Consider the following 57671-nt stretch of genomic DNA (forward strand, 5'->3'; position numbering starts at 1 on the left):
GCTTTTGTTAACTACTCTTATTTTCTACAATTGGTTTCATTTACCTGATGTATTTAACATAATATTAAGTTACGATATAAACGCATAAAATATATTTGGCTGTTATACCATTACCCTAGGAAACTAGGGTTTTTATTTCTATAAAATGAAATTTTTATTGTAATTACTCACCTATAGTTTTATATTTTTCAAACATTCCATTCTTCCGGAGAGTATTTACTAGCTGCCTTATCGTTAATTCCGTTCTTCCTAATGCTAAAGCAATTTCCTTCACCTTTCCGAATCCATAATACTTATATATGTAGGCTAATCCTTTCGTTGTATACGGCTTCTTATGATTCGGATGGTAATCGGGATGATACTTCATTCGGCCCTGCGCATCATATTGAACTTCCACCTTGATCACTTTCCTTTCAAATGAAGTTTTTATTAAGCTACTTGATAAGCTTTACAAACCCATGATTCATCTTCGTCTGCATCAATCCGCAAAGAATATTTCTACCTTCAATTTCAAATCATTCTTCATTACGGCCGTCGCCTCAAATACTCCGCTTATATGATCAAATTTCTTGATATCCTCGTCCTCTAACATTCCGAATTCTTCTGGGAGACTATCGTAGAATTTTTCTACTGCATTTTCTAAATCATACTGACTTTTATATGTTTGTTCGTGAATTAACTGGACCTCCATTTTCATCCTCCTTTTCTAATAAAATAGCGTTTTTGTTTAGTTTCACTCTAAAAGTAAAATTTTCATTTTTTCATTCAACCAAGTTCATAACATATTCTTTTCCCCCGATAAAATAATGATTAGGTGTCCCATGCGCATTTTATTCATTGGAAATAATACCTTTCACGTACTTACGTATTAGAAACTTCATTTCTGCTTCTTCTCCACTAGCAATTTTGTTCACTTTTTTGATACATTTATGAAACATTCACATGTTATCTTCAATATGTTCTATTCTTTTTGAAAAACCATGTGAGAATACCAAAATAAGAAGCCCTAGAGCCCTAACTCTAGGGCTTCTTGTTTTCAAATAAGGATTTTGCTAAAAAACTACACATTTATTAAGAACATGCATAAAATATAATGTGGTATTCTTTTTCAATATTAATGTTTATCCGAGAGCGCCTTGAATGGCGCTCTTTAATTTCCAAATAAAATTTTTAGATAATTACGAGAGCGGATTTTATTATGTTGTACAAGCACTACTTCACTTTATTAAATAGACTATATAGATATTTAAAAGAAGGGAGCTTTAAATTCATATGGCTGATTACTTTTATAAAGATGGTAAAAAATATTATAAAAACCAATCACATTCCAACAATCAAAAAAATAACTGTTTTATTGAAACTCATACGATAGCTGGTTCTGCAGAAAATGAAAATGGAAATATACCTGTGTCAGTTTTCCTTGAAACCACCGCTCCACAAACTGTATTTGAGGATTTTACAAACAATCATAACAAAACATTAATTCAGTTATTCGTTGTCGGTATGAGTGCACCCGTTCAAGTAACTATTCTAACAAGAAGATCTAGCGTACCAATTACTACTACATTACAACCTGTTCAAACAAAAATATTTCAAGTTGAAGATTTTCAAAGTCTTACTCTTACAAAGCAGGAAGGTTCTACTAGTGTAGTTAGTTTATTTGTTCAAAAAACATTTTGTATATGCTGTAACGATAATAACGATTCATGTGATGAATATTACCAAGAATGTAATTGATAGATTAAATCACCAGAAAAACCCTTTATATAAAGGGTTCTTTTCCTTATACTCCCCTCATTTTCCCGTTTTTTATTAAAATAACGATTTTATTATGTTTCCTAACTTACAGTAATGTCCTTAAAAAACATTCATATATATTTATCAGATGCACTTTTAAATCCCAGAGTATCAAATACTTTTAAGAGTTGACTGACCAATAATATTCGACTTATCTTTAAAAACTTATTAAAAATAACTTAGATACAAAAAAGCTACGTTTTATATAGGATAAAAAATTATCTTAAGTAAAGGAGCTTGATTATTTGTGAATTATCAAAACGATAACAACTCTAACATTCACAAACCTTGTTCTTGTCCATCTCCCACGGCTAACAGTTTAAATGTTGTTCAAACTACCCCATCAATAGTTTCTGTAAACTCTGCGATTCCACTAGATACTGTGGTAAATTCTAATGGCACGGCAATCTCATTCACACCACCAACAACTGTTTTACTTGAAGGTGGAAGAACCTATTTGGCAATCTATGAAGTGCAAGTTATCATTCAACCAGGAGGTAATTCGGCAGGTATCACTATGTATCTGAATAATAATCCAATCATTGGATCAGGTACTTCTCTAGGATATACAGCCGGATTCACTTCTGTATCAGCCCCCGCAATTTTCACTACACCTCCAGGTATAACAAGTACTCTTACTGTTAATGTAGGACCATATTCTAATACATTAAATACGTTGGGCTTAACTCTTGCTGTTGTAGCATTGACATAATAAAATGTAAAACTCTCTACAATGATTTTCTTTGTCCTTTAACTGTTTTTTGGGCTAGCCTCTAGGAACTCAACATAACTACATATAGAAAAAGAACATTATTTGGTTCGATAGTACTAGGTGACTCGGCTAGCACAATTGCTGAGTCACCTATTTATCTATAACAAAATAAAGCATTTGTTTAATTTATTACTTGTTCTTTTTAATGCATTATTCTATTACAATTCATTTTCATGTTATAATTACCAACAGTACATATTTTAATAGGCACAACAAATCTCATAAATATAGGAGGACCTTAATGATCCTAACTCAAGAAAAGAACATAAAATTAATTATGCATTTTCTTACATTATTATCTTTTTTTATTCTTATTTTCTTTAGTGTCACAATTTTTTATATACCTTTGGTTTTCTATTTTGTATGTAAATCACAAAACATTCGGAAAAATATTCTTGAAGCTGTTTTTTTTCAACTATTCATTTGGATAATTACAGTGATTTGGAATCTTTTCATAATAAGAATCTTAATGCTATTTTGGTCTAATTTAGACTTGGCTTCAAATAACGCTTTGATTATTTTCGGGGTAGCTTCTTTATATCTAATACTGTTTCTCTTGTTAATTTTTGGACCTATAAAAGGAATTTTATATGTGCTACAAGAAAAAGACTTTCATTATCCTATTATTTCTAAATGGATTAACAAATAAAAATACGTGTAGAAGAATTCAGAGTTTCACTGAATTCTTTTTTTATGGATCTTTTAAAATCTTTTACATCTTCCTTCATTCCTTCTTTTTAATAAACTTCAACTTTTATTACAATAACGCTTTTTTTAAATACAATCGTTTTTCTATAAACTTTGTAACCTTCATTTCCTTTCCTATGATGGCGACAAATACTGTGATTGATACAATTTCTGTTGGTTTATCCCCTGATCAAGTAACTATCATACCTGATGGCACTCGAGCATATGTTACAAATCAAGCTAGTAATACTGTTTCCGTTATTGATATTGCTACGAATACTGTTATCACTAATATCCCAGTAGGTGTCGCTCCAACCGGAATAGCTACTGGAACTATTTGTGAATAAAATAAATAAATAAATAAATAAATGAAAGCCACAGATAGTTTTTATTAACATTGATAGTATGTGATATTCTTTCTTTAACTACGTTCAAACAACCAGGATAAACCTCTATATTCTGTTAATATTCTTTTCTGTTTTGTCTTACAGAACCTGCCGAGCTGCTAGCTGTTGTTAGCTGCTCTCTTTCTATAAAATCCAAATCAAATACCAATCAATTTACTGAAATTGATTTTTTTGGAATTACATGATAATATTTACCTATAAAATTATTACCCTTATACAAAGAGCTATGAGCCTTTCCACTCATGGCTCTTTTTTATTACGATTTTCACTTCACATCTACACGATCAACTTTACCGTTTATCCAAACCGCGACTTGCTCACCAAATCCACTCATTGGTGGATTGACTACTGTTACATTTCCGCCCTTCACTATTAAAAGTTTGTTGCTACCAACATCAATTTCTACTTTTTTCAAATGTCCATCTCCCTTTTACTATCGCATGTACTCGACAACATCAGTTTTAAAGCCACTTCCCAAATAAACCCTTACTGGAATTACTACACGACCTAGCTCGTCCACTTTTCTTGCAACACCTGTTTTTTCATAGCTTACTCTCCTTTAGTATTTTTATATTTATTTAGAATCTCATCCAAACGTTTCTAATTACGAATGGTTTCTGCTTATCAAGATTTAGATTTAATTAATTGTAATAAATCGGTTGGGGGGTTATACAGAAATGCTTTCAGGGAAATTTTTATAAAGAAATAAAAAATGCAGCAGTGAAAAAAATTAAAACTCATAATTTAAGACATACACACGCAACTATACTATTGAAACAAGGAGTTAACCCTAAAATTATCAGTGAGAGATTAGGTCATACTGACATTTCATTAACTCTTAGTATTTATTCTCATGTTTTACCGAACATACAGGAAGAAGGAGTAAAAAATTTTGGTAAAAGTATCATTGGATAGTTAACGTTTGCAAACTGTTTGTATTTTATAACAAAAAGCCAAACAAATCTTGTATTAACAAGGTTTATTCACTTTAACATATGTTATCATGTATAATACATATGTTAAGTAAATTTTGAATAACGAGGCAAATATTATGGACTTTGTTTATATTAATCAAAACGTATTAAATAATCTTCTATACATTTTATGTAGTATATTTGTTTTTTATTTCATATATGATAGCAGGCATTATTTGAAAAAATACAAAATATTACTGATTACCCTTTGTTCTAGTATCCCGCTTATTTTATGTATGCGATACCCTATCTATATGGATGAAAGTTGTATTCATGATTTAAGACAAATTCCGGTCATAATAGGTACGCTTTATGGTGGATTTCCTGTCGGTATCATATTGTTTACAATTTTATTAATTACAAGATTTATATTTTATGGCTTTAATATGCTGACAGTCGTTGTTTACGGAATAATGTTCATCGTTACAGCACTCGCATCTTCAAAATTTAATACATATAATAGAAAACTTAAAGTAGCTTTTTCCATGTTTTTAACCTTTTTCCTAGCAATATTTACAACTTTAATTGTATTAACTTTATCAGATTTTGAAGTGAATAATTTGTATATTATTTATTTCATGGTATTACCGACTACTTTAATGTTATTTATTGTTTATATAAATGAAGTTATAAAGGATGCTGTATTAATGCGCTCTAAATTAATTAAAATGGAAAAAATGGAGATTGTTAGCCAACTCGCTGCAAGTATATCGCACGAAGTAAGGAATCCCTTAACGGTTGTAAAAGGGTTTACACAGCTTTTAAAAACACAAAATTTAACTCCTGAATCAAGAGACGAATATATTAAACATATACTTGAAGAGTTAAATCGTGCCCAAGAAATTATCGATGATTACTTAACGTTTGCCAAACCTGCTCCAGAAAAATTAGATCAAATTTCAGTAAAACAAGAGTTAAATCGAGTTATTAATATGATATTGCCATTGTGTAATATGAATACGATACATATTACACAGGATTTTTCTGAGGCAACCATTGTTGGTAATAAACAGCACTTTCAACAATGTTTTTTAAACTTAATAAAAAACAGTATTGAAGCAATGCCTAATGGTGGTACCTTAAATATTTCCTCATCTATCAATAATAGTAAAGTTGAAATACGAATTGAAGATAGCGGAGTTGGAATGTCACAGGAGCAAATACATCGATTCGGTGAACCGTATTTTAGTACAAAAACAAAAGGAACTGGTTTAGGTACAATGGTTGCTGTTAAGATTATTGAGACGATGCATGGAAGTTTAAAAATCCGAAGTATCGTTAGTAAAGGAACGACTTTAACGATTACGTTCCCGAAATATAGTGAGAATACGCATTTAAACAAATAAAAAAGGAGCATAGTTGCTCCTTTTTTATTTGTTTCGATACATAAGTATCTTCAATGTTTTTTTAGTTTACATTTGTGAAGACTAATTAAAAATTAGTATCCTCCGCCCCAGCAGCTGCATCCTACAATTATTAATAGAATGAATAACACAACTAGTAAAGCGAAACCTCCACCAAAACCACAAGAACCACCGTAACTCATATTTTCTCCTCCTTTTGGTTTGAAAACTAATAGGTAGTTGATCATTTTAACTGGTTCGTATTATACATTATGTATATATCCCTTTTTTGAGCATGTCTACATAAAAATAAGTAAAAGCACTCGTTTAAAGAGTGCTTTAAAATGGATACCAAAAGTTTTGAAATACGTTTAATTTTAAATATACCGCAGCAATGAATATGAAAACACCGGCAAATAAAACGATGAAATCTTCACGTTTTGCCTTACTTGTATAAAACCATGTACGTTTATCCTTCTTTCCAAATCCTCTTAAATCCATTGCATTTGAAACCGTATCTATTCTTTCTAGAGAATGAATGATTAGTGGCCAGAAAATTAAAACACGGTTCTTCATACGAACCCATAAACTTGCTTCTCCTTTTTCAAAAGCCACTCCTCTCGCTTCTTGCGCGTGTTTAATAATTTTATACTCAGACTGGATGTCAGGAATATAACGAAGTGCAATATTTATTGCATATGTAATCTTATAATGAATACCAAGTTTACTCAAACTACTTACAAATTCGCTTGGATCTGTCGTGTATATAAAAAGAAGTGTAAATGGTAATAACGTAAAATACTTTAATGAAAGTGTAACTGCATAAAATAATGTTTCATATGTAATCGTTGCATATCCAACATGTAAAAACGCGGTATATGATTCAGTTAATTCAGATCCATGAGTTGGTGTAATAAATAAAATCATGACAGAGTTTAATAAACTAAATGTAAATATGACACTAAAAACAATTAAAATTTTATGAAATGGAATTTTAGCAATGCTGAGTCCGATACACCCAATGATAAATAATATTAGCAACACCCGAAAATCAAAAAACAAAAAAGTAAGCGTCATACAAAAAATAAATAAAAACAATTTCACTACCCCATCCATACGATGAAAAAATGTACTATGCACCTTCCTCCCTCCTATTACTATCTAAATAAAGTTCCATAAATTTTTCCGGACATGCAATCCCACTAAATTTAACAAGCTTGGTTAAAGAACTCTCTCTTAAGTTAGCTATTTGTAACGTTTCTTGATCACCAAATACATTAGACACTGTATTATCCGCAATAATTTTCCCTTCATGTAGAACTACTGCACGGTCTGCATATTCTAGTGCGAGATTCATATCGTGAGTGATAAAAATAAATGAAATACCCTTCTTAGCTAGTTTTTTAATAAACGACATAAATTGTTTATAATGATAATAATCTTGTCCCGCTGTCGGTTCATCTAATATGATAAGCTTAGGATTTGTTGTTAATACAGATGCGATTGTTAATCTCTTTTTTTGCCCATAGCTTAGTGCTTGAATTGGCCAATTACGAAATGGATATAAACCACAAATTTTTAAAGTTCCTTCTACTCTATTCTTAATTTCTTCCTTAGAAAAATTATGTAATGTTAATGTAAATGAAACTTCTTCAAAAACAGTAGGCTGTGTAATCATATGATTTGGATTTTGCATCACGTAAGATATGATTTCCCCACGTTTACGAATAGACCAAGAACTAATATTTTCACCTTCTAACAAGATTTTCCCATTTTTCATTTTGTTTATGCCTATAAGACTATGAGCTAATGTTGATTTCCCTGCTCCATTATGTCCCAACAGTGCCACAATTTCTCCTTCATATATTGAAAGGTTTACATTTTCTAATACTTTTTGTTTATTAGGGTATGAAAATGATAAATTCTCCACTTTAAGTAATTCCTTGTTTTTAGTATTACCTTTTAATATGACTTGTTTCTCCATCCACTCTTTTAGAACGTTGCTTACCTTTTCTTTTTGAAGGTTTTCCATTGGATATATTACGTCATTATTACGATCAAAATGTAATCTCTTTAATGCTTCGATGTAAATAGGCTCTCTTAAGCCAATACGTGGTAATATATTTGACGCTAAGATTTCTTTTGGTGTTCCTATTGCAATAACTTTACCTTCATCAATTAATATAACTTTGTCTAAATCCAGCTTTAAAATTTCTTCTATCCTATGTTCGATAATAACAATCGTTTTATTATATTGCTCCTGTATATCTTTCATAAGTTCTATCGTATGTAAGGCGCTTAGTGGATCTAAGTTCGCTAATGGTTCATCGAACAATAATATATCCGCATTTGTTGTTAATAAACCAGCTAGAGAAACTGTTTGCTTTTGACCTCCTGATAATTCATGTGGACTTTGTTTATGAAACGTATGCATCTTCACCTTTCTTAATGAGTCCGAAACAATCTTTTTCATATCGTCTTGCTTTACACATTCATTTTCTAAATAAAAAGCTACATCTTCTTCTACTGTCAGACCAATAAATTGAGCATCTTGATCTTGCAAAATTGTTCCTACCTGCTTACTTTGTTCAAAAATACTTCCTTCCCTCGGGTCTTTACCGGCAATTAAAACGTTACCTGTACTAGTCCCTTCGTAAGAAAATGGGATTAGCCCATTTATACAATGAGCTAATGTCGACTTTCCTGAACCACTTCGTCCAGCAATTAGTACTTTTTCCCCAGGGTATATATGAAAGGTAATATCACTTAAAGTAGGCTGCGCAGCATGCCCATATTGAAAGGTGAATTGTTCAAACGAAATAATTGGTTTCATGGTAACATCCCTACTTTTCAATTTTTAAATGTGTATGTTTCTTATTAGATTTTGCCAAGCCAATTGTAAGTGGCAATCCAACTACTAAGAAAACGATAACATCGGAAATTGTTGCTCCTAATACTTGTATAACAATTTTGTCAAATGGTTCTCCCATCACAATAATATCGAATGCCCCAGCAAATATAATAGCAATGACAATACCAACTAACCCAGTAATTGCTAAATAAGAAATATCCCCCTTGTTAAACGACCCGTTTTTCACACTAAAACCAACTCTTTTTTGAATAAGACCCATCGAAAAACCAATAATCCCTGAACTAATAACCCAGCCCCACCAAATCCCCCATCCAGCAATCGTATCTGTTACGGTATGACCAATAAGTCCGATTAAGAGTCCTGCCACTGGACCAAATAATGCTCCAAAAACAGTTAATATAGCTAATGCTGGTTTAATAAATGTATTCGGTGCAATAGAAAATCCCCAAAGTCCTAATATCCCGTATAATGCTGCTCCAATACCGATTGCTACTACTAACTTTGTTGATAATTTGTTCATTACAATTCCCCTCTCATGTTAGTCAACTTTTATTACTCTATATTTAATTTAAAAATGAATTATGCATCTACACTCCCTTTCTATACAACAAAAAATGACCTCTTATATAAGAGGTCATTTTCTTTCACGTTCAAGAATCCTCTTATCTTTCAAAAAACACAACGTGTCCTCTGCGGAATTAGCACCTTCCTATAAAATTGCATAGGGGTTGCTGAGGTTTCTTAGGGCCGTTCCCTCCACCTCTCTGGATAAGTATTAATTTGTAATTCGTATTATGGCACTAAAAAGTGTAAATTTCAACACTTTTCTTACTATTTTTTTGTTAAATGGCGTATTTAAATCATTGTATTCTTATCGGAATTGTGAAATAATGAATTCAAAATCGTTTCGGGAGGAATGCATTATGAAAGTTATTGGTTTGATTGGAGGATTAAGTTGGGAATCTACATCATTATACTATAAACATATTAATACGCTTACACTATCTCAATACGATCAAAATGCAAAGTTAGTTTTATATAGTATGGATTTTGGTGAAGTAACTACTTTATTACAAAACCATCAATATGAAGAAGTGAAAAATGAACTAGTTACAGTTGCAAAGAAAGTTGAAAAATCTGGGGCTGAATGTTTATTAATGTGTTCAAATACCGTACATCTATTTGCCGAGGAAGTAGAACAAGCAATATCTATCCCGCTTCTTCACATTGGTGATGTAAGTGCTAAAGAAATGGTAGAACAGAATATAAAACGTATCGGACTATTAGGAACAAAACAAACGATGGAGCAAGATTTCTATAAATCACGATTAGCGAAATATAACATTGAGACAATTATCCCAAATGACGAGGAAAGAACTTTTATCCACCATGTCATATTAGATGAATTAAGTAGAGGGATCATTTCAGAAACATCTAAAAAAAGGTTATTACAAATTACAAAATCATTAATTCAAAACGGCGCTGAAGGTATATTATTAGGCTGCACTGAAATACCTTTACTCATCTCCCAAAATGATCTTACTGTTCCCGTTTTTGATACTGCTTTTTTACATGCAAATACTGCTGTACAATTTGCTGGATAAGAATACACAAGCATAAAGGTGAGAACCTCTATGCTTGTATACAGTTACGACTAATTATCCCGCTATTTGCAGGCAGTAAAGCCCCACCAATTAAAGTTTTACTTTATTTAAAAGAGATTCAATAACTGCAATGGCTTCTTTTGAACCACCACATTCTAAAAAGCTATCATTAAGTTTTCTTATACCATGTTTATACTTTTCATTTGAAAGTACATCTGTTACAGCCTCTTTTAAAGTGTGTACATTAACATGTTCTTTCAATAGTCTATGTGCCGCTTCAAGCTCAGTTAATCTTTGCGCTATCATTGGCTGATCTTTATCATGCGGTATTATTACAAATGGGACATTATAATGAATGGCATCGTGTACACTATTCATACCGCCATGTGTAATAAAAACATCTGCTTCATTTAATATTTCTGATTGAGGTACGTATGGAGCAATTATAAAATTATCTGGTGCTTCCTTAATTTTAGAAATATCATTTCTATCACCAATTGCCATTACAACTATCCCATCAAAATCTGAAAAAGTATCAATACAAGTATTAAAGAATGGTTCGAGTCCTTCAAGCAGTGTTCCCATTGAAATATAAATAACTTTCTTTTCTTTAAGTGATTCCAGTGGAAACTTTATATTTGTTTTACGCTTTGAAATACTCGGTCCAATAAAAATGTTATTTTCCCCGAACGATTCGCTATTAGGTTGGAAATAACGACTTGTGTATACGAAACAAACATCACCCTTATTATTCATAAATTGAAGATTATTCTTTGGTTTTACTCCAAATTTATGTTCCATCTGATTTAGTAATTTTTCAGAGATTTCCTCTGGTTGAAATGGCATATCTGCATTTGGATGAAAAGGTAATGTCTTCAAAAATTCTGGCGGAATTAAAAATATAGGTGAGGACACTACACCTGGAACTTGTAAATATTCCTTTACTAACTCTCCTGCGCCAAATATATCATAAATTACGAAATCAAAATTTATACTTTCATATAATTGTTTCGTAATTTCTAATATATATAAAGAAGTTTGAACATGCACATGAAAGAAAGCATTTAACCCAGATGAGGTTTCAGCATCAATAGAAATCTCTTTTAATAGATCCGGATGAGTATGTACAGTAGCTCCTAAATCTTCAATTCTATCCTTAAAGTTTGCCGTTGTAATATAATGTACGTTATCCCCTCGTTCAGTAAAGGCTTTTACTAAATTTAATGTAGGGTTTACATGCCCCTCTGCTGGAAAATTAACTACTAAAATATTTAGCACTTATTCCTCACTCCTTACATTTCACTGTTTTAATTAAGCATACTGTTATTTGTACAAGTAATCTTCCCCTAATAGTCCTAATATGCTTGCTACATTATATTGATAAATAATTTTCAGTCATCAACATAAAAAAAGCATCTACCTATGTAGATGCCTAACCGTGATAAGGAGTGTTCTGTGAGGTTAGAACAAGCGTTTCTGCTTGTCCTATGCTATCAATATATGATTTATTTTATAAAATGTGAATCGTTAATAGAATTATTTTATCCATTTTATATGATCAAATGGATAAAATACCATTTCTACTTTACCTATTATATTTGATTCATCAATAAGTCCAAGTGTATTCCTACTATCTTTACTATGATTACGATTATCACCTAACACAAATAATTTATGCGTAGGAACTTTTATTTCTCTAAAATTTGAAAAACGATTGGATACTTGTGACATATCTAAATGTATATACGACTCATCACGCTTTTTACCGTTAATAAATACCTCATCCTCTTTTAGTTGTATGTTATCCCCCGATAATCCAATAATTCGTTTCACATAGTAAGTAGGCGCGTCTTCTTTTTTTATAATGACAACATCTCCATGATGAAAAGACGATAAACAGACGTTTACCTTATTAACAAGTATATAATCTTTTTCATTCAAAGTAGGTTGCATCGAAATTCCTTCTACCATACAAAATAAAAAGGACTTATTAATAAAAATAACCCCTATTATAATGAATATGTAGCTACATATGTTCCTCCAATATTTTAGAATAAACAGCTTCATATATACCCCATTTCTAATCTATTCCCAGATAAAAACGCCTCTAGTTTACAGGAATGCTAGAGACGTTTCGTACATTTTAATTCTCTTTAGAGGCATCTGTTTTTGGCGCTTCACCAGTTAATCTCTTATTTTTCAAATCAAAATAAGCATCTAAAACTTCTTTTCCAATATCGGAGTTAATGCCCGATTTATCATTTTCAACCCATGGTACTACAACAGAAAATGCTACTTCTGGATCATCATATGGCGCATATCCAGCCAATGTTAAGTTATAACATTCTCTACGATCACCTTTCGCATTTCGCCCAATTTCATTTTCTCCACCATATACAGTTTGTGCGGTCCCTGTTTTACCAGCTGGTTTATATGGTGCTTTTTGGAATGCTCTTACTCCCGTTCCATCTCCCTCTTGAAATACTTTTCTAAATCCTTCTTTTACTTGATTAATATATTCTTGTTTCATATCGATTCTATTTAAAACAACGGGTTCTATTGATTGTACTACTTTACCAACCTCATCTTTTTGAACGGTTTGTTCTCTAATCTCTTGAACAATTTGTGGTTTCATTCGATACCCTCCATTTGCGATAGTCGAAATATATTGTGCAAGCTGAAGTGGTGTATACGTATCATATTGTCCAATAGAATAATCTAATAAGAAACCAGGCTGATTATCTTTTCTTCCAATTTGCCCTGCAGTTTCATTTGGTAAATCAATACCAGTTTGTACACCTAGTCCAAATTGCCTGAAATAATACCTCATTTTATCAAAATATTCTTGTTTAATATCTAGTGAACTATTTTTCACATAACCCACGCCAGCAATTTTTAATGCTATATTAAACATATAAACGTTTGAAGAAACTTGTAACGCTCTTAGATCGTCTATATCACCAAAATTTTTCCAAGACTTCTTTTCCTTAGTTCCTTTAAATTTCATAGGTGCATCATAAAAATGTGTTCCAGGAGTTATTGCATTTGTTTCAAACCCTGTTAACACTGTCGCACCTTTAACCGTTGATCCAAGCTCATATGAACTTGTCAGCGTGCCTAAAGCATAATCTTCAACTTCCATTTTCCCGTCTTTTTCTACAAGCCTTTTCCCAGCCATCGATAATACTTGGCCATTTTTCGGATTCATCATTACTACGAAAGCACGGTCTAACATTGATTCTGATCCTTTATATTGTTTTAATATTTTTTCTATGCTCTCCTCTACTTTTTTTTGCAATTCCATATCTATTGTTAAAGTTAAATTTTTACCGCTTTTCCCTTCCGAAACCGTTTCCGTTCTAATAGTATTTCCTTGTTTATCAGCAATGCTTCTTACTTCTTTTTTTGTACCATGAAGTACATCTTCGTATTGCTGTTCGATATAACTTTTGCCGACCCTATCATTTCGGCTATAATCACGCACTAAATAATAATCTAATCGTTCACGTGGCAATCCTTCATCAGCATTTGAAACGTTACCAAGGACAGAACGGAATAGACCATCATTTACATAGATTCTCTCCCAATCAACTGATGCATCTACTCCTGGAAGGTTCGCTAAATTTTCACTAATCACCGCATATTCCTGTTCACTAACGTCCTTTTTAATAATTTGAGGTGCCATTTGAAAACCTGAGGTCATTTTACTTTTAATAGCTAACACTTCTATATCTTTAGCCGTTAGTTCTTGAAGATTTTTATCTGTAACGCGCTTCCTTTTTAAATCTTCTATTTTTTTGTCTAGCTCTTTTCCGGTAATATCCTTATCTCGGAACTTATCTATTTCTTTTTTTGATACTAAGTCTTGAGTAAGTTCTGGATTTAATTGCATCCAAAAGTCTTTCTTATCAGTCTCAGTTAACTTATCTATATCTTCTTGTGGCATTTCAATAATATCTGCAAGTTGTCTTGCTGATTTTAATATTTCTTCTTGTTTTACACCTTTCACCTTTGTATATGTAATCGTACGTAAAGACTTATTATCAACTACTGGATTTCCTTCACGATCAAATATTTTCCCACGTGGTACAGAAAGGCCCACGGTTGCATTTTCTCTCTTCTCTACTTCATTTTTATATGTTTCTCCATCAAAAATTTGCACTTTCCCTAACTGAATAATAATGCCAGAAAATAATAAAAATACACAAAGGAATAAAATATTTAACCGGAGAGGTACTACTCTACCACTTTTCTTCTCTTGCTTTTTCACCTTGTCATAATCTCCTCCTTACAATATTTCAAATAATAATCACATTTCTATATTAAAAGTAATGTACGATTTCTATACATTGCTTTGTACAAATATTAATATAATGTTTAAAACTTAATAGAAGTTAAAACAAAGGTAAAGAAAAGGTAAAGTTTACTAAATTAAATATAAAAAATACCCAATAACAAAAAGCTTAGTTTTCACTAATCGCTTTGTTATTGGGTATTAATTGATTTAAGAATTACTACTAGTGCGTATTGCTATACATTTGTCGTCACAATTAGAAAGAGATTGTTTACTTAGTACTTTCGGTAAGTAAATAGTTACTGTTGTCCCGACACCAACCTCGCTCATGATACTAATTGTCCCTTGATGACTTTCAATAATTTTATAACTTAACATTAATCCAATACCAGTCCCTTTTTCTTTCGTACTATAAAAAGGTTCACCTAATCTCTTAATTCTTTCTTCAGGTATTCCTATTCCTTCATCTATTACATGAATGATGACACCATCATCATTTATTTCTTTTATGTGAATTGAAATTTCCCCACCATTTGGCATAGCTTCGATTGAATTTTGCAAAATATTAATAAATACTTGTTTCAATTGATTTTCTGAGCATTCAATAATTATATCTTTGTCATTCGTAAATAGTTCAACTTGAATATTTGTCATAATTGCTTTTGTATTCATTAACGATACGACATTTTTAAAAATTTGATAAATATTTTTCTTTTCTGTATTTATCTCATCTGTTTTAGCAATTGCCAGAAATTCTTGCAGGATCGCTTCTATCCTTTCAATTTCAGAGAGCATAAGATCAAAATATTTTTCTTGATCTTCTTTATTAATTTGAAATAACTGTATAAAACCTTTAATTACAGTTAAAGGATTTCTTACTTCATGAGCCACGCCAGCTGCTAATTGACCAATTGCTGCAAGCGTATCTGATTTATTTAGCAATTCTTCTGTCTTTTTTCGCTCTGTAATGTCGCGTACAATAATCATAATTTTATCATGTAATAATGGTAAGCACCTAGCCTCAAAGAAATCAATACTTCCATTAAGTGTGAGTGGATATTCTACAATTACATTCGTTCCTTTTTCCTTCACTTGATTAATGGCTTCCTGAAACTGCTGTGCTACTGAAGATGGTAATACTTCGTAAAATTTTTTTCCCATAAAAGCTTCTGCGGGTACGTAAAACTTTGTAGGAGATCCTGCCTTGTAATCTATAATTGTGCCATCATCTTCTGTTAAGAAACATAAATCTGGTAAAGCTTTAAAAATTAATTCCAGTTCAGATGTTTGTTGTTTTAACTGCTCTTCTATCGCTTTTAAATGTGTAATATCTACACCAACAGCCCAATAACTATATCCTGTTACAGGAAACTGTTCTGATATATTCGACCACATTATTGTTTTGATTTCACCATTTTTACATGTTAAGTGCATTTCCCAATCTCTGAAATTTTTTCCACAAGTTAAAAATTTCTTTTGTATTTGATGGCGATAATTATGATCAGGATACAATAATTGCAGTGCATTGGGATTTCCAATTATTTCTTCAGCGGTATAACCTGTTACAATTTCGCATTCTCGATTCCACAAAACAAAATCTCCATTATAATCAAGCGCATCGACCATAACAGGCATGTTTTGTAAAATCGTATGTAGTTCCTCCTCTTTCTGAGAAAGCAACGTTGTATTTTTACTTTGAAATACTTTTATTGCGCTATCTAAAATTAAACTTGAGAGCATTTCAAAGTATTTTTGACAACTGAAAATTTCACTTTTTTTGGACCATACAACAAAAGATCCTAAATGTTGATTGTATAAGAAAATGGGGATTTCAATCTTTGGAAGTTTACTCTTTTTTATCTCATTCATTCCGAATGAAAAAACACACTCTTTTTCAGCATCAAGAAGTTGATGTGATATGTTAGTTAATTTATAAAATTGTTCTGCCATGGTTTCTATTGTACTCACATCAATAAGTTCCATTAGCCGCGAATTCATTCCTTTTTCACCTCAATATGTAAAATTAATACAAATCTAAAATTCATACTTCTCCATTATACGAAGAAAGCTAGTATAGGTATATAGCTGTAGAATAATTATTCGAACAAATTTTATTTTTCAATTAAAACAAGAAAAGAATATATATACTGAATATACCTTTAATTAGTATATATTTCGTTGATTCCTCACTTATTATCTAGATAACTTGAATTCCTTCTTACATTCACTGAATTTTTACTCGAGAGTCATACACGTTACTAATAGTGGTATAAACATGCAATAAGTATAAAGTTCATAAAATATTCACAATTTACATGAAAAATATAAACATTTATTCCAATATATTCTATATAATAAAATGTAATAAGGCTTCTATGAATCTCATAGAATACCTTACCCCTAATAAAAAAGAAAAAAGAATCCAAATGGATTCTTTTTTCTTTTTTTAATTACATTACATATTTATATAAAGCATGTGCCACACCATGTTCTTCATTTGATAACGTTTCGTATTTACACATTGCTTTTATTTCTTCAACTGCATTCCCCATTGCAATTGATATGTTCGCTTTTTCCATCATAGAAACATCGTTTAGCCCATCACCTATCGCTACAGTGTTTTCAACCGGAATATTAAGATATTCCGCTAAAGTATATAATCCATTCCCTTTTTGAGCATCTCGATGATTAATCTCTAAATTGTGCCAATATGAAGATGTAATTGCTAAATCTGTATTATGAAGAAATGTTTCTTTTAGTTTTTTTAATTTCTCAATATCATAAGAAAATGGTAATAGTTTATGCACATGTATATCTGTTTCTACAATTGGTTTACAACTTTCCGCACTATGAAACGCTGTATGCTCAAGATATAATGCTGCGATTGTTTCTAACTCTTTCAAGTCGAAATTTTCTTTTGAATTCTTCACATACTCAATTTCATTACGTACACTCTCTACTCCATAATCCGGTACATACACACCTTTATCAGTATAAAGCTGATAATATAAACCATTCTCTTCAAGATATTCTACGATTTCAAGTGCCTGCATATTTTGAATTGGATATCTCTTCATCATTTTTTTATCTTTATATATAAGAGCCCCATTTTCCGCAATGATTGGACACTCTAAATTAACTTCTAACAATAATCGCTCAATGTCAACAATAGAACGTCCTGTACAAATTGCTACAACATGGCCAGCTTCTTGACATGTTCGAATTGCTTCTGCATTTTCTTTACTTATCATTTTATTCCCCGAAAGAAGAGTTCCATCTAAATCAATTGCGATTAATTTCATTATTTCTTCACCACTTTCTATAAATACACGAGTTTTAATTAATTATTAGGTATCGTTTTCATACAATCCTCGTGAGGTACTTCTTATTTATAATTTATGAAAAGCGTTTCAGGTCAAGAAATAATTAAAAATAAAATCCAAAGCTTTTCTTTTTAAAAAAACTTTGGATTTTAAACTATGAATTATAACTAATGTATTTTGTCTCACACATGTACACATTTTTTTCTTCAGTTGGGATATATACTTTAAACTTTTCTAACCGTTTTCCATAGACATGAATCGTAATAACGCTTTCATTTTTGCTAATTTCAAGAATATGACAATCTGCTGGTGGAATTACTTTATCTGTTTCTCCTTCTCCCAAATAAAGATTTCCTGTATGTGTTAAATAAACAAGTGAATTTCCAAGTTGTTTCGTTTGTATAAAGTTCTTCACCATAATCCTTCCTGAAAAAACGCCTTCTACTCCCCATGTGCCGTCATGGTCATGTAAAGGTGTAGATTGTCCATCTTTCCATACGAGAGCTAGTACTTCAAAACGTTTGAGCGGATCTTCATACAATAAATGTCGTGCATATTGAGTCAAATTGGCCTTCTGTTTATCTAACGGAAGCCATGTTTTCTTTTCTAAAAGTTCTTCTAGTAACTTTTCAATGCCACACACTAGTTCTTCTTCAAATAAACCGTTTTCCATAAGATTTGTAACACCTTTAATAAACTTTTGAAATGATTTACTTCCATTACAAGTCAACATAAGAATCCTCCTCTACGTTTTACACAATTCCATATTAAGGCAATTTCAGAAAACTCACAATTGAGAAACAAAAACAAGATGCAAATGTATGCACCTTGTTAAGATTTTTATTTAGCTTTCAAACGAATAGGTAAGTATTTTAATGTTTGTTCATTTTCCAATATACATTTTTCTAAACAGAAAGATGGAGATAGTTCTATTTTTTCAAAAGTATTTATAAAGGTAGTTAATGCAATCTCAGCCTCTAAACGTGCAAGTGGTGCTCCTAAGCAAAAGTGAGGACCTTTCCCAAAGGTTAAATGCTTTTCATTTCCTGTTCGATGTACATTAAATTGAGAGGCTTGTGAAAATTTTTTCTCGTCTAAATTCGCTGCACTAACCCACGCAACAATCATCTGATCCTTTTTCATGAAAGAACCAAATATATTTGTATCCTCTGTAATCCTCCGGGCTAATGTAACAGGAAAGCGATAGCGTAATACTTCCTCAATCGCTTTTGAAATTAAGTTAGGTTCTTTTCTTAACTCTTCATAAATTCCAGGTGAATCTACTAAAAAGCTATAAAAGCTATTAATAATTAAATTTGTAGTGGTTTCATTCCCAGCCGCTAGTAAACCTAATGAAAAGGTTACAATTTCTTCATCGGTTAATCTTTCGCCTTCATATTCAGCTCGAATTAAATCAGATATGATATCATCGGTTAAATGATATCTCTTTTCCTGAACAATCGGTAAAAGGTATGCTTTGAATTCATTTAATGCTATCCCTTTCTCGGCATCCAGATCATTAAACTTTTCTTTACTATACGGCATAAATAAAATATCAGACCATTCTTTAATTTTTTTACGATCTGTTGTTGGGACTCCTAATAAATCAGAAATAACGGTAACAGGTAAAGGTGCAGCAAACTGTTCAACGATATTAACTTCACTACATTTTTCGATATGTTGTACAAGTTCATCTGCGATAGCCTGTATTCGAGGTTTCCACTGTTCTAAACTTCTTGGAGTAAATGCCTTAGAAACAATGGAACGTACATTGCGATGTTCTGGTGGATCTGTAGAGTTTATATTTATTCTAGTTTCTAAAGGAGGGATTGAGAATTGTCTGCGCTCCCTTCTACTTGAAAATAAGCGATAATCTGATAAAACACGATTTACATCATCATATAAAAAAACATTCCATACATCCTGCTCTTCATCATAATGAACTGGGTGATTATCCCTCATCAAACGATACCATTCATATGGATTCCATAATTCTTCTTTTGTTTTCAGCTTTGAAATTTCATGAACCAAAATAACATTTTCAGGTGAAGCCATAGTTCTTTCCTCCCTTTTCTTTTACAATAAAAGTGATAGGTCGGCAGTTCAAAGTTGTATAAACTATCATATGTTATTTTAACATATACAAAAGGGGATTTTTCATTAGAGAACTTGAGAAATATATAAGGGGGATTTTTATGTACGTTGACATTTTACTGCTAGCAGAATTAACGACAGGACCAAAACATGGATATGAAATCAAAAAAAATGTTCAAAATCGTTTAGGTGAGAATTTTGAATTAAATCACAACATGCTTTACCCTGCCCTTCGGCGCTTTGAAAATATGGGTGCTATAACGAAAAAAATACATAAACAAGTCGGAAAACCAAACCGAAATATGTACGATATAACAGAAACAGGAGAAGAAATTTTTTCTGAAATGTTACGAGAGTTTCCTGAAAAACTTGCAACAAACAATACAGAATTTCTTGTTCGTATTGCGCTATTTGAAAAACTTGACTATGAGGATAGAAAAGAGATTTTGACTGTACGTCAAAACGTACTACATAATCAGCTTACTGCTATTCAGTCTCTAGATATTACCTCATCTTTTATTACTGAAGTCATTGAATTTAGTAAATCACGAATTGAACATGAATTGAGTTGGATTACATCACTTATGAAAAAAATATGAAAAAATAACAAGAAAAGTTAAAAACAATGAATGAAAATGATATTTATTATCAATACTATGATTAATAAAAGGGCAACCACGATTTGGCTACCCTTAAAGAAATTACACTTCTGGATCAAATGTTTTGCAATCTGTTTCTTCCGTTGTAGATGCATGTTTACCTTTATGACTTACTACGTAAATTGCCTCTGCACTACATTTATTACCGTTTGCCCAAAATTTACAGTTGTTTACTTCACATAAAACGTCTTGTGCCATAGTATCACACCTCCTTGTTCTATTATCATTAACAAAATTCGGAGGTATGATACTATTTGTCATTCATTTTTTATTCCCTTTTTAGCTTTCTTAATGGTTCAATATCTCCTCGGACAATAGCATCAATATTTTCAGTTATTTTTTCAATGTCAAAATGCCACCATTGAATTTGCAATAATTCTTGGATTATTTCATTTGAAAATCTCTCTTTTATTTTATTTGCAGGGTTTCCACCAACAATTGTATATGGTGCGACGTCTCTAGTCACAACAGATTTAGCTGCAATGATTGCACCATCCCCTATTTTTATTCCGGGCATAATTGTTGTATCCATACCAATCCAAACGTCATTTCCTATAACTGTATCACCTTTATAAGGTAAATCAGACAAACTAGGTGTATACTTCTCCCACCCATTTCCAAATATATTAAATGGGTATGCTGAAAATCCATCCATTCGATGATTCGCTCCGTTCATAATAAAGTTAACTCCAGATGCAATACTACAAAAATTTCCAATTGTAAGGCAATCCCCTAGAAATTCATAATGATGTAATACTCGATCTTCAAACGTTTCTCCATCTTTCGCATCATAATAAGAATAGTCACCAACAAGTATATTAGGTTTTGTTATTGTATTTTTTATAAATTGAACGTTTTGATTTCCTTCAATAGGGTATTTAACATTTGGATTAGGATTCATTTTGTACGGCACTTCCTTTACCACTTATTTCACTTTCCACCACTATTACTGGCTTTAAATTGTATATAGGTAAAATAAACAATAATCCAATTATAAAAAGTAAAGCCGTCCCTTCATACATCATACTTAATGAAAACATCTCTTTTAAAGAACCGGCAATACTCATCGTTACCACCATTGAACCGGTAAAAAGCGGACTTAAAATACCATTTACACGACCTATAAAATCAGTATCGCTATTTTGAATAATAAGCGTATTAATACCAATTTGGATACAAGGAAGAGCTAAACCACTAAAAAGCTGCGCAGTAAGTGTCACCCATAAATTTGTAGAATATCCTATAATGCCAATACCAATTGCTTGACCAAGCATACCGATAATTAACATCTTTTGCGGAGCAACGTTTTTCGCAAATACCATCGCTAATGCTCCGCCAACAATCATTCCCGCACCATTTACTGTTAGTAGCCACTGTAAACTCTCTTTTGATAATCCTAGCTGCTCAGTCACAATAAATATACCTAATGGTTGAATTAATCCTATACCTAGTCCTGCAGCCATAAAGCAAAGCCCTAGCAAAGTTAATGCTTTTTTCTTTTTGACATACTTAATACCATCCTTCATCTCCTGCAGCAGAGTGATATCTTTCTTTTCTACGTCGTTTTCAAGATCTTTCGGAAGAAATAACAATACAACTGCCGCAAGTAAAAACGAGATACCTGTTATGATGATTGAAATATAAATTCCAAAACTATGAAAGATAAATGTCCCTAGAATTGGTCCTAATACCATAAATATTGCAAATATCGTTTGATATATAGACATCGCTAATTGAATTTGTTCCGTTGATAAATGTTGTTTAAACAACTTCATTCCAGATGGTTGTGAAAACTGTGAAAGGATTGCAGAGATGAGTGTCACAAAAAACACAATTTTCCACGTTCCAAACATAAGCGTAATTAATACAGCGAATACTGAAATGGAACTTAACGTTTCACACCATATCATTGTCTTCTTTGGCTTCCACCTATCAGCAAAAGTACCGCCAATAAATGAAAAAATAAAAATTGGAGCGAATTCAGCAACTGAAATCATTGAAATAGCAAAAGCATCACCTTTTGTTATTTCCATTACATATAGTAATACCGCAAAGTTTCGAACCCATATTCCTATTTGTAAAAATAATGCTGATGCTAAAATCCCTTGAACAAACCGATTTTTTAATACTTGTGATACCCCATTGTTTTGTTTCGTTACTACATTTGTCGACATAAAAAAGCCTCCTATTTCATGTTCTGAACAGGAGGCAGCACAAATCATATAAAAAGACTATATATTCGCAGAGCGAAATACATCCCTTTTCTATAAATGTACAGACTAACCCTATTCAGAAGAATATTTCGTTTTTTAACGAAGATCTCTTACAAATAGAATTAGTTGATCATTGGGATGTCTTCACCCTTCCGTTTCGAATTTAAATAACACATACATACTCTATGTAAATCATTTTCGATGTATGCATGTCTCCTTTTAACTATTCTAGAAAGTTAAAGGTAATTCCTCTAAAGAACGCATTAAATAGTTACCTTGCCATTTAATTTCTTCACGATTCCCTTTTATTTGTAGTTCAGGCATTCGATTAAACAAAGTAGTAATAGCAATCTTTGCTTCTAACCTCGCAAGTGGAGCTCCTAAGCAGAAATGACTACCATGACCAAAGGCAATGTGACGGTTGTTCTCCCGTGTAATATCAAATATTTCTGGATTTTCAAATACTGTTTCATCACGGTTCGCTGAAGCCAATGCAATAATAACCATATCTCCTTTCTGTATTGTTTGATGGTGAATTTGAAATGGCTCCGCTGCCCATCTTGAAGTTGTAACCTCAACTGGAGAATAATATCGTAATCCTTCCTCAATAGCAGCATCAATTAATTTTGGGTTTTCTTTTAATAACTGTAATTGATTTGGATTTTCAAGAAGTGCTAATACCGTATTTGTAATTAAATTCACTGTCGTCTCGTGTCCTGCTACAATTAATAGCATTATCATTGAATATAATTCCCGAGCGCTAAGTTTATGCCCTTCACTCTCTGCAAGTATTAAAGCACTCACCAAGTCTTCTTTTGGCTCTTTTCTTTTAATATCAACTAAATAATGAAGATATGTAATAAACTCAGATAGTTGCTTTTCAGTTTCTCTTATTTCTTCTGGTGTTTCTGGGTAAGCAATGACAGCATGAGACCAAATTCTAAATTTCGCTTGATCTTCTTTTGGAATACCGAGCATTTCACTTATTACAATGATAGGTAAAGGGAACGAATAATCATCAACAAGATTTAATGAACCCTTTCGCTCGACTTCATTTAACAAACCATCTGCAATATCCTGTATTCTTCCTTCCAATTGCGTGATCATCTTCGGTGTAAAAACTTTTTGTACGAGTGATCGTAGACGATTATGGTTAGGTGGATCTGAATTTAACATATGAGTAGTTAAATAATCACTATTGTCAACCGTAAGAAACACATTCAATGCATCTTGAGGAAATATATTGGCTGGATCTTTTTTTAAGCGACTGTCTTTTAAAAGCGGCAAGGCATCTTCATATCTTGTGACAAGCCATTCCGCTCCTAGTTCAGTTTTATTCACAAATAAGATAGGTTGCATTTTTCTAGATTCTTTATAAATTTCATACGCATCTTCTTTAAATTGAGCTGAAGCTAAATTAATGCCATCCTCTATTTTTAGTCCAACTTTGTTTTTCATTGACATTGTATTCCCTCACTCTCATTTGTTTTTGAAAACCAACCCAACATATGCATTATACTCTAATAAAAACGTGAAAATTGTAAATTTTTAATCGAAATCTTACTTCGTATATTGAAAAATAAAAAAGTGAGAGAGTAAAATCGTTTCACTCTCTCACTTCTCTTTATGCGAAGCACATAAAATTACTAATTTGTTGATAGCGATAACTTACTTTACGACGACGACCACCTTGCCACGTGTAACCTGACACTCCATTTCTTCTCACTTCAGTCGGGAAGAACCATAAATCCCTTCCGAAAGGACCAGGACGATGTAAGCGTAAATAGCCCCATCTTCCTAGACAGTTACACATCCATGATTTCATATTACCTGGTTGTGCCGGAGAAGCAAATGTAGACGGTAACGACGGCGCTTGTGACGGTGGTGGTGACGTTGGAGCATCTTCCGCATCATCTGGTCTGTAATCTTCTTGTTCAATATCTCTTACTTCATTTGTAGGTTCATACCCGTAGTTTTGTGGATTGTAATACATCGCTTGATCATATGGATAATTTTGTTGGTTATACATATTAACAAATCACCTTCTTTTCATTCATTACCTTTACCATTCATATGTGATATGCCCTCGCTGGGAAGCTTGTGTATAGCCCAAATTCAACTTAAAAAGCTCGTATTATTAAAAATACGAGCCTTTCAAAAATAGAATGTGTTTATTATTTCCTTAACTTCACACTATAAAAACGCATTTCATCTAACGTACCTTCAAATTCAAATACTTCTTGTTTAATTAATTGTTTCAAGCGATATTCTAAGAAAGTATCTCCAACCAATTGTTCAACAAGACCAAGTGCTTCACCAATTACTCTAGGAGCTTTGAGGAACTCTCGATCAGCACCCACACTTTTCGCGCATTCAATTATAAATTGATCAAAATAATCTTCTTGTACAGAATGCACTTCATTTTCTTTCCACACTCTTAAACATTCTATGCTTTCCGATAATCTATCCCACTCATGTTCAAACTTCATTCGCTTCTCTTCAGTTAAATAAGGTAACTTTATAAAACTTTTTTGGAATAGAGCTAAACTTTCAGGTGGTAATTCTCCCGTTCCACGAATATCATACTCTTGTTTTAATATTTCTCTACTTGCTTCAGACGTATTAATAACTCGAATGTTTTTCTTATCCTTTAATTGTGCTATTACAAAACTTAGGCCTACATGTTCATGTGCATTATCAGCCTTCCAAATTGTAATAGGCGTTTCAACAGGAATAGTATGTAGTTCTTCTATAGTTGCTATAAATCTTGATAAATATTCTTCTTCAAAATAACTATCATAAGCAGTTAAGTTATTTATTAACCACTTCTGTCTTGCTAGTTGCCCCTCATTCGTATGCAACTTATATATCGGTCCAATTGAAAAGAATTCAGAAAAAGCGACAACACTCTCTTCATATAACTCTTCTTGGCTTAACATATATTTTAAGCAACCAGCCGTTGAATCATCAAAAGCAATATGTACGTGCGTACTTTCTATTACATTCCTTTTACAAGTAGGATTACTCGTTAATTGTTTCGGAATATCCATCAAATTTTTAATTGTATCTTCACTATAGTTTTCTTCTAATAAGTTTAACTGTATGAGAATACTTTGAAGTAAATCTTTAGCCTCATCTTCGTACATATCCCCTACAGCATTTTTAATTTTATCTATCACACAAATCCCTCTATTCATTTCAAAAATAACGTAGACTATAGTGTATCATTTTAGTATAGTTCTTTAAAGTCAAATTCAGATTGCTACAGCAATCTGGATTTTCAACAAAAGCTCTCCTTATATTTTTGAATTGCTAAATATTTTACTTTGAAAATCTTTGTATCTAAATGTATAATTATATAAAAACAAAAATATAGGAGCTATATTTATGGATAAAGTACTTACAAATTATAAACATTACTTAAAAAATTGGAGATTTATATTTATTTGCATACTACCTGCTATTGCCTTATTCGTTACTTTCGATGTCATCTTTGAACTACTGTTTCATCAAAATTTCTACTTATCTAACTTAATTTCTGCTATCATATTATTTTTAATATTTATTAACGTTAAAGATAAATTTAACATTAAAGGCTAAAAAACACTATTTCAAAATAGCCCTTTATTATTGCATCCTACTATAAAATAAGGCTCATAGTAGATTTTCATAAAAAATAAGAGCACCCTGCAATTGGCTGCTCTTATGTGATTAGAGGTTTTTTCTGAGTATTAAGTAGGACACGAAGATCTTGTCCTACTACATAATATATGCTTGTACTTATTATTTCGTGCATGTATTAAGCACCATGTTCAGGTACTTAATATATGCATAGTCATTGCTAAAAAATCTACTCAAATATTCACTGTACAATTTCATATTTATAAATTAAAAAACATCCTCAATGGATGTTTTTTATCTAACGATTTTAAGCTTCCATAAACTTAGCCGGTACACCAATTTTTTCAACTACAGAAGATATATTAGTAGGATTAATCATTACATTTTCAATACATACTAATTTATTTTCTAATATCCCATTCTCTGTAGTAATAAGTTCTTTAAACCGATCTAAAGTCATTGAGAATTTATGTTCACTTCCACCATTCATACTAACTTTTACATACTTCATAGTGTCACCGCCTTTCATAATAATTTACATTTCGACAAGAAGGCGCTTACATCCTTTTTATTTACTCTTAGATTTCTCACGTTTACATATATGTTGAGAAAAGAAACTACTATTATTTACTCACAAAATTATTGCTAATAAGAAAGATAAAGATAAAAATGCACAAAGTGGAATATATAAACTGGTATCCATTCTTGCAAAGTGCGTATCTTTTTGTCGTTTAAAGATACCAAAATAGTTAAACTCACCAATCACTCTAATAGAAAAGACAATCATACAAATCCAGGAACCGACTTGAATAATAACATTAGGAACCGCAAAATGAACAATATTTGCTTGTTGCAACAAAATTATTGCTGCCATACTTAATAATAATGCAATGAACAATGTCATTCCGGTGCGAGGTGTAAACGCCTTTTCCCCTGATTTAGTTGGAATAACACTATTTGTCCCCCAATTACCTCCGAAAGCCCAATATACATGTAAAAAGCTAACTAAGAATAATATACAAGCAGATATATATGTAATGATAAGCATTTTATCCTCCCCTTATTTTAGTTCCTATCTATAAAATATGCTATTCCCCTCCGCAATAGCAACCTTCATTTCATTACATAAAAAAACCGTAATGATTTATCAATATTAAGATAAGTCATTACGGGGTTATTAAACTTCATTATGCATTATACCTATTTCTTCGGCGTTCCATCCTTGTTTGACCTTGAACTGCATTTTCTTTGTATGGATCTATTTGCTCTGTCATTTCATATGTTGCAACTGGTTCTTCGTACTTATACTCATGGATCTTTTCTGGCATTTTACTTTTAGATTCTTTCCCACCAAACTTAAATAGTTTCATCTTTAATTTCGGCAATCTTGGAAGTCGAATCTTAATTGATAATCTTTTGCGTTTCTTTTTTGGTCCAAGTAGATTTATATTTTCTTGATTATCTTTCTCTTTGCGGTGAATGAACATCGCAAGTAATCCTCCTAATACAAGTCCTCCAATTAATAGTAATATATATACATAATGACTTGTCATTAAACTCGTTATGCGTTCAAGTATGACTAACGACTGTACTTCTTTTATATCCCATAGTAAAGCGGCCCATAATGAGAATAAGCCCAAAGTAAGTCCATATGTACGAAAACGGAATAAACATGGAATTAACGCGACACATGCAGCAATTTTCGCATTTGCTATGATTGAACTTGTTGAAATATCCTGATGCCAAATAACTAACAGTAATGTTATAAATGGCGCATACGCTATCCAGCTGCATATACGTGAATACATCTTTTTAGCAAAATAACTACCGAAACTAGTAAAAAATAAAAGCCCTCCAATATATATAGATTGTTCTAGAGGGATTTGCTTTGTAAGTCCTGCAATTGGAAAGAGGCCGCTCAATAGCATTAAGAGCACATCTAATTTCTTCACAATTCCCCATTCCTTTCAATTTTTTTCAATTAATAAAAATCTTTTTCCATATGATATAGTTTTTGTATTTCTAAAAAACATATTAATCCTGTCTGCACATAAAGTAAATATGTAAACGAAAAGATACTTGACAAAGGATATCCTTATTTACATAAAAAAATGACAAATCCTGATCGATATAACGAGCAGGATTTGTTTACTAGTATTTAAAGTAGAGTAATTGAATCTTTCTTTTCTACCTTTACTACATCTACATCCAATTCATCATCAAATTCTTTAAACTCTCTTGCATCTATGTCAGTAATATAACTCTTTATTACCTTTTCCATATGCATGGAATATGTCATGTGTACATTCTTTTTCGAAAGCATACTAGAATTACAGCACATGTAATGTATCATTTTAGCGATATAATCCCTTTCTACAGGTTTTACACCTAATGGTAGAATTTCAAGTATATATCGCTGAAAAATCCCACTACAATTAAGTGAATATTCACCAGTGCTATAATACATCCCTTTTTGATCTGCATATAAGCCAATGCTATCTAAAGCATCATCACATTCTATTAAACCGTAACTTGGTACATCAAAACCTGTATTTATTCTAATAATATTTAAATTTGGAACCTTTAACACCTCTGGAACAATATTAGGTAAAATATCTATATTAATTTCTTTATTTTGTAACTCTTTTATCCAATATTTTCTCAATTTTGCATCTACAATGAAATAAACTTGTTCATTTTGTTCTTTTGCATATTGTACAATTTCCATTAATGTTTCGAAAACATATTGTTTAAAAAGAGCCCCCATATCATTTCTCTTTGATGGTTGTGGTAAAAATGTATTATGTTTATTTATATTTAATAATACGCAATCAATCGTTTGCCACTCTGTACTCCCATATAATTTATATAAAATTTCTTTTCCTTTTATTTTTGAAAAAATAAGTAAGAAATCGAATTTCGATATTCGTTCAATTGATAAACTAACATATATACAAGGTAAATTTATCTTATTCCAACTACGCTTCAAAAATCCTTTTTGCTCTAATAAACTAAAAACACTATTTACAATTGTTTTACGAGATACACTTTGGCCTATAAATAAATTAATAAATGTTGAAATACGGTTTGCTCGTGCAAATCCCTCTCTAATGATTTGTTTTGGATCAATTTTTTCTCGTCCATCACAATTTTTCAATGCGATTAATGCTAATGTCGCATCACTGCACTCGCCCGCGGTAGCATAGACAGCTTTCTTAACATCATCTACAAGATTTGTTTTATATTTTTGGCAATATTGCATTTTATATGGATTTTGTAACAACTTTTCAATATTGTATCTCACAATCTTTAATAACACTGGAAAATCTGTATTCAATACATAAGAATTTTCACCAACTTTAGTTAAAACAATTTTGCTATCAAGTAATGCTTGTTCTATTTCCAGCGCTATATTTTCAGACCAAACTTCTAATGTTAATGTCTCTAATCCTTTTGGTGCAAATAAAGGAAATAATTCATTTTTGTTATTTGTTGCTACCTTTTTACATTCTGGAAGTATTGTGAAACAAGAGAATTTACGCTGAAATTCTTTAAATAAATACTCTCTTTCCTTTACTGTTATACCCGGTTCTATTTTAGTACCTTGAACTTTATAAATTCTCTCATTGTATGGAAATAACACCCTTTTATTTTCTCCTACAATATAATTTTTTGGATATTGGAGAATATGGTCTAAATCCACCTCTCCCCCTATTTGAAAATCATCTTTTAAATTTCTAAATATCTTAATCCATTTCATGCCGGTTGTAGCTTGTTGTATTTTTAGTTTTACAAACCGTATTTTTTTATTATTTGACGCAAACTCTGAGGTAGAAATCAATATCATGCCTCGTTTTCGTCTTAAAAGTAAAGGAATATCTGGATGATTATATTCTTGATAAAATCTCCGAATCCCTATTGAAATATTTAATAATGGAGCGTTCTCACCACCGCGGGTTATGCATTCGAATCGATATACATAGGAGAAAAAATCTTGTGTTTTTTCATCTTTTATCGGCCCTGACATCGCCTCACAAATATTTTGTGATCTAAGAGGGGAAAAATAGATTTCTTCTTCATTTGTATTTTCTAAATATATAGGACGCTCACAAAAAATATGTGAGATTAAAGCGGGCACCCACTTAGAATACGTTTCATTATCATGTAGTACTGGCAAATTAGAAATCAAATCGGATTGCCATTCATATTTTGGTGGTTCTACTAATCTATTTGGTTTCCAATCATGAATAATCTCATACCAACTTTGAAAAATATAATCGAGCTGCTCTTGTCTAATAGGTTCTTTCGATACAATCCATGGTGTATTTTCATTTAATACGTACGGGTTATGCTGAATAAACAATATATCCGAAAACATATCATACAATCTTTCATTCAAACGTTTCAACTTACTCGTTAATAAAAATGTCTTATAATGTATCTCTACGATGTCCAGCCATTCAATAGGAAAGTATATAAATGATACCTTTTCATTTAAAAGGGGTTCTACTATATTTTCAAATGTTAGCAGCCTTAATTTTTTCATAAAATGATTCCTTCCTTTCTTCAGTTGTCTTGATTATCAAAAAGCTAGAACAATAGTTACTTAATCTAATCCATTTAAACCAAGTATTTAAAAGAAACGTAAAAACTGTTTATCTACATAAATTATTATCAAACCGACTCTTTTAAAAATTCAAAGTAATTATCATGTATAACACCTCTACTATATTTTAATTTTTATACATTCGAATTATACATTACACTTAATGCATTGCACTTATCATTTACAATATCTTTACAAAAAAACCAAAAAAGAACACCTTAATTCGGTGCCCTTTTTACAAATATCAACCTTTATGTAATTGAACATATAGATAACAGTAATCCCCCAAATGAAATTGCTCCTAGTAAACCTACTACAACTCCTGTTAAACAAATACAATCAGCAAGACAAATAGAAGACTGCGATAATGGAACAAATGACCTACTTGTACTCGAACCATATTGTTTTATTTTCTCATAATTCACATCTAACATTAAATGTAAACATGTTACACCATCCTCAATAGTATGTAGAGGTTTTTTTTCTAATCGCTCCAATAATTTACTATCAAAAGCAACTGATAGAGGATACTGCTTATCTAATTTCATGTTTTGATAAATTAGTTGCAAACGAGATAATATATTGTTTTTCTTCTTTTCAGATGTTACTGTACATTTCATTTTATTAAATTCATTTAATAACAGTGTCAATTCATCTCTTTTTCCGTATAAATCTTTAGCTATTTTTCTCTTTAGTTTATACGAATGGATAATAGATTTTAGTTCAATCATATTCATACACTTCCTAATTACATATTATTTACCCAATTATTTTATAGATAAACAGTTCTTTTTAATCTTATTTAAATTACACTCAAGCATCTTCACTTACTATCGATTAACATTACATTAACCTTACAAAGTTGTAATGAATTCATTAGCTAGAAGGAATCAATCCCTAAACCAGACAGATATTTGATGATAAAACCATAAGAAAAAAGCAATGATTAGATTTTAAATCTAGTCATTGCTTTATCCATCACCTCTTGATTACACCTATATATCTTATTGTTACTCTTTCACTTGAATGATTGAATATATCCATTAATAATGGCTATATTCTTTGTCGGCAAGTACATATATAAAACTAATGTTTTTTAATTGATAAGGTGAAACTTTAATCAGCCCTCACCAATTGGGCTTTTATGGACAGTCCACCACCTAACTTCTCTTTGCTCTCTCTGAATTTAAAGGAAGATTTTATTGCCCGCAAATAGTGGGATAAATGTAATTAATATTCATACGTTACAATAGTACCGGTAGTATCAGTAAAACCATCAAAACAGTTAGAGCAACCACCACAGCCGCCACAACCTCCGCAACTTCCGCAACCAAAACAACCGAAGCAACCAATACAACGGAATCCACCACAACGAAATCCGCCACAACGACCTCCACCACAACCGCCACAACGACCACAACCGCCACAGCGACGAGCAGCATCTTCAATATAGTAATATGGATATTGGTTTTGCTGGTCCCAATAGACAATATTTCCAGATCGGTAATCATTAAGACTTAACGCTTGTAGTTCTTGTTGAAACTGATTCATTTTCATAACCTCCGTTTATAAAATACAACCTCATCGATGCTTCCCTATGTTTCTGTTCGTTACATCTAAGTAGGAATAGCGCTATAAACTAAGTTCAATACGTACACCAACAAAGTATGACTTATCACTAAATGATGCACCTTGTTCATATACCTATTTTTGCTATGGGCTCATTTTTATAAAGTGAAACTTTAATCAGTGGGGTTTTGTTCATCCCCTACCTAACTTCTTTGCTTCCGCTGAATTTTGAGGTGGGGGGCTTACTGCCCGGCAAATAGCGGGATAAATAAAAATTAAAAAATATGAATTCTATCGTCATATCTTCATACCTACTAAATTCAATTAATTTCTCAATAATTATGTTGTCATATCCTATATATTTCCGTCTGCCGCTTAGATTTTTCTGTACTGTAAATGCCTTTCGCTATAACACCTCCAAGTAACCGGTTTCTATGACAGATAAGAAATTCCTACAAAGAAAAAAGCCCTTATTAGGGCTTTTCATTCTATTTCTCCAGCAAAACTCTCTATGAAATTCCTAATAGAAAAAAGACACACTTAGATTGGTGCGTCTTTTTGTGATGCCTCTTTTGTGAAATCATATAAAGCAATTGCGCCTAAAAGAACAAGTATACCTTGAGGAACATCTAGCAAAATAGTTTTCCAAATTTCTGGAATTACCCATTTAATATCTGCTGCTGTTTCAAGATATGTTTGGAAATAGCTGATTGTAAAATTAATTATCCCTAAAAATACAAACAACGATAAACCAAATCGAATTAATTTCTTATTTGTAAACATATAACACCTCTCAAAATTCATTGGATATTCCTGCTTTTGCTTCTTTATATTTCCATATCTTCATATCTAATTTTAACACATAAAGAACTCAAAAAAATACGATATGCATATTTGCATATCGTATTAACAACACTCCATGATAATTTAGGAATTCCTGCGAAGAAAAAACAACTCCGTTACAGCTAATAGCTCGGGTTTCTTTTCTTATTTAACTTCATACCACCAACATTTACGTTCTTTAATTGTAAAATAAATGTGACAGAAGTTTATCCAGTTAATGCGTAAACAAGTAAATGAGCTAAATTATCGATATTCTATTTCGCCATATCCGTAGCACTAATGACTTTACGCAAATTTGACAAGAAAAAATATATAGATAGGTATGATCCAGACCTATCTATAACATTACTTCTATTCTTTATCCAATTACATCTTTTACGTCTGTATCCACTGGCCACTTTTCTAATGTATAAGCCATTTCCCAAAATGAATATTCATATTGACTGCTAATAATAAAATGCTGTTTCATACGTTTGCGGTCTGCCTCTGTTACTTTTTCAGCGATAGTATCTAAACGTGTAATTTGTTCTTCAACTAGCGTACGGAACCAATCAGATCCATAAGCAGAAATCCATTCGTTATAAATTGGCTCTTCCGGCTGGCACTCTTTTAAGCGTTCGCCAATTTCATAATACAACCAATAGCAAGGTAAAATTGCTGCAATGATATCTCCTAAATGCCCTTCATACGCAGCACGATACATATGTGAAGTATACGCATATGCAGTTGGCGCAGGAATAAAATTATCTTTTTCTTCTTTCGTTATCCCTAGTTTTTTAGCAAAATTCTCATGTAAAGATAACTCTGCTTCATATGTATTTTGAGCATGATGTGCCATACGAGCTGTCGTCTCTAATTCAAGAGCTTTTGCAGCTCCTAAAGTTTGTACTCTAGCAAAATGACTCAAATAATATGAATCTTGAAGCACATAATAACGAAAACTAGCTAAATCTAACGTTCCTTCACCAAGTTTTTTTACAAAAGGATGGTTAAAACTCGCTTCCCAAATTGAATCTACTTCTTTACGTAATGATTGTGAAAAATTCATTTAAATCCCTCCAATAATATATAAAATATAAGTATTTATCCACAATTATTAAAGCTGTAAAATAAAAAAACTTTCTTTACAGGCGTAAAGAAAGTGAAATCGACAGTATTTATTTACTCATTAAATAGCAACGTCTTTCCCACTTCCCTACGCTGGCATTAACCAGATCAGGTACTAAGAGTCTCAAAATCACATTTGATCTCAGCCTATAAAAGGCCCCCCTAGTGGATAAATATTTTGTTTTTATAATGTATTCATCATAGCATACTTCGTGAAACTGTCAAAAGAATTCGTTATATAATCTCCTTAAAACCCTTCTTCATTTCTAACTTTTAATGATGTTTCAATAATCATATCTAATAGTTTGCTATAACTAATTCCCGCTGCTTCTGCACTTTTGGGCAATAGGCTTGATTGTGTCATCCCTGGTAATGTATTAATTTCCATTACATATGGAATTCCGTCCTTCACCATCATATCAACTCTTGCATAAACACTACATTTTAATGCTTTATAACAAGTCAGTGAAGCTTTATTTACACGTTCCTTAATTTCTGCTGGAAGTTCGATAACTTCCTCAACCGTACTAGTATCATCATATTTTGCATTATAGTCAAAGAACTCGGCTGCATGTCGAATTGAAACTATAGGTAACTGTTTTCCATCCAGAATTGAACATGTAATTTCATCACCTTTTATATACTTTTCAATTACTACTTCAGAATCCCATTCGAATACAGTTTCTAGCATTGAGATCAATTCATTTTTATTATAAACGATTTTCACTCCGACACTCGATCCGCCAGAGTTTGGTTTTACTACTAATGGAAATCCTAACTTATCTAACTCATCAAGATTTAGATCCTCCATTTTTGTAAGTTCAATCCAATCTGGTGTTTCTACACCTTCATAACGTAAAATCTTTTTCGAAATATTTTTATCCATACATATACTGCTAGATAACATATTACTTCCGCTATAAGGAATCCCTAAACTCTCCAGTGTTCCTTGAACTGTCCCATCTTCTCCGTATTTTCCGTGTAATGCGAGCAACGCAAAGTCAATGTCTTTCGCTTTTTCAATTAAATCCATTTTTTCATTTAATGTAATTGGAACTATTTCATATTTATTTTTATCTAAATGAGCAATCATTTCATTCCCCGTCATAATTGAAACTTGTTTTTCAGACGATACCCCGCCCATAATAACACCGATTTTCATTTTCTCAACTCCAAATTTCATTTTTTAATGTATCACCAATTATTTTAATTCCCCGAACTATTTCTTCTTCTTTCAAGCGTGAAAACCCTAATCGGAAAGTATTCGCTCCTTCTCCATCAGAGTAAAAAACATCTCCAGGTGAAAACGTAACGCCTTTCTCATAACACTTTTGTAAAAGTGTGCGGGCATTCATATGCTCTTCTAGCTCTATAAATAAATGCAGCCCACCATCTCCAGTCATTCTTTTAAAAGGAATGTACTGGTTACATGCCCCGACAGCTAACTCATATTTTTTCTTATAAACAGATCTTGCCTTTTTTAAATATTTTTCAAAATATCCCTCATGTAAATATTGAAACAGAACAGCTTGATCTAGCGTAGATGTGTGAATCGTTCTTGCTCTTTTTACGCTTTCTAAATAATGAATCAGCTCTTTATCTGCAATAATCCAGCCTACACGTAAACCAGGGAAAAGTACCTTTGAAAAGCTACTAATATAAATCACATTATTGCCAGCTCCCGCAAAAGTTAATAATGGAGCTAAATGTGAACCTGAATAACGTAATTCTTCATTAAATCCGTCCTCTATAATAGGAACGTTGTATTTTGAGAATAACCTCATCAATTCCGTTCTTTTCTCTGAACTCGTAACAATACCGGTTGGATTATGATAAGAAGGAATTAAATAAGCAAAATCAAAATCTTTTTCACGCAAACTTTTTTCAACTTCATTCGTATCAATACCATCCTCATGCATATCAATCCCATGAACTTCAAGTCCATGTAAACGGAAAAGCTTAAGTGCAGCATGGTGAGTTGGATTCTCACAAATGACACGACCGGATTTTTTTGATAGAGAAGAGAGTACAATATCCAATCCTTCTGTAAATCCATTTGTAATTAGAATATCTTTATTCGAAATGTCTACACCTTTCATTTCCATGTAATGAAGTAAATAATTCATTAACGGTCTATATCCCTTTGCATATCCGTAGTTCAATACGATGTCCCCTTCAATGGACATACGAGTAAGAAAAGCTCTTTTGAAATTTTCAACATCAAATAGCTTCTCATCCGGGGCTATACTATTAAAAACAATCATTCCCTTTTCCCAACGAACACCATGTTTCATTAAATCTAATTCGTCCGCTAATGCGGTCACTGTATTAAGTTTATTTTTCCAATCTATTTCAACAGACGAAGTGTTAGATATATCCACCTTCGCAACAAAGTTCCCTTTTCCTTTAACTGCATAAATGAGTCCTTCTTGCTCTAAATCTGCATAAGCAGCGAGTACAGTGTTTCTACTCACACTTAGTAATTCACTTAGTTCCCTTGTTGATGGGATTTTTTGATCCCCGAGCAAATGCCCTTTCATAATCATCTTTTTCAAATAGTCTTTTAATTGAATATAAACGGGACGATCTTTAACAACTTTAAAATCCTTAAACAATTCCTTACCCCCTGCAATCATTTTTGCATATTTATTTCATTCTCAAAAGGTCCACGACATATGTATTTTTTATAAAGGGCGGTACGGTCTTACAAATCTTTTCGATATAAGTTAATTACATCTTTTAAAGCTGCAGCTGCAGCGCCTCGTGGATTAGAAGCCCCGCCAATTGTAGTAACTTGTCCCATCGTATCTGTAAAGAACGTAATTCCTTTTTCGGTTCCATTTACTTTTGCTAATGGATGATCTTTTTCTATTTGGCACGGTTCAACATTTAAATTCACATTGCCTCCCTCATCCTTATATGTTGATGCTATTAATTTAATAATTTTATGTTGTTCCTTAGCATTTCGAATTTGCTGTTTTGTAACGTGCTCGATTCCTTTTATATGTATATCAGTAAGTGTTTTCTCTGTTTCCATTAAGCTGTTTGTCAAAAGTAACAATTTACACGCACTATCTGAACCACTTATATCTAATATAGGGTTTGTCTCAGCAATTCCTTTATTTTGTGCTTCTTTCAGTGCTTCTTCAAATGTCATATCTTCCTCATACATTTTCGTAAGAATATAATTAGTTGTTCCATTTAATATTCCTTCTATTTTTTCAATACTGCAACCGGCTAAACTAAATTGTCCGATATCTAGTGTCGGTAGTGCAGCGGCTGTTGCACCGCTATATCGAATTCGTACATTTGCGCCTCTTGCTGCTTCATTTATTTCTCTCCAGTTTGTAACGAGCGCACCTTTAGAAATTGCTACTATATCCATCTGTTTCTCAATCGCTTGTTTCATATATTGTTTCCCTGGATTTCCATCTTTAAGATTTGTAACCGTTGATTCTACCAATACAGTACCACTTATGCTAGTTGTTGCACGTTCCTTCGGATGATACTCTAAATATTTTTCAATTGCAGCGGTACCGCCACCATACATCAATAAATGATGAAGAGATAAGCCTTCTTCATTATGTATTGCAATATTTCTTCCTAATACGCCACTTACAACTAATTGAATCCCATATGTTTCATATATATATGAATATTTTTCATTTAATAATTTTATAAACTCTCTGCCTACTGTTCCGTATCCTGATAATACAACTTGAATTTTCATAATATCCCCCCATATTTTTCTACCAAATCCCTCTTTCAATATAATATAAAGCGCTCTCGAATTCCATCGAGAGCGCTTTATTATTACCTATTTCGGTAAACGTGATAGCTTTTCAGCAATTGTTCTATAAAACTCTTGAATGCTAGAAAAACCTAACGAGTCTGAAACACTTAACCCTACCATGTCGAGATGGTCCCAATTCGCTTTCGTTTCGATATGATTCCATTTTCCAACCTGTAATGACTCATTATTATTTACAGCAACATTAGAAGATGGTGCAATCATGGAATTTGTATTTACTACACCATCATTTTGCCACCAAGAAGTATCAACTAACGGACGGTTTTCTTCATATCTCGCATACGAACCTAAGAAAAATGCATTCCCCATCAACACTTTATTCATCGTTATATGAGGTAAATGTAAACCTGTTATAGGTGCTGCTTGTGATGCATGTCCACTATAGGATAAGTAATACACATCCGGTTGCGTCTTTACCCAATTATTTAATTCCTTTGCACCATCTGTACTTAAATCCCATTGACTTATATCTTTTGTATTTTTCCAAAGTGAACTATTTAGAATACGATTACTATATTGGAAATAGGACTCTCCAGCATTCTTCTTTATACCCCATTGATCCAATTTAAAATCATATAATGATAAATTATTGTTTCCTCCAAAGCTTGCAGCTGTAATGAGTAAATCTTTAACGAACGGTAGTAGAAGACTACCATCCGCAAGTGTTGTACCGTTGTGAGGGGTTGCTAATGTTGTAACACTATGAACATATGATTTTCCGCCTTCAAATAGTGGTGATATTTTGGTGTCTGGGTGATTTTTCACATAATTCTTTTCTTCAAAACTACCTTCTTTTAATAGCTGTACTAATGTTCTAATCGTTTGTCCACCCATGCTATGTCCAACTAAATGAACTTTACTTGTTTCACTCCAATTCGGCGCAAAACCACTATAAGTTCTGCCAAAACGATTATGTCCATGTTTCTCAGCATGGACTGCACCATAGTCTACTGTCCCACCGCTAATTTGTGCATACAATTCACATGCACGATCCCAGTTACTAGAAACAGGTCCAACAGCTGCGGTATGTACCGTATAACCATTTCGTTTCAAATCTTCCTGTATATCATGAACACCACCCCAATATTTTACGCCCAGCATTTCTTCCCTACCCCATCCAGCAAATCCATTCACCAATATGATAGGATAATTATTTTGTTGCCTTTCTTCAGCGTATGATATTTTCGCTGCGAATGAACATACGGTCACTAATGCGAAAAAACATATTTTTAAAAATAACTTCCCCATACTTTCTCCCCCCCTAATAAAACGTTTACATTTTTCTTTTCGAAAAATTAACAGAATAATTTAACAACTTAAACATAATGTAAAGTATTTTATATACGTTGTATATATAGAAAACATATACAAATGTTGATAAATATTAATTCAAGTAAATATTTACTTTTTACAATACAACTTGTAAATCTATTTATTAGAATTTATAATTAGATATAGTTTCCTCATGTTAAAAAGATTTAAAAACCATAAGAAAACTAATCTCATTGCTTGAAAAAGGAGGAAAAAACATGCAAATCGGATCAAATATTCATACATTATCTCAACCTACTAAAATAACTTCATCTACTCTTGAGCATAATACTATCTCTTCTACTAAACTTGAAAGTAAGAAAGTAAATGATCCTATCAAGTTTGATATTCGTTCATCTGAAAAAGAAATGAAACAGCCTGAGCATAAATTTAACGAATTAGATTTATGGAAGATGTTAAAGGATAAAGGTGTTCCTTTATGGATCATCCTTGAAATGCTACAAAAGGCTCGTAAAGAAAAAGAAGCCCAAAATAATTCAGTTCAAAATTCAAATGCGATTGAGGAAACAAACGAGACTCGATTAAATGAAGTAATGTAAAGCATAATATTTGATTGGTCTACAAACTAAAAAGAGTTCGGGGGTGATAAAGTTTCTATCAACCTCGAACTCTTTTTTTATGATTTTTCTCCAATCGTTACAAACTGGAAAGATACTTTTCCTTCCAAACCTTTAATTAGTTTTTTTACTTTGATATTTTCATTAACCAATGTATTATCTGTCGACATTTTAGGTTTTTCGTCACCTAGAGATTTTTTCAAACGAAGAAGATGCATTTTCATTTCATTTACCTTTATTTCTTTATACACACTATCTTTTGCTACAATCATATACCATTCCGTTGAATATTTACGATTGTTACCTATCCAAGCATCACTATTGTATGTAACAGGAATCTCTTTCTCTCCTATTTTAATACTTTTCATAGTCTTATCGTCTTCACTTGTAAATAATAGTGACCCTTCTTTTGGGAATTTCGGTAATGTATCTATAATATAATTGGAGCCATTATCTTGTTTTCGAAAAAGTTTTTCTTTAATCAATGCTTGTGCTGTAGATTCATTTAAAATTAAGACATTTCCATTTCCAACTTCCCCTTTTTTCACAGAAAACACTTCATTTTCTTTCGTAATTTCCTGATAACGATTAATAATTGGTGAAATATTATTTTCATCTCCAATAATTAATACACCGTTTGCAGGAAATGAGTTGTCCTTTTTAGAACATGCACTAAAGCTTATTAAAAGTATTATAGTTAACATAAAAATAGTTAATATTCTTTTCATCACGATTCCTTTCATAATTCATATCATTTTTCACATACTTTTCTTTAATCTTATTAGTTGATATCCTTTATTGCTCCATAGTTTTATAAAGCTTTTGTAGGTAACGCCAACGAGTGATAAAGAAGTATAAAACTTGTATACATATAAATGAAATTAAAATAACGATAGAGCTGTTTAAAATAGAAAAACTGACTAATTGTTGCAGTGCCGTATACGCAACTACAGTATGGATCACTGCAACGATAATTGGTAAGAAGAACATTAATACTAACTGTCTCGTTACAATTTTTTTTAACTCTCGTTTACTTAATCCCATTTTCGAAATCATTTTATATTGTTGTTGATCACGGTCCAAATCAGTATATAATCGGAAATAAATAAAACTAGCAGCAAATGTAAAGAACACGATTCCGACTAAAACACTTACCATAAGTAATAAACCATTCTTTTGCTTTGCTTCCAACAAGTTTAATGTTAAAGCTTCAAAGTAGAAATCTCTGTCCCTAAGATCTTTATCGAATAGACTCTTTAATTGATTTGAAATCTCTTTCGTTTTTATCCAATCATCTACAACAAATCCGTAAGTACGATGTTGAATATTTTCATCCTCTGTATTACTCATCAGAGGAATTTCATCATACACATGATCTTGAACAGCAATATAAATACTACTAGAATCATGTGGTAAAACTAAATTCCCTACAGTTTTCTTCACACGAAATGTCTTTGTCCAATCTCCTTGAATGACTTCAATATTTTTTTTATAGTTACCATTTTTAAATTCTTGTTTTTGTGAGACTCTTCCAGGGATTAGTAAGATTTCATCGTCTTTTTCAATCGTTTCTTGTTGATACCCAAGTGTCCTCGCAAGTTCGTTATATTCACTTAACTTCAATACATTTACGTTACTTTCTGTAAATTTATTTGAAGATGAAGCCATTCGGTACGGAATATCTGCATCCGCGAGATGTTTTTTTATCATTGAGAGATGTTTATCTACCAATTTGTTATTTTCAGAGCTTTCATACAGAAATGTATATGGATTTGTCATCCATACTAAATTCCTATTCCCAAGAGCAGTTGTTGTACCGATTGCTGTAAATGCCACTGCTGAAATAATAGATACTATAAAAAACATCGTTGCATTATCTTTCATACGGTAAATTAATTCAGAAAATGTTAATATATTTGTTCTCTTTAAAAAGAAAGATTCTCTCCTTTTAGAAAGGTGCAATATATAAACGCTACACTGTGTATATAAAAAGTACGTTCCTATAATAACTAGAAGCACACCTATTCCAAGCGTAATAAAATTGTTACTTGGTATGAAGCGAAATACTGAAAAATATCCATACCCTATACTAACTAAAGAGAGTAGCGATAATAAAACTGAAGATTTCGGTTCAGGTTTTGGCTTTTCCTCTGCTCGAATAAGTTCCACAAGTTCCGTTACTTTTATCATTTTGAATGTAAATAATGAAACAATTAAAAACAAGAAAATAAATGTGATAACTGTTAATAATACAGCCCGCACTGGTATATAAAAAGGTAACCCATTATTAATCATTAATACACTTGCACTTATCAATAAGACTAGTTTAGAAAATATGAGTCCAATGAAAATCCCTATACAAATTGAACCAAGTCCAATCAACATATTTTCAATTAATAATAATTTCTTAAGCTGTCTCATTGACATACCTTGCATCATTAAAATGCCAAATTCTTTCTTACGCGTTTTTAAAAACGAACTAACTGAATATAAAATGAAGAAAAATGAAAATACAAAAATCAATCCTTGCGAAACTGAAAATCCCAATGTACCAAATGCACTTATTGTTGCACTTGTCGATTTCAACTCACCTTGTAAATCAGGATGAAATAATAAAAGAGCATACGTAAAGAAAATCATAATAGAAAATGCACTACTTAAAAAATGAGCAGTATATGTACGCTTATTGCGAAAAATATTATTAAATGCGAACTGACGAAAAGTCATGCCTTTTCCCTCCTAACAAAGAAAGGACATCCATAATCTTTTGATAAAACGCTTGCCTGCTTTCACCGCAATAAATTTCGTTATATAGTTGACCATCTTTAATAAAGATTACTCGGCTGCAAAAACTCGCTGCATACGGATCATGAGTAACTAACATCATCGTAGCTTTTTCTTCTTTATTTAGAGTATCAAGCATCTCCATTACATCATTTGAAGATTTAGAGTCTAAATTCCCTGTAGGTTCATCTGCAAGTAATAATTGCGGCTTATGAACGATTGCGCGAGCCATTGCTGTTCTTTGAGCTTGTCCCCCTGATATTTCAAACGTTCTTTTACTCAATATATCAGTAATGTTTAACTTCTCTGCAATCTCTTCCACTCGTTTATTCATTTCTCGGACGGAAACACCATCTAAAGTCATCGGCAATACGATGTTTTCTTTTACAGTAAGTGTGCTAAGAAGATTAAATGATTGAAATACAAATCCTAATTGTTTTCTGCGGAATAACGCTAATTCTTCTGATGATAATTGAAAAGGATTTGTGCCATTAATAAATATTTCTCCCGATGATGGAGAATCAATAGTAGATACCATATTTAATAACGTTGTTTTCCCACTACCTGACGGGCCCATAATTCCTACAAATTCACCTTCTTGAATTGATAAATCAATATCTACTAATGCTTTATAAGGTACTTTCCCTTTATATACTTTACTAATACTATTTGCCTGCAAAATTTCCATTTATATTCTCCCTTCATTTCCACTGCTCACTATAGAGTGTAAATGAATTGTCTTACAGCTCATATTGATTCATCTTTCATTTATCTTACACGCTTGTAAGATTTCTAAAAAAACTGATAACAAACCTATTTTCAATCTATAAACAAAGCATATCTATCTTATAATATTTGCATATTGGTTTGAATTACAATGCTATTTTCTAATCTTTATTTTATTAATATGAAAAGACCGATTTTTTTATCGGTCTTTTTACTTTCAAATATTATATTTTAAGTGTTGTATGTAGTTGAAGCATATTTGAGTTACCTATTAAATACTATTTCACTTTATAATAACCTCTGCAAAAAAATGAGCGCTTCGGTTTCATTGCAATCAAAAACGAATTGTAAATATCTGAGGTGGAAATGAATGTGTTTATCCAACATATAAATAATGAAATTGATTTAATATTTCCTGATACAAAGAATGACATCATGGCAGGAACTACTGATAATACAATAATAGGCAAGCTCATAAAGACCCAAAATCTCGTTTTAGATAAGACTGCATTTGTATTTAACCAAAAAAATCTTTTACTAAATGTTAAGCTAATATCCCCTTTTTTACTTATTACTAAAATGTGTAGACATTCGTGAATGATGAAGACTAAGATACCTATTATGATAAGATAAAATATATTAATATGAATGAAACCTGTTTCAAAGAAATAAGGTATTAGAAAAATAATTATCTGGAGTATATATACAAACTTCATATAATGTTTTCGGTACCAATTATTCTGTATAAAAGGAGTCCATTCTGAAAAATCCATACTTATTTGTGGCAAGTTACGAAACCAAATTATAATATGTGTTCCCCTCCCTCATTTAAACTAATTCCTGGCTTAAAGATTTAATCTACTAGCACTCAACCGTAAGTTTTATATGTAGCTCTTTAATAGACTTACCAGCAATTTTTTTTGACTAAGACTAAATTCTTCTTTTCCCTTCCATTTTTCAAGTAATTCATCTGTAGAATGATTTGAGTAAGAAATTTGTATTATCATTGATACATAAATTCTACAAAATTTCCCAATATTATTTTCATAAATGATTTTCAACTGGATATCCTATGTACAGCTTGATTTCCCTATTTTGTTGAAAAGCAATTCCTTCAAGAAGTCATTACAATTGTACCTTTCATATGTTAGCAGGTATAAAGTAAAACTTTAATCAGTGGGGGTTTTACTGCCCGTTAATGCGGGATAAAATGAATATAAAAAAGCTTAGAGTTTTAGCTCTAAGCTTTTTTATGATTTCATATTAATTCCTTTTACAGAGCAATATTTTTTATCCATTCAGATTTACTCAATACATAGTGATTATATAGTTGATTTTCTATCTTCTGTTCACTCAAATAAGTAAACCCGCATTTTTTAATAACTTTATTTGATGGTGCATTGTTAATTAAAGCAATTGCGTTGAGGACAATTAAATTTGTTTCTTTAAACAAATAGTCAATTAAACCTTTAGTCGCTTTTGTAGCATAGCCATGATTTTGATGTTCATTTGAGATAGCATACATTATTTCTCTGTTTGGTGAAGGGAGTTCTTCTTTCATGCCTGTGCAGCACCATCCAATGAATTCATTTGTAGCTTCCTCAAATATTCCTAGCTTTAACATATGATTATCTATGTTATTCGTAGTTTTCACTGCCTCAAGAAATGCTTTATTTGCTGGTATTTCATAATTTACAATCCAATCCACCCTTTGTTCTTTCGTTGATTTCCAGTCTGGTAAAAACTGTTCTATTTCCGGTTGATTGGCTATTTTATAAATACTTTCTGCATCTTTGATCATAAACTCTTGCAAGTATATATCTCCACAATCTATTCTAAATAACTTAGTTGAACTCTCTTCTCCCATGTTAATCCCCCTTATTTACGTTATAGCGCCTTTATCTGCTTCGTAAGTTCTATAAATCGTTCATCAAGTTCTTTATATTCTTTGTCGTTAGAAGTTAAAAAGCTTAATTTCCCTAATACTTCTTGTCTCTCTGTTTCTAACGTTAAACGTAGCTCTTCAATATTATCTCTTGTTTTAGTAGGTTCTTCTAGCTGCTTTTGTATCGTATTGTTTGAAAACACGAGTTTTGTGTTAGTTGTTTTCTCTAGAAAATATCGATCGTGAGAAACAATTACTAATGTTCCGTTATACTCAGCTAATGTATTTTCAAGTTGTTCACGTGAAGGTAGATCCAAGTGATTCGTCGGTTCGTCTAAAATGAGTACATCTTTTTCATCTAAAATATAAGCCATTAGCTTACATTTTACTCTTTCTCCCATACTCATATGCTCAATCGGCTCTTTCCATTGAGAAGCTTGGAACCCTAAATGTTTCATTAAATTTTGGACTTTTCCTCTTTCTTCAAACGTCTCTTTAAAAAATAAATTTTCTGGTGTTTTATCAAGCGGTAAATCAAAAACTTCTTGTGTTAAATAGCCGATGTTCGCAGATGGTGAAATCCATATTTCTCCTTCAGCAGTTTCCGTTCCCATAATCATCTTCAGTAATGTTGTTTTCCCACTACCGTTTGGTCCAACAATCGCAACTTTCTCACCGTGCTGAATTGTAAAATTAACGTTTTCAAATAATACTTTCCCATGAAAGTCTTTTTTTAATTGCTTCACTTCTAAAAAACGTTTTCCTACTTTTTTGTTCGCTTGAATAGAAAATTCAACTGAATACTCTTCTTTCACACGTTCTACTTTCGCTTTCTCCAGCTCTTTTTCAAGTCGTTTTCGTTTTGACTTCACTTGTGCATCCATTCGCTTCGCTTTTACACGATAGAATTCTTTCACACCTTCTTGTTTTGTAGACTGCGCGTGTGCCTTTTGTGACCATGAACTCAATTCTTTTATATGTGTTTCTACTTGTTCTATCTTTTTTTGCTGCTTTTCATATTCACGCTGCTGCGACTTTCTTTTTTGCTCACGTGCTTTCATGTAGCTCGTATAATTACCACTATGCTCAATTAATTTTTTGTCCTCAATTGACCATATTTTTGTTGCGACAACATCTAAAAAATATCGATCATGCGATACAACGATAACTGTACCTTTCATGTTTTTTATTTGTTTAATGAGAAATCCCGTACTGATCTCATCTAAATGATTTGTCGGTTCGTCTAATATTAAGACATTAGGATTTTCAGCAAATCCTTTTGCTAATCGAATTTTCAGCTTTTCACCACCACTTAAAGTATGAAAATCGTTCGTTGGCACGCCCCATTTCGCAAGAAGTTCTGCTTCTTTTGCAATTACATCATTACTAATAAAAGATTCTATTTCTTGCTCAACATATGCTGTTGTCATATTCATTTGCATCCATTCAACAGTACCTTTTGAAGGTTCAATCTTCCCATTTATTAATTGAAGTAACGTTGATTTACCAGCACCATTTTTACCGATTAATCCGATAACATCCCCTTGTTTTACTGTCACATTCATTTTCTCTAACAACATATTTTCTTTTATTTCAACATAAACATCATTTAATTTTAATAGTTCTTTCATAAATATCGATCCCTTTCATTAAGGGAGAATAAAAAAATCCTCCCAAATAAATTTGGCAGGATTAGTCATTACATTATTTATACCCAAATAAGCTATTGCGCAATATAAATAGCAATACCGTTGTTTGGAATTGGGCAGACTAATCCTATTTTTTAGAAATTGAAATTTATTGAATTTCAACATTTAAAAATAAGATTAGTTAATCATCGTCCACCCATCATTCCTTTCCGTCGTTAATAACCATATTGTACCATACTAGTACTGTATGAGTAAATGCAATTATTTGTGCTGTTAAAAAGATTGCTTTCTTTTAGGCTTATTTATCATTTCTTAGCTTCATATTGAACAAGCACAAATTACATTGATTGTACTACGTCCTTTAGATTTCCCCAATAGTAAACTTCTAAGCACGCTCTCTTATATAAAGTGAAACTTTAATCAGTGGGGGTTTTCTTCATCCCCACTGATTATTAGTTGAACCAATCGGACTTTTATGGGCAGCCCGACCCCCACCTAATTTCTTTGCTTTCGCTGAATTTTGAGGTGGGGTCTTACTGCCCATTAAAGCGGGATAAATTTCGTATAAAAACAAAATATTATTCATTACCCAACAATAAATTATTGTTTATCGATAATTTATTGTTGATTATCCCCTTTTAATAAACTATTATATTTTTACAGAAAATATTAATGTAAGGATTGATTTTATGGACAGGACATTAAAAATCACAAAGTTAAATATGTTTTTAATGATTTTTCTCATCCCGATTATAGTAGGGATAATTGTTGGTATACTAACTAAATTGGGGCAAAGTATACTTCCTGGACATTGGAATTCATTAGCTAATCTAGGAAGCGTTTGGTTAGTTCCATCCTTTTTTGTGGCTAGCTTTAGTTATTCTAAGCGTACAGCTATACTTTCTGGTATCCTTGCACTATTCGGAATGGTATTAGGCTACTATGGTTATGCAATAGTTATTAAAAATATAGCTCACTCTATTTATTTTATATCTGTATGGATTGTATGTGCATGTATAGGAGGAACTATCTTTGGAATTGCAGGTTTTCTATGGAAAGATACTACAAATCCACTTCATAAATTCGGAAGCTCACTTATTAGTGGAGTTTTTGTAACGGATGGACTTCACATTCTTTTAAATTTTGAAGACTATAGTCACATGTTACCTGTTGGATATACCGAAGTCATAGTCGGGATTATCTTGATTCTTGTATTAGAACGCTCTAATGCTCATCGAATTTCTTCTTTCTTAATGATGATTCCTATCACTATTTTGGGATTAATTGGATATAAATTATTAAGTTTGTTTACTTAATTAAAATTCATAAAGCTAGCTCTTTTAAAGGGCGAGCTTTTTTCTTACAATAAACTATTTATATATTAATAAATTATTAAATCCCTCTCATTTAACAGCCTTATTTATTATTGTGTCATTACACATACTTACACGACCTTTTATTAGAATCATACCAGTCTTGTATATCATTTCATTTAATCCATATAAAGTAAGGCTAAAAAACTTATTTCAAAAGTTCTTTAGCCTGAGTCATTTTACACATTAAAAAATATAATACGTACAACGGTACCTTTACCAACTTCTGAATAGATTTCTACACTATGTCCTAATTGCTTCGTAATTTCATATACGAGATATAGCCCCATTCCAGTTGATTCTTTAAAATCTCTACCGTTTTCTCCTGTAAAGAAAGGTTTGAATACTCTTGGTAAATCTTGCTTCGGTATACCTACACCATTATCAGCAATTTCAAGTATAACATTATTACCTTCCTTACAAGCTTTCACTTTAATTTTCTCTCTACTACCTGATGAATATTTAATCGCATTCGATAGTATTTGTCCGATTAAAAATTGTAACCATTTCGCATCACTTTCTACAGTAATGTCCTTATCAATTTCAAGCTCTGGATATACAAAATTCCGGATAAAGAAACGTTTATGCTCATGTACCGAATCATTCACTATTTTATGTAGTTGTACTCTTTCTACATAAAAATCTTGTGTAAATGCTTCTAAACGTGCGACATACAGAGCCATTTCTAATCCCTTTTTTAATCGATCAGTTTCCTCATTTATACTTTCAAAACGTGAATCTACTTCATCCTGTGTAATTAATTCTATTACAGATAAAGGTGTTTTCATTTGATGAATCCACTGATTCATAAAGGTTAAATGGTCATTATTTTTTCTCTCTTGCATTTGCAGCTGATTTTGATAATGTCGATATTGCACCTCAAGTAGTTCTTGAAGAGCAGCCGATACAGCTGCAAAATCAGATTTTTGAACAGATTCATCCAAAGATTGCATCGGGTTTGCTAGGCGCTCATAAAAAGAACGATGTGTAAAATAACGAAACACTAAATAACTTCCCATAAAGAAAACACCTAGAAACATTGCATATAACGCCGTTGTAATATGATTATGCCCATCAAACCAATATACGAGAAATATAGCTAGTAGTTGAATTATGGTAAAACAAATAAGTGGTATATGATCACGTATAAACAACCTTATCATTTTTCTATACAATTATCCCAAGTAATATGAAATCTATATCCAACACTACGAATCGTTTCAATCGCACCTTCTATATGCAACGTTTGTAACTTTTTACGCACACGTGTTGTATTTACACTTAATGTATTATCATCAACATAAGATTCACTATCCCATAATTTATTAAGTAACACTTCTCTACTCACAACACGCGGATAATTTTTCATTAATGTCTCTAATAAAATGGCTTCGTTTCTCGTTATATCAATCTCGTCATTTCTAAGTTTCAATACAAGTCTTTCGGGATATAAACAAAGACCTTGTTGTTCAATCATTCGTTCTTCTAATTTCGGTGCATAATCTCCATATGCACGTCTTAAATGACTACGAATTTTCGCCACTACAACTTCATAATGAAAAGGCTTCGGAATAAAATCATCGCCACCGTTTTCTAACGCCATAACTTGATCCATCGTGCCTTCACGGGCCGAAATGAATAGTATCGGACATGTTGAAACTCCCCGAATTTGACGACACCAAAAGTACCCATCAAAACTCGGTAAATTAATATCTAATAAAACTAACTCTGGTTGTTCTTCTAAAAAAATGTTTAATACATTTTGAAAGTCCGATACAATAACTCCTTGATAACCATATTTCGCAACATGTGTCGATAATAGTTCTGCAATTTTCATATCGTCTTCTACAATCATAATTTTGACCATTATTGAACTCCTTTTTAATCCACAATCTCAAATATACTTATATAAAATAAATACTACCTCTTTTCACAAAATCAGTAAATTAAAAAAAGGATGCTTTTATACAAAAGTATCCTTTTTCGTCCCTTATCTATTTAATATGAAATTTACTAAAAGTAAATCCTAGTTTCTCCACATAATCCATTCCTAGTTCCATACGCGCTGTTTTCAGCGGATCCACAACTTGGCAAACTTTTAAATTACCTGCTGCCGATAATAAAAGCGTTGCATCAGCTTTAGACATTGCTAATTCTTCATGTAAAAATGTCACCATATTACGTACAGCACGATTTGCTGCATCATCTAACAATTTCTCTGAAGCAATCGTCATCATTTTTTCTTTTTGAATAGCCATTGGTAATGGCCATTGTTTTCCTTTTATAATTTGAACTGTTACCGTTACCTCACCAGCAACCTCTACACCACTAACACCAATTTCACCATCACCCATTGCTGCGTGTAAATCACCTAATGCTAATAGTGCTCCTGGGACATTAACTGGTAGTAGTAATGTTGTTCCTTCTTTAATTTCTTTACAGTCCATATTCCCGCCGTGATCATGCGGTGTGCCACATGAAATGCTCTCTTCTTTCGGTGCAGTACCAATTACCCCAATCATTGGATTAATCGGGATTTGTAGTTCACTTGAAAACAAAACGTATTCATTATGTATTGGGACAATTTTCACTGTATTTTCATTTAACTCATCACCCATTACACCAAGGTTTGCACCTGTAGTTAAAACGCCCTGCTCTGCAATTTCAATTTTTTCAATCGTTACGACTAATATATCGCCAGGTTCTGCTCCTTTAACATATACAGGTCCAGTCGCTGGATTAATTCGGTTCCAATCTAATTCTTGTAACACAACATCTTCAGAATCGATTTGATTTTCAAAGCAATCATATGTTTCAAATACAAGACTGCTCCCAATTTCTACTTCCATACACGGCTTATTTTCTGGTGACATTGAGTAAATGATATGGTCTTTATGAATTCGATACATAATACCTCTCCCTTTTATATTTATCTACTATTACTAATTAGCTTTTTTTATACAAGCTCCTCTTAAAATTAAATGTTATTTTTATGTAAAAAAGCACGCAGATTGTTTTATAACATACACTCTTTACTATAACAGAAAGGTGGTATCACTATGCCCCTTATTCCATACAACGAAAGTGATGTTGATTTACTAGCTCGATTAATTCGTGCTGAAGCTGAAGGCGAAGGTCGCCAAGGTGAGGAGTTAGTTGGATGCGTTGTAGTAAACCGTGTATTTTGTGATTGCTTAGATTTTAAACAACTCCGTACCGTACGAGACGCTGTATATCAAAGCCCCGGCGGATTTGAAGCAGTACAATATGGATATTTTTATCAACGCGCTCGTGAATCAGAAAAAGAAATCGCACGAAAAGTTTTACAAGGTCAATGGCGCTGGCCTGCACGATGGGCTCTTTGGTATTTCCGTCCAGTTGGAGCTTGTCCGCCTGAATGGTATAATCAGCCATTTGTAGGACAGTTTAAAAGCCATTGTTTTTATGAACCAAGTGGTGATGAATGTCCGAAAATGTATTCACGATAGTAAAATTTGCAACGCAAGTACTTAGAAATTTTGGTACTTGCGTTGCTTTTAACTGTGTTTTAGAAATCTAATAGTGTGATGAATTTTTCTATACCTACTACATGTATTAATAATGGTATACGAGGACCATTTGATTGATTCATAATGAGCTTATATATAATAGTGAATAATTGTTTTTGATTTTCTTTCATTATTTTTTTATTTTCATGATGACAAATTGCATATAATTGCTCCATTAAGTTAGAGTAATCTTTATTAGAACGAAGTATTTTACAAACTTCTACTAGCCATTCTTTCTGCCTTTCATCTAATGTGTAGTAAAACTCTGCATTTTTCTCCTCATTTACCGCGATTACTTATCGCTCTCATTTCATCTAATGCATAGCTCCTATCTATTTTCTTTAATATCTCCTGTAAAATAGTTGAATCAAAATTTAATAATGGTAACGTTCCTGCTACTTGATTAAATTTCGGATATTCTTTAATCTCACTATCAACTCTAGAGATTTTAATTGCATCAAATAAATCTTCATTTTTGAGCGTTTTATTTTCATAACTATCTTTCAATCGCTCATACTCTGTATAATTACGAATCACATCTTCATCCAACCCAATATGAAAAGCAGCGCCTGGTTTGTATTTTGCAAACATAAAGAGAATTACTTCTGGTATATACACTTTCAATAAATTGCTTGGTGTAATACTATTCCCTGAAGAACTAGACATTTTTTCATGATTCCCTTTAATACCAATAAAATCGTAAGCAACGTAATGAGGCGCTTCTCGATTGAATATTTTCCTTGCAATTTCTTTTGATACATTATAACTACCCGTTTCTGATGAATGATCTCTACCGCCCGGTTCAAAAATAACATCCTCTATCATCCATCTCATCGGCCAATCGATTTTCCAGTTTAGTTTCATTTTATTTGTATTTAATACGGATAACTCTTTTTCATTTCCGCATTCACATTCATACCGGACTGTTTTTAATACTTCATCAAAATGTGTAATAGTTGTTGTATCTTTTCCGCATCTCTCACAATATAATGTAGCTGGATAAAAGCTCTCTCGCTCTTCTTCACTACACTCTCTAGTTTTAAAACCCATTAAAATATCATATATTTCTTTTCGTTTATACAAGGCCTCTAATATATTTTCGTTATACCTTCCGCTTCTATATTCATCATGTTGATAAATAAATTCTACTTCAATTCCAAATGCTTGAAGCGATTTTTCAAACTCTTTTTCAAAATGCTCCGCATACGAGTTATGACATCCATACGGATCTGGAATATCACAGTATGGCATACCAATATACTTTGCAAAAGATGGATCAATATTTTTTGGAACTTTTCTAAACCTATCATAATCATCCCACGAAAATATAAAACGAGTCTTTTTCCCTAAATCTTGAAGTGCTCTTACTACGAAATAAGTCGTTACGATTTCACGAAAGTTCCCAATATGAACAGAACCTGACGGACTAATTCCAGATGCACAAACAAACATTTCTTTATTTGGATGTTTCCTAATTAATTCATGTGCTACTTCATACGCCCAATGCATATATTACTCACCTCGATTATTTTTTGTTTTCGTATTTTCAGTTTTATGCAATAAAAAAACTCCCACCCCCAAGATTATTCATCTTGAGGACGAGAGTTTTTAGCTTCGCGGTACCACCTCAGTTTGTTAATATGTCACCATATTAACCTCTTCAGGTACGGCAAAATATGCTTATACCCTATCTCTATAACGGGAGAATCCGTCGCACCATCCCTAAATAAATTAGTTCCTTGCGCAGCTCCAAGTCTTTTTTCGTTAAGATGTATACCGCTCTTTCTCAGCTACCAGAGCTCTCTGTACATATTCTTTCTTAACTACTCTTCTCTTCCATGCCATTTTAAATATTAGTTTTTTAATATGATAATTTATAACACTTTTATTATCAAACTTTTCCGAATTTAAAACATATAATTACCTAAAAAAATTCTTTATCGCTTCTAATTGAATTTTATGACTACACTCATCACAACAATATGCCCCGTTTGGTTTCTCTTTAAAGCGCTTATATTTTTCACTGCCTTCGTAAACACGAAATATATTCTTACAAGAAAAGCAAACAATCTCATAAAACATCATATGCATTTTCCTCTCCTTGTTTATACACTTTTTTAATCACTTGAGAAGGTCATTTTTCTACAGTATAAATTTTAATATCCTTTGACTAAAAGGTTTACCTCTATTCTTATCGAATTATATTAATATCTTATAACGCGAGGTGAACATCTTGTTCAGTAATATAGAATTAGTTTTAGATGCTAAAGCAAGTTTAGCTGAAGGACCATGTTGGAATGGAAAAAAGCAACTTTTATATTGGGTTGATATTATAGAGAGAAAATTATGCATATATAATCCTACCGCTAATACGAACCGAGTAATTGTTCTCAATCAACAAATTGGCTGTGTTGTTCCATATTTAGAGGATGTACTACTCTTAGCTATGGAAAACGGCTTTTATTCTATTAATGTAAATACAGAAAAACTGACACATATTTTTGACCCTGAACCACATTTAATAGAAAATCGTTTCAATGATGGAAAATGTGATCCAGCTGGTCGTTTCTGGGCAGGTTCTACAGATACATACGGTATGAATGCTGCAGGTTCCTTGTATTGTTTACATCATAATTTAAGTGTAGAGAAAAAAGTTTCACATGTAAATACATCAAATGGAATTGCTTGGTCACCTGATCATACATACTTTTACTTTATAGATACACCTACTAAAAAAGTGGTTCGCTATCAATATAATATACGTACTGGAGAAATTCATAATCCAAGTGATGTAATCATTTTCTCTGAAAATGATGGTCTACCTGATGGTATGACAATTGACGAAGAAGGTTGTTTATGGATTGCACATTGGGGAGGTTCAAAAATAACTAGATGGAATCCATCTGCTGGAGAACAAATATTAAATATTCCAATTCCAGCTTTATATGTAACATCATGTACATTTGGAGGACCTAATTTAACAGATTTATATGTTACAACAGCCAGAACAAGAATGACGGATGACGAATTAAAAGAGTATCCACATGCTGGTGGTATTTTTCGAATTCAAACAAATATAAAAGGTTGTCCTACATATGAATTTTGCAATAAAAATATTGGAGTTGAAACAATGTGAACCGTATCGATTACATAAGACAAGAAGAAAAGAAATATCACGACCTTTGCTATGAACAATATAAACTATTTGAAATTGGCTCTTGGCTGTACAAACCGGTTAAAACAGTTATGGACTTGATGGATCACTTTGAAGGACAAAACAACTTGCAAGTACTTGATCTTGGCTCTGGCGTCGGTAGAAATAGCATTCCAATTGCACAAAAGTTAAGAAATACTAGCGGCACTGTTACATGTGTTGATTTACTTAATTCCGCTTTAACAAAGCTACAAACTTATAGCAAAGAACATGATGTATTCGAGGTTATAAAAACAGAACAAGCAGCAATTGAAAACTATCATATTGACTCTAACGCTTATGATTATATCGTTGCAGTATCAAGTTTAGAACATGTCAAATCAGAAGAAGATTTTAAAAACGTGCTTCATTCTATGAAAAAAGGGACAAAAAACGGCGGTATTAATTGTTTGATTATTAACTCTAACATACAAGAAATTGATTTAAAAACGAATGAAGAATTAGAAGCTTTAATTGAAATTAATCTCCCAACCGAAGAAATAATACGTCTATTAAAAAGCATTTATAAAGGATGGAAAGAAGTAAAAGTTGAAATAAAAGAATTAGCTTATAATATAGTTCGTGATGAAAGACACATTCAATTAAAAACAAATGCTATATCGTTTGTAGTTCAGAAATAATCGTATAATAAAGATATAATTATTTCTCTCAGATTTATTTTTATTGCACGAAATTTGCAACTATAAATATTTATGAAACAAAAAATAAAAGAGCACTTGTTTCCGCAAGTGCTCTTTTGGGGATTTTGAGATACCCTATTAAAGAAAGTTAAGGTTACTTAAAGTTAATAGGTACTTCTATTATATGCTTGTCCTTTTTATTTGTGCATAATCAATATATAAACATCTTTAATCATTCTTAATAACTTTTAATTATAGTTCTCTCTTACATTTTATCGTAAAAAAATTGATTGAAGGTTTATTTACCACGTTCTTATTTGGTTCATCAATTTCCGAAACTTGTACTAATCCATATTGATTAAAATCTCGTTTTATAGATTCAGAATCATAGAAGAACATTTTTACGCCTTCCATTATTTCATAATAGTCTTGCTCCAGCTGTTTTCCTTTTCCGTACATTGGGGCTTTTTGAGAAACAGTTGTAAAAACCATATATCCGCCTGGTTTTAACTGATTATAACAATCTTCAATAAATTTCTCTCTTTCCTGTTCATTCAACAAATGAAGAAGTGCATGACTAAATATCCCATCATACAGTTTATTATCAAAAGGCATTTCGTTTACTGAACCGTGATACATACTAACATCTTCTAGTCCGTTTTCTCTTGCTAAATCAATCGCTGTTTTCGAAATTTCAATACCTGTTACATTTATACCATTATTGATAAAAACCTTTGCATTTCTTCCATATCCAATACCCGGAATTAATATGTCTTTAACGTTCTTTTCAAGAAAAAAATCTTTTGTCAAAATTGCAGATTCTGTAGGTTCAAATCCCCACATCGTTTTTTTCTCAGCAAAGCTTGATTCCCAAAATTCCATTATGTTTCTATCTCCTTATTTTCAATCCATTTTAGTATTAAATTAAAGGCAAGTTTTTTGTGTTGTTATATGGTGTTGTTGCTATATAGTTTTTTCTTCTATTCATACCACTTACCTTATTCATCTTGGCTCCATTGAATATAGCATAATAATAAGCATATATCTAATATAAAGATTGGTGTAAAAGCCGCTCTTTTTATTAACCCTTTATCATTCTAAATGAATTTTAATTAAACTTTTTTATGAAAATCAAACTTACATATACTAAAAATAGATCTATTTAGCTCAATCTTTTTTCAATAAGGATTTGATGATCTATCTTCTATTTTCAAAAAAATAAAAAGCACCCGAATGGATGCGTATAGATTAAACTTATTCATTATTACTTTTTCCACTTTCATCATCAACTGATTTGGAGTCTAACATGCTGCCTATATCCGGCGGTAAAGTTAACTCTATACCAGCTACTGGTTGATTATCTTCATTAAACCATTGTTTCTTAAAT

Annotated in this window: 55 protein-coding genes, 5 pseudogenes, 2 riboswitches and 1 other annotated feature (1 of these 63 running past the window's edge); of the genes and pseudogenes, 14 read left to right on the forward strand and 46 right to left on the reverse strand. The window is 31.9% G+C overall.

Annotation, left to right across the window (positions count from 1 at the left end):
* Positions 1 to 163 precede the first annotated feature (163 nt).
* Entirely contained in the window at positions 164 to 397 is a 234-nt protein-coding gene (locus ACTFSL_RS05860) for a DNA-entry nuclease (RefSeq protein WP_119683464.1), read from the reverse strand.
* A gap of 32 nt (positions 398 to 429) precedes the next feature.
* A pseudogene (locus tag ACTFSL_RS05865) lies at positions 430 to 691 on the reverse strand (hypothetical protein).
* A gap of 581 nt (positions 692 to 1272) precedes the next feature.
* On the opposite strand from ACTFSL_RS05865, the gene ACTFSL_RS05870 reads away from it, so the two are divergent.
* The 4 genes and pseudogenes from ACTFSL_RS05870 to ACTFSL_RS05885 form a co-directional block, all read left to right on the forward strand.
* A complete protein-coding gene (locus tag ACTFSL_RS05870; protein WP_000796393.1) occupies positions 1273 to 1737 on the forward strand; it encodes a hypothetical protein in 465 nt (154 codons plus the stop codon).
* A gap of 307 nt (positions 1738 to 2044) precedes the next feature.
* Positions 2045 to 2509 carry a hypothetical protein gene (locus tag ACTFSL_RS05875; protein ID WP_001109242.1) on the forward strand — a complete coding sequence of 155 codons (465 nt, stop codon included), beginning with the start codon at positions 2045 to 2047 and terminating at the stop codon, positions 2507 to 2509.
* Positions 2510 to 2810: 301 nt separating this feature from the next.
* Positions 2811 to 3218 carry a DUF4870 domain-containing protein gene (locus ACTFSL_RS05880; RefSeq protein ID WP_065228914.1) on the forward strand — a complete coding sequence of 136 codons (408 nt, stop codon included), beginning with the start codon at positions 2811 to 2813 and terminating at the stop codon, positions 3216 to 3218.
* A 175-nt stretch (positions 3219 to 3393) separates the two neighbouring features.
* A pseudogene (locus ACTFSL_RS05885) lies at positions 3394 to 3603 on the forward strand (YncE family protein); the annotation flags it as partial.
* Between the two features lie 325 nt (positions 3604 to 3928).
* Here ACTFSL_RS05885 and ACTFSL_RS05890 read toward each other — a convergent pair.
* Positions 3929 to 4078: a DUF3954 domain-containing protein gene (locus ACTFSL_RS05890; protein ID WP_000754941.1), complete on the reverse strand. Its 150-nt coding sequence runs from the start codon at positions 4076 to 4078 to the stop codon at positions 3929 to 3931.
* Between the two features lie 189 nt (positions 4079 to 4267).
* Here ACTFSL_RS05890 and ACTFSL_RS05895 point away from each other — a divergent pair.
* A pseudogene (locus tag ACTFSL_RS05895) lies at positions 4268 to 4578 on the forward strand (tyrosine-type recombinase/integrase); the annotation flags it as partial.
* 136 nt (positions 4579 to 4714) lie between these two features.
* Entirely contained in the window at positions 4715 to 5983 is a 1269-nt protein-coding gene (locus tag ACTFSL_RS05900) for a LytS/YhcK type 5TM receptor domain-containing protein (protein WP_440041354.1), read from the forward strand.
* Between the two features lie 92 nt (positions 5984 to 6075).
* On the opposite strand, the gene ACTFSL_RS05905 is transcribed toward ACTFSL_RS05900, so the two are convergent.
* The 4 genes from ACTFSL_RS05905 to ACTFSL_RS05920 all read right to left on the reverse strand — a co-directional run bounded on the left by ACTFSL_RS05905 (position 6076) and on the right by ACTFSL_RS05920 (position 9372).
* A complete protein-coding gene (locus ACTFSL_RS05905; RefSeq protein ID WP_000120182.1) occupies positions 6076 to 6183 on the reverse strand; it encodes a YjcZ family sporulation protein in 108 nt (35 codons plus the stop codon).
* 136 nt (positions 6184 to 6319) lie between these two features.
* Positions 6320 to 7120: an energy-coupling factor transporter transmembrane component T family protein gene (locus ACTFSL_RS05910; protein ID WP_025710273.1), complete on the reverse strand. Its 801-nt coding sequence runs from the start codon at positions 7118 to 7120 to the stop codon at positions 6320 to 6322.
* A complete protein-coding gene (locus ACTFSL_RS05915; RefSeq protein ID WP_097960827.1) occupies positions 7113 to 8813 on the reverse strand; it encodes an ABC transporter ATP-binding protein in 1701 nt (566 codons plus the stop codon). Before ACTFSL_RS05915 ends, ACTFSL_RS05910 begins: the two co-directional genes overlap by 8 nt.
* 10 nt (positions 8814 to 8823) lie before the next feature.
* Complete coding sequence (locus ACTFSL_RS05920) at positions 8824 to 9372, reverse strand: ECF-type riboflavin transporter substrate-binding protein (protein ID WP_016512744.1); 549 nt, start codon at positions 9370 to 9372, stop codon at positions 8824 to 8826.
* 139 nt (positions 9373 to 9511) lie between these two features.
* Positions 9512 to 9627: riboswitch (SAM riboswitch) on the reverse strand.
* Positions 9628 to 9775: 148 nt separating this feature from the next.
* Between ACTFSL_RS05920 and ACTFSL_RS05925 the strand changes: the two genes are divergently transcribed.
* Positions 9776 to 10456 (forward strand): aspartate/glutamate racemase family protein, encoded by a 681-nt coding sequence (locus ACTFSL_RS05925; RefSeq protein WP_098770670.1) that lies wholly within the window; start codon positions 9776 to 9778, stop codon positions 10454 to 10456.
* Between the two features lie 90 nt (positions 10457 to 10546).
* On the opposite strand, the gene ACTFSL_RS05930 is transcribed toward ACTFSL_RS05925, so the two are convergent.
* The 7 genes from ACTFSL_RS05930 to ACTFSL_RS05960 form a co-directional block, all read right to left on the reverse strand.
* Entirely contained in the window at positions 10547 to 11734 is a 1188-nt protein-coding gene (locus ACTFSL_RS05930; RefSeq protein WP_440041356.1) for a macrolide family glycosyltransferase, read from the reverse strand.
* Positions 11735 to 11992: 258 nt separating this feature from the next.
* On the reverse strand, positions 11993 to 12523 hold the full coding sequence (gene lepB / locus ACTFSL_RS05935) for a signal peptidase I (protein ID WP_033666239.1): 531 nt from the start codon (positions 12521 to 12523) through the stop codon (positions 11993 to 11995).
* Positions 12524 to 12599: 76 nt separating this feature from the next.
* Positions 12600 to 14726 carry a penicillin-binding protein 2 gene (locus ACTFSL_RS05940; protein WP_326036752.1) on the reverse strand — a complete coding sequence of 709 codons (2127 nt, stop codon included), beginning with the start codon at positions 14724 to 14726 and terminating at the stop codon, positions 12600 to 12602.
* Positions 14727 to 14960: 234 nt separating this feature from the next.
* Positions 14961 to 16748, reverse strand: coding sequence for a PAS domain-containing sensor histidine kinase (locus ACTFSL_RS05945; RefSeq protein WP_119683461.1), 1788 nt, complete (start codon positions 16746 to 16748; stop codon positions 14961 to 14963).
* 452 nt (positions 16749 to 17200) lie between these two features.
* The gene (locus ACTFSL_RS05950) at positions 17201 to 18052 is read right to left on the reverse strand and encodes a Cof-type HAD-IIB family hydrolase (RefSeq protein ID WP_088338567.1); all 852 of its coding nucleotides are present in this window, start codon (positions 18050 to 18052) and stop codon (positions 17201 to 17203) included.
* A gap of 175 nt (positions 18053 to 18227) precedes the next feature.
* Positions 18228 to 18806: a cysteine dioxygenase family protein gene (locus tag ACTFSL_RS05955; RefSeq protein WP_088338568.1), complete on the reverse strand. Its 579-nt coding sequence runs from the start codon at positions 18804 to 18806 to the stop codon at positions 18228 to 18230.
* A gap of 107 nt (positions 18807 to 18913) precedes the next feature.
* The gene (locus ACTFSL_RS05960) at positions 18914 to 20128 is read right to left on the reverse strand and encodes a cytochrome P450 (protein ID WP_088338569.1); all 1215 of its coding nucleotides are present in this window, start codon (positions 20126 to 20128) and stop codon (positions 18914 to 18916) included.
* Between the two features lie 140 nt (positions 20129 to 20268).
* Here ACTFSL_RS05960 and ACTFSL_RS05965 point away from each other — a divergent pair, with 140 nt between their 5' ends.
* On the forward strand, positions 20269 to 20766 hold the full coding sequence (locus ACTFSL_RS05965; protein ID WP_065223088.1) for a PadR family transcriptional regulator: 498 nt from the start codon (positions 20269 to 20271) through the stop codon (positions 20764 to 20766).
* Positions 20767 to 20868: 102 nt separating this feature from the next.
* Here the strand turns inward: ACTFSL_RS05965 and ACTFSL_RS05970 are convergent, their stop codons facing one another.
* The 6 genes from ACTFSL_RS05970 to ACTFSL_RS05995 all read right to left on the reverse strand — a co-directional run bounded on the left by ACTFSL_RS05970 (position 20869) and on the right by ACTFSL_RS05995 (position 26218).
* Positions 20869 to 21024: a DUF1540 domain-containing protein gene (locus tag ACTFSL_RS05970; RefSeq protein WP_000046095.1), complete on the reverse strand. Its 156-nt coding sequence runs from the start codon at positions 21022 to 21024 to the stop codon at positions 20869 to 20871.
* Positions 21025 to 21094: 70 nt separating this feature from the next.
* Positions 21095 to 21727, reverse strand: coding sequence for a Vat family streptogramin A O-acetyltransferase (locus ACTFSL_RS05975; RefSeq protein WP_088338570.1), 633 nt, complete (start codon positions 21725 to 21727; stop codon positions 21095 to 21097).
* Positions 21717 to 23000, reverse strand: coding sequence for an MFS transporter (locus tag ACTFSL_RS05980; RefSeq protein WP_088338571.1), 1284 nt, complete (start codon positions 22998 to 23000; stop codon positions 21717 to 21719). Before ACTFSL_RS05980 ends, ACTFSL_RS05975 begins: the two co-directional genes overlap by 11 nt.
* 267 nt (positions 23001 to 23267) lie before the next feature.
* A complete protein-coding gene (gene cypA / locus ACTFSL_RS05985; RefSeq protein WP_088338572.1) occupies positions 23268 to 24503 on the reverse strand; it encodes a cytochrome P450 in 1236 nt (411 codons plus the stop codon).
* A 160-nt stretch (positions 24504 to 24663) separates the two neighbouring features.
* Positions 24664 to 25068 carry a hypothetical protein gene (locus ACTFSL_RS05990; RefSeq protein ID WP_000282687.1) on the reverse strand — a complete coding sequence of 135 codons (405 nt, stop codon included), beginning with the start codon at positions 25066 to 25068 and terminating at the stop codon, positions 24664 to 24666.
* 145 nt (positions 25069 to 25213) lie between these two features.
* Positions 25214 to 26218: a DUF1835 domain-containing protein gene (locus ACTFSL_RS05995; RefSeq protein ID WP_088338573.1), complete on the reverse strand. Its 1005-nt coding sequence runs from the start codon at positions 26216 to 26218 to the stop codon at positions 25214 to 25216.
* Between the two features lie 208 nt (positions 26219 to 26426).
* On the opposite strand from ACTFSL_RS05995, the gene ACTFSL_RS06000 reads away from it, so the two are divergent.
* A complete protein-coding gene (locus tag ACTFSL_RS06000; RefSeq protein ID WP_000362068.1) occupies positions 26427 to 26639 on the forward strand; it encodes a hypothetical protein in 213 nt (70 codons plus the stop codon).
* Between the two features lie 328 nt (positions 26640 to 26967).
* Here the strand turns inward: ACTFSL_RS06000 and ACTFSL_RS06005 are convergent, their stop codons facing one another.
* From ACTFSL_RS06005 to ACTFSL_RS06065, 13 genes and pseudogenes are all read right to left on the reverse strand, one after another.
* Positions 26968 to 27171 (reverse strand): hypothetical protein, encoded by a 204-nt coding sequence (locus tag ACTFSL_RS06005; RefSeq protein ID WP_000878372.1) that lies wholly within the window; start codon positions 27169 to 27171, stop codon positions 26968 to 26970.
* A 120-nt stretch (positions 27172 to 27291) separates the two neighbouring features.
* Complete coding sequence (locus ACTFSL_RS06010) at positions 27292 to 27708, reverse strand: DUF3995 domain-containing protein (protein ID WP_088338575.1); 417 nt, start codon at positions 27706 to 27708, stop codon at positions 27292 to 27294.
* A gap of 139 nt (positions 27709 to 27847) precedes the next feature.
* Entirely contained in the window at positions 27848 to 28612 is a 765-nt protein-coding gene (locus ACTFSL_RS06015; RefSeq protein WP_000732187.1) for a DUF3959 family protein, read from the reverse strand.
* A gap of 206 nt (positions 28613 to 28818) precedes the next feature.
* Positions 28819 to 31206 (reverse strand): RNaseH domain-containing protein, encoded by a 2388-nt coding sequence (locus ACTFSL_RS06020; RefSeq protein ID WP_135277871.1) that lies wholly within the window; start codon positions 31204 to 31206, stop codon positions 28819 to 28821.
* Positions 31207 to 31517: 311 nt separating this feature from the next.
* On the reverse strand, positions 31518 to 32003 hold the full coding sequence (locus ACTFSL_RS06025; protein WP_135277873.1) for a homoserine dehydrogenase: 486 nt from the start codon (positions 32001 to 32003) through the stop codon (positions 31518 to 31520).
* 209 nt (positions 32004 to 32212) lie between these two features.
* Positions 32213 to 32344: pseudogene (locus ACTFSL_RS06030) on the reverse strand (site-specific integrase); the annotation flags it as partial.
* 152 nt (positions 32345 to 32496) lie between these two features.
* Entirely contained in the window at positions 32497 to 32817 is a 321-nt protein-coding gene (locus tag ACTFSL_RS06035; RefSeq protein ID WP_001071366.1) for a heterocycloanthracin/sonorensin family bacteriocin, read from the reverse strand.
* A 558-nt stretch (positions 32818 to 33375) separates the two neighbouring features.
* Positions 33376 to 33639 (reverse strand): DUF3937 domain-containing protein, encoded by a 264-nt coding sequence (locus ACTFSL_RS06040; RefSeq protein ID WP_440041359.1) that lies wholly within the window; start codon positions 33637 to 33639, stop codon positions 33376 to 33378.
* Between the two features lie 397 nt (positions 33640 to 34036).
* Positions 34037 to 34726: a thiaminase II gene (gene tenA / locus ACTFSL_RS06045; RefSeq protein WP_001011746.1), complete on the reverse strand. Its 690-nt coding sequence runs from the start codon at positions 34724 to 34726 to the stop codon at positions 34037 to 34039.
* Positions 34727 to 34853: 127 nt separating this feature from the next.
* A riboswitch (TPP riboswitch) is annotated at positions 34854 to 34959 on the reverse strand.
* 73 nt (positions 34960 to 35032) lie between these two features.
* Complete coding sequence (locus ACTFSL_RS06050; protein WP_000690435.1) at positions 35033 to 35947, reverse strand: D-alanine--D-alanine ligase; 915 nt, start codon at positions 35945 to 35947, stop codon at positions 35033 to 35035.
* Between the two features lie 4 nt (positions 35948 to 35951).
* Complete coding sequence (gene pdxR, locus ACTFSL_RS06055) at positions 35952 to 37400, reverse strand: MocR-like pyridoxine biosynthesis transcription factor PdxR (protein WP_030025706.1); 1449 nt, start codon at positions 37398 to 37400, stop codon at positions 35952 to 35954.
* An 89-nt stretch (positions 37401 to 37489) separates the two neighbouring features.
* Entirely contained in the window at positions 37490 to 38515 is a 1026-nt protein-coding gene (locus tag ACTFSL_RS06060; RefSeq protein ID WP_088338610.1) for a homoserine dehydrogenase, read from the reverse strand.
* Positions 38516 to 38602: 87 nt separating this feature from the next.
* Entirely contained in the window at positions 38603 to 39844 is a 1242-nt protein-coding gene (locus tag ACTFSL_RS06065) for an esterase/lipase family protein (RefSeq protein ID WP_000517074.1), read from the reverse strand.
* A 281-nt stretch (positions 39845 to 40125) separates the two neighbouring features.
* On the opposite strand from ACTFSL_RS06065, the gene ACTFSL_RS06070 reads away from it, so the two are divergent.
* The gene (locus tag ACTFSL_RS06070) at positions 40126 to 40467 is read left to right on the forward strand and encodes a DUF3914 domain-containing protein (RefSeq protein WP_001165524.1); all 342 of its coding nucleotides are present in this window, start codon (positions 40126 to 40128) and stop codon (positions 40465 to 40467) included.
* Positions 40468 to 40544: 77 nt separating this feature from the next.
* Here ACTFSL_RS06070 and ACTFSL_RS06075 read toward each other — a convergent pair whose 3' ends face one another.
* The 6 genes from ACTFSL_RS06075 to abc-f form a co-directional block, all read right to left on the reverse strand.
* A complete protein-coding gene (locus tag ACTFSL_RS06075; RefSeq protein WP_135277875.1) occupies positions 40545 to 41228 on the reverse strand; it encodes a lipoprotein BA_5634 family protein in 684 nt (227 codons plus the stop codon).
* Between the two features lie 52 nt (positions 41229 to 41280).
* Positions 41281 to 43212 (reverse strand): ABC transporter permease, encoded by a 1932-nt coding sequence (locus ACTFSL_RS06080; protein WP_440041360.1) that lies wholly within the window; start codon positions 43210 to 43212, stop codon positions 41281 to 41283.
* Positions 43187 to 43957 carry an ABC transporter ATP-binding protein gene (locus tag ACTFSL_RS06085; protein WP_000404442.1) on the reverse strand — a complete coding sequence of 257 codons (771 nt, stop codon included), beginning with the start codon at positions 43955 to 43957 and terminating at the stop codon, positions 43187 to 43189. The genes ACTFSL_RS06080 and ACTFSL_RS06085 overlap by 26 nt, the downstream gene beginning before the upstream one ends.
* A gap of 316 nt (positions 43958 to 44273) precedes the next feature.
* Positions 44274 to 44768 (reverse strand): DUF3267 domain-containing protein, encoded by a 495-nt coding sequence (locus ACTFSL_RS06090; RefSeq protein ID WP_088339022.1) that lies wholly within the window; start codon positions 44766 to 44768, stop codon positions 44274 to 44276.
* Positions 44769 to 45268: 500 nt separating this feature from the next.
* Positions 45269 to 45862, reverse strand: a complete 594-nt coding sequence (locus ACTFSL_RS06095; RefSeq protein ID WP_000503547.1) for a GNAT family N-acetyltransferase — start codon at positions 45860 to 45862, stop codon at positions 45269 to 45271.
* Positions 45863 to 45882: 20 nt separating this feature from the next.
* Positions 45883 to 47511 (reverse strand): ribosomal protection-like ABC-F family protein, encoded by a 1629-nt coding sequence (gene abc-f / locus ACTFSL_RS06100; RefSeq protein ID WP_088339018.1) that lies wholly within the window; start codon positions 47509 to 47511, stop codon positions 45883 to 45885.
* 707 nt (positions 47512 to 48218) lie between these two features.
* Here abc-f and ACTFSL_RS06105 point away from each other — a divergent pair.
* On the forward strand, positions 48219 to 48845 hold the full coding sequence (locus tag ACTFSL_RS06105) for a DUF6518 family protein (RefSeq protein ID WP_000376264.1): 627 nt from the start codon (positions 48219 to 48221) through the stop codon (positions 48843 to 48845).
* Between the two features lie 236 nt (positions 48846 to 49081).
* On the opposite strand, the gene ACTFSL_RS06110 is transcribed toward ACTFSL_RS06105, so the two are convergent.
* From ACTFSL_RS06110 to ACTFSL_RS06120, 3 genes are all read right to left on the reverse strand, one after another.
* On the reverse strand, positions 49082 to 50065 hold the full coding sequence (locus ACTFSL_RS06110; RefSeq protein WP_002183605.1) for a sensor histidine kinase: 984 nt from the start codon (positions 50063 to 50065) through the stop codon (positions 49082 to 49084).
* On the reverse strand, positions 50062 to 50769 hold the full coding sequence (locus ACTFSL_RS06115; RefSeq protein ID WP_088339019.1) for a response regulator transcription factor: 708 nt from the start codon (positions 50767 to 50769) through the stop codon (positions 50062 to 50064). Before ACTFSL_RS06115 ends, ACTFSL_RS06110 begins: the two co-directional genes overlap by 4 nt.
* Positions 50770 to 50896: 127 nt before the next feature.
* Positions 50897 to 51811 carry an acetamidase/formamidase family protein gene (locus tag ACTFSL_RS06120; RefSeq protein ID WP_017656684.1) on the reverse strand — a complete coding sequence of 305 codons (915 nt, stop codon included), beginning with the start codon at positions 51809 to 51811 and terminating at the stop codon, positions 50897 to 50899.
* Between the two features lie 150 nt (positions 51812 to 51961).
* Between ACTFSL_RS06120 and ACTFSL_RS06125 the strand changes: the two genes are divergently transcribed.
* Positions 51962 to 52390, forward strand: coding sequence for a cell wall hydrolase (locus ACTFSL_RS06125; RefSeq protein ID WP_001128402.1), 429 nt, complete (start codon positions 51962 to 51964; stop codon positions 52388 to 52390).
* Between the two features lie 59 nt (positions 52391 to 52449).
* On the opposite strand, the pseudogene lysS reads toward ACTFSL_RS06125, so the two are convergent.
* Positions 52450 to 53959: pseudogene (gene lysS, locus ACTFSL_RS06130) on the reverse strand (lysine--tRNA ligase).
* Positions 53960 to 54041: 82 nt separating this feature from the next.
* Positions 54042 to 54298, reverse strand: a binding site (T-box leader).
* Between the two features lie 72 nt (positions 54299 to 54370).
* Positions 54371 to 54541, reverse strand: coding sequence for a DUF2197 domain-containing protein (locus ACTFSL_RS06135; protein ID WP_000551047.1), 171 nt, complete (start codon positions 54539 to 54541; stop codon positions 54371 to 54373).
* Positions 54542 to 54683: 142 nt separating this feature from the next.
* Here ACTFSL_RS06135 and ACTFSL_RS06140 point away from each other — a divergent pair, with 142 nt between their 5' ends.
* Positions 54684 to 55586, forward strand: coding sequence for an SMP-30/gluconolactonase/LRE family protein (locus ACTFSL_RS06140; protein ID WP_440041361.1), 903 nt, complete (start codon positions 54684 to 54686; stop codon positions 55584 to 55586).
* Complete coding sequence (locus ACTFSL_RS06145; RefSeq protein WP_440041362.1) at positions 55583 to 56284, forward strand: class I SAM-dependent methyltransferase; 702 nt, start codon at positions 55583 to 55585, stop codon at positions 56282 to 56284. Before ACTFSL_RS06140 ends, ACTFSL_RS06145 begins: the two co-directional genes overlap by 4 nt.
* 252 nt (positions 56285 to 56536) lie before the next feature.
* On the opposite strand, the gene ACTFSL_RS06150 is transcribed toward ACTFSL_RS06145, so the two are convergent.
* Both ACTFSL_RS06150 and ACTFSL_RS06155 read right to left on the reverse strand, forming a co-directional pair.
* Positions 56537 to 57166 (reverse strand): class I SAM-dependent methyltransferase, encoded by a 630-nt coding sequence (locus tag ACTFSL_RS06150; RefSeq protein WP_088339021.1) that lies wholly within the window; start codon positions 57164 to 57166, stop codon positions 56537 to 56539.
* Positions 57167 to 57538: 372 nt separating this feature from the next.
* Positions 57539 to 57671, reverse strand: the 3' portion of a protein-coding gene (locus tag ACTFSL_RS06155; protein WP_440041363.1) for a hypothetical protein. It continues 35 nt past the right edge of the window; 133 of the gene's 168 nt are visible here — the last part of the coding sequence; the start codon falls outside the window, past its right edge; it ends in the stop codon at positions 57539 to 57541.

It is taken from the genome of Bacillus cereus group sp. MYBK108-1, assembly GCF_051917185.1.
GTDB classification, from domain to species: Bacteria; Bacillota; Bacilli; order Bacillales; family Bacillaceae_G; genus Bacillus_A; species Bacillus_A cereus.

Coding starts and splice junctions, on each gene's coding strand:
- ACTFSL_RS05915 (WP_097960827.1), bottom strand. CDS start 8,813: ATGAAACCAATTATTTCGTTTGAACAATTCACCTTTCAATATGGGCAT.
- ACTFSL_RS06075 (WP_135277875.1), bottom strand. CDS start 41,228: ATGAAAGGAATCGTGATGAAAAGAATATTAACTATTTTTATGTTAACT.
- ACTFSL_RS06095 (WP_000503547.1), bottom strand. CDS start 45,862: ATGGGAGAAGAGAGTTCAACTAAGTTATTTAGAATAGATTGTGGAGAT.
- tenA (WP_001011746.1), bottom strand. CDS start 34,726: ATGAATTTTTCACAATCATTACGTAAAGAAGTAGATTCAATTTGGGAA.
- ACTFSL_RS05920 (WP_016512744.1), bottom strand. CDS start 9,372: ATGAACAAATTATCAACAAAGTTAGTAGTAGCAATCGGTATTGGAGCA.
- ACTFSL_RS05880 (WP_065228914.1), top strand. CDS start 2,811: ATGATCCTAACTCAAGAAAAGAACATAAAATTAATTATGCATTTTCTT.
- lepB (WP_033666239.1), bottom strand. CDS start 12,523: ATGAAGCTGTTTATTCTAAAATATTGGAGGAACATATGTAGCTACATA.
- ACTFSL_RS05970 (WP_000046095.1), bottom strand. CDS start 21,024: ATGGCACAAGACGTTTTATGTGAAGTAAACAACTGTAAATTTTGGGCA.
- ACTFSL_RS06125 (WP_001128402.1), top strand. CDS start 51,962: ATGCCCCTTATTCCATACAACGAAAGTGATGTTGATTTACTAGCTCGA.
- ACTFSL_RS06070 (WP_001165524.1), top strand. CDS start 40,126: ATGCAAATCGGATCAAATATTCATACATTATCTCAACCTACTAAAATA.
- ACTFSL_RS05960 (WP_088338569.1), bottom strand. CDS start 20,128: ATGGCTTCACCTGAAAATGTTATTTTGGTTCATGAAATTTCAAAGCTG.
- ACTFSL_RS06035 (WP_001071366.1), bottom strand. CDS start 32,817: ATGAATCAGTTTCAACAAGAACTACAAGCGTTAAGTCTTAATGATTAC.
- ACTFSL_RS05965 (WP_065223088.1), top strand. CDS start 20,269: ATGTACGTTGACATTTTACTGCTAGCAGAATTAACGACAGGACCAAAA.
- ACTFSL_RS05870 (WP_000796393.1), top strand. CDS start 1,273: ATGGCTGATTACTTTTATAAAGATGGTAAAAAATATTATAAAAACCAA.
- ACTFSL_RS06085 (WP_000404442.1), bottom strand. CDS start 43,957: ATGGAAATTTTGCAGGCAAATAGTATTAGTAAAGTATATAAAGGGAAA.
- ACTFSL_RS06040 (WP_440041359.1), bottom strand. CDS start 33,639: ATGAATTTTGAGAGGTGTTATATGTTTACAAATAAGAAATTAATTCGA.
- ACTFSL_RS05955 (WP_088338568.1), bottom strand. CDS start 18,806: ATGTTGACTTGTAATGGAAGTAAATCATTTCAAAAGTTTATTAAAGGT.
- ACTFSL_RS05980 (WP_088338571.1), bottom strand. CDS start 23,000: ATGTCGACAAATGTAGTAACGAAACAAAACAATGGGGTATCACAAGTA.
- ACTFSL_RS06150 (WP_088339021.1), bottom strand. CDS start 57,166: ATGGAATTTTGGGAATCAAGCTTTGCTGAGAAAAAAACGATGTGGGGA.
- cypA (WP_088338572.1), bottom strand. CDS start 24,503: ATGTCAATGAAAAACAAAGTTGGACTAAAAATAGAGGATGGCATTAAT.
- ACTFSL_RS06060 (WP_088338610.1), bottom strand. CDS start 38,515: ATGAAAATTCAAGTTGTATTATCAGGATACGGAACAGTAGGCAGAGAG.
- ACTFSL_RS06025 (WP_135277873.1), bottom strand. CDS start 32,003: ATGAATATGATTGAACTAAAATCTATTATCCATTCGTATAAACTAAAG.
- ACTFSL_RS06120 (WP_017656684.1), bottom strand. CDS start 51,811: ATGTATCGAATTCATAAAGACCATATCATTTACTCAATGTCACCAGAA.
- ACTFSL_RS06010 (WP_088338575.1), bottom strand. CDS start 27,708: ATGCTTATCATTACATATATATCTGCTTGTATATTATTCTTAGTTAGC.
- ACTFSL_RS05925 (WP_098770670.1), top strand. CDS start 9,776: ATGAAAGTTATTGGTTTGATTGGAGGATTAAGTTGGGAATCTACATCA.
- ACTFSL_RS06005 (WP_000878372.1), bottom strand. CDS start 27,171: ATGAAGTATGTAAAAGTTAGTATGAATGGTGGAAGTGAACATAAATTC.
- ACTFSL_RS06135 (WP_000551047.1), bottom strand. CDS start 54,541: ATGCATATGATGTTTTATGAGATTGTTTGCTTTTCTTGTAAGAATATA.
- ACTFSL_RS06105 (WP_000376264.1), top strand. CDS start 48,219: ATGGACAGGACATTAAAAATCACAAAGTTAAATATGTTTTTAATGATT.
- ACTFSL_RS05975 (WP_088338570.1), bottom strand. CDS start 21,727: ATGAATCCTAATCCAAATGTTAAATACCCTATTGAAGGAAATCAAAAC.
- ACTFSL_RS05905 (WP_000120182.1), bottom strand. CDS start 6,183: ATGAGTTACGGTGGTTCTTGTGGTTTTGGTGGAGGTTTCGCTTTACTA.
- ACTFSL_RS06000 (WP_000362068.1), top strand. CDS start 26,427: ATGGATAAAGTACTTACAAATTATAAACATTACTTAAAAAATTGGAGA.
- ACTFSL_RS06080 (WP_440041360.1), bottom strand. CDS start 43,212: ATGACTTTTCGTCAGTTCGCATTTAATAATATTTTTCGCAATAAGCGT.
- ACTFSL_RS06115 (WP_088339019.1), bottom strand. CDS start 50,769: ATGGTCAAAATTATGATTGTAGAAGACGATATGAAAATTGCAGAACTA.
- ACTFSL_RS05900 (WP_440041354.1), top strand. CDS start 4,715: ATGGACTTTGTTTATATTAATCAAAACGTATTAAATAATCTTCTATAC.
- ACTFSL_RS06065 (WP_000517074.1), bottom strand. CDS start 39,844: ATGGGGAAGTTATTTTTAAAAATATGTTTTTTCGCATTAGTGACCGTA.
- abc-f (WP_088339018.1), bottom strand. CDS start 47,511: ATGAAAGAACTATTAAAATTAAATGATGTTTATGTTGAAATAAAAGAA.
- ACTFSL_RS06110 (WP_002183605.1), bottom strand. CDS start 50,065: ATGATAAGGTTGTTTATACGTGATCATATACCACTTATTTGTTTTACC.
- ACTFSL_RS05990 (WP_000282687.1), bottom strand. CDS start 25,068: ATGTATAACCAACAAAATTATCCATATGATCAAGCGATGTATTACAAT.
- ACTFSL_RS06090 (WP_088339022.1), bottom strand. CDS start 44,768: ATGGATTTTTCAGAATGGACTCCTTTTATACAGAATAATTGGTACCGA.
- ACTFSL_RS05945 (WP_119683461.1), bottom strand. CDS start 16,748: ATGAATTCGCGGCTAATGGAACTTATTGATGTGAGTACAATAGAAACC.
- ACTFSL_RS05950 (WP_088338567.1), bottom strand. CDS start 18,052: ATGAAATTAATCGCAATTGATTTAGATGGAACTCTTCTTTCGGGGAAT.
- ACTFSL_RS06020 (WP_135277871.1), bottom strand. CDS start 31,206: ATGAAAAAATTAAGGCTGCTAACATTTGAAAATATAGTAGAACCCCTT.
- ACTFSL_RS06050 (WP_000690435.1), bottom strand. CDS start 35,947: ATGAAAATCGGTGTTATTATGGGCGGGGTATCGTCTGAAAAACAAGTT.